This window comes from Sphingobacterium bovisgrunnientis (assembly GCF_009829085.1).
GTDB classification, from domain to species: Bacteria; Bacteroidota; Bacteroidia; order Sphingobacteriales; family Sphingobacteriaceae; genus Sphingobacterium; species Sphingobacterium bovisgrunnientis.
The window spans coordinates 57,672-115,342 of record NZ_WUQY01000001.1; the positions used below are offsets into that span (position 1 = coordinate 57,672).

Annotated in this window: 31 protein-coding genes (2 of these 31 cut by a window edge); 29 read left to right on the forward strand and 2 right to left on the reverse strand. The window is 37.1% G+C overall.

What is annotated here, in order from left to right:
- The 15 genes from GOQ16_RS00200 to GOQ16_RS00270 all read left to right on the forward strand — a co-directional run.
- Positions 1 to 2,025 carry the 3' portion of a S9 family peptidase gene (locus GOQ16_RS00200; protein WP_160066755.1) on the forward strand. The gene continues 213 nt to the left of window position 1, outside the view, so the window shows 2,025 of its 2,238 coding nt (coding positions 214-2,238); its start codon lies beyond the left edge, outside the window; it ends in the stop codon at positions 2,023 to 2,025.
- Positions 2,026 to 2,137: 112 nt separating this feature from the next.
- Entirely contained in the window at positions 2,138 to 3,439 is a 1,302-nt protein-coding gene (locus GOQ16_RS00205; protein ID WP_160066757.1) for a BNR repeat-containing protein, read from the forward strand.
- 171 nt (positions 3,440 to 3,610) lie between these two features.
- Positions 3,611 to 4,684 carry an L-rhamnose/proton symporter RhaT gene (gene rhaT / locus GOQ16_RS00210; protein WP_160066759.1) on the forward strand — a complete coding sequence of 358 codons (1,074 nt, stop codon included), beginning with the start codon at positions 3,611 to 3,613 and terminating at the stop codon, positions 4,682 to 4,684.
- Between the two features lie 15 nt (positions 4,685 to 4,699).
- Positions 4,700 to 6,814, forward strand: coding sequence for a bifunctional aldolase/short-chain dehydrogenase (locus GOQ16_RS00215; protein WP_160066761.1), 2,115 nt, complete (start codon positions 4,700 to 4,702; stop codon positions 6,812 to 6,814).
- A gap of 71 nt (positions 6,815 to 6,885) precedes the next feature.
- Positions 6,886 to 8,160 (forward strand): sugar isomerase, encoded by a 1,275-nt coding sequence (locus GOQ16_RS00220; RefSeq protein ID WP_160066763.1) that lies wholly within the window; start codon positions 6,886 to 6,888, stop codon positions 8,158 to 8,160.
- 17 nt (positions 8,161 to 8,177) lie between these two features.
- Entirely contained in the window at positions 8,178 to 9,536 is a 1,359-nt protein-coding gene (locus tag GOQ16_RS00225) for an FGGY-family carbohydrate kinase (protein ID WP_160066765.1), read from the forward strand.
- Between the two features lie 96 nt (positions 9,537 to 9,632).
- Positions 9,633 to 10,943 (forward strand): rhamnogalacturonan acetylesterase, encoded by a 1,311-nt coding sequence (locus tag GOQ16_RS00230; RefSeq protein WP_160066767.1) that lies wholly within the window; start codon positions 9,633 to 9,635, stop codon positions 10,941 to 10,943.
- 376 nt (positions 10,944 to 11,319) lie between these two features.
- Positions 11,320 to 13,539, forward strand: a complete 2,220-nt coding sequence (locus GOQ16_RS00235) for a fasciclin domain-containing protein (RefSeq protein ID WP_160066769.1) — start codon at positions 11,320 to 11,322, stop codon at positions 13,537 to 13,539.
- 13 nt (positions 13,540 to 13,552) lie between these two features.
- Complete coding sequence (locus GOQ16_RS00240) at positions 13,553 to 16,810, forward strand: SusC/RagA family TonB-linked outer membrane protein (RefSeq protein ID WP_160066771.1); 3,258 nt, start codon at positions 13,553 to 13,555, stop codon at positions 16,808 to 16,810.
- Between the two features lie 10 nt (positions 16,811 to 16,820).
- Positions 16,821 to 18,287, forward strand: a complete 1,467-nt coding sequence (locus GOQ16_RS00245) for a RagB/SusD family nutrient uptake outer membrane protein (RefSeq protein ID WP_160066773.1) — start codon at positions 16,821 to 16,823, stop codon at positions 18,285 to 18,287.
- Between the two features lie 6 nt (positions 18,288 to 18,293).
- Positions 18,294 to 20,102 (forward strand): fasciclin domain-containing protein, encoded by a 1,809-nt coding sequence (locus tag GOQ16_RS00250; RefSeq protein ID WP_160066775.1) that lies wholly within the window; start codon positions 18,294 to 18,296, stop codon positions 20,100 to 20,102.
- 15 nt (positions 20,103 to 20,117) lie between these two features.
- On the forward strand, positions 20,118 to 21,578 hold the full coding sequence (locus tag GOQ16_RS00255) for a fasciclin domain-containing protein (RefSeq protein WP_160066777.1): 1,461 nt from the start codon (positions 20,118 to 20,120) through the stop codon (positions 21,576 to 21,578).
- A 9-nt stretch (positions 21,579 to 21,587) separates the two neighbouring features.
- Positions 21,588 to 24,764: a SusC/RagA family TonB-linked outer membrane protein gene (locus GOQ16_RS00260; RefSeq protein ID WP_160066779.1), complete on the forward strand. Its 3,177-nt coding sequence runs from the start codon at positions 21,588 to 21,590 to the stop codon at positions 24,762 to 24,764.
- Between the two features lie 4 nt (positions 24,765 to 24,768).
- Complete coding sequence (locus tag GOQ16_RS00265; protein WP_160066781.1) at positions 24,769 to 26,613, forward strand: RagB/SusD family nutrient uptake outer membrane protein; 1,845 nt, start codon at positions 24,769 to 24,771, stop codon at positions 26,611 to 26,613.
- Positions 26,614 to 26,704: 91 nt separating this feature from the next.
- On the forward strand, positions 26,705 to 29,059 hold the full coding sequence (locus tag GOQ16_RS00270) for a glycosyl hydrolase 115 family protein (RefSeq protein ID WP_160066783.1): 2,355 nt from the start codon (positions 26,705 to 26,707) through the stop codon (positions 29,057 to 29,059).
- A gap of 53 nt (positions 29,060 to 29,112) precedes the next feature.
- Here the strand turns inward: GOQ16_RS00270 and GOQ16_RS00275 are convergent, their stop codons facing one another.
- Positions 29,113 to 30,471 (reverse strand): glycoside hydrolase family 28 protein, encoded by a 1,359-nt coding sequence (locus tag GOQ16_RS00275; protein WP_160066785.1) that lies wholly within the window; start codon positions 30,469 to 30,471, stop codon positions 29,113 to 29,115.
- 177 nt (positions 30,472 to 30,648) lie between these two features.
- Here GOQ16_RS00275 and GOQ16_RS00280 point away from each other — a divergent pair, with 177 nt between their 5' ends.
- The 12 genes from GOQ16_RS00280 (at position 30,649) to GOQ16_RS00335 (ending at position 52,494) form a co-directional block, all read left to right on the forward strand.
- Positions 30,649 to 33,513, forward strand: coding sequence for a glycoside hydrolase family 2 protein (locus GOQ16_RS00280; protein ID WP_160066787.1), 2,865 nt, complete (start codon positions 30,649 to 30,651; stop codon positions 33,511 to 33,513).
- 195 nt (positions 33,514 to 33,708) lie between these two features.
- Positions 33,709 to 35,040, forward strand: a complete 1,332-nt coding sequence (locus GOQ16_RS00285; protein ID WP_160066789.1) for a rhamnogalacturonidase — start codon at positions 33,709 to 33,711, stop codon at positions 35,038 to 35,040.
- Between the two features lie 24 nt (positions 35,041 to 35,064).
- Entirely contained in the window at positions 35,065 to 36,912 is a 1,848-nt protein-coding gene (locus GOQ16_RS00290; RefSeq protein ID WP_240140929.1) for a rhamnogalacturonan lyase, read from the forward strand.
- A 13-nt stretch (positions 36,913 to 36,925) separates the two neighbouring features.
- Complete coding sequence (locus tag GOQ16_RS17555; protein WP_240140930.1) at positions 36,926 to 37,693, forward strand: rhamnogalacturonan acetylesterase; 768 nt, start codon at positions 36,926 to 36,928, stop codon at positions 37,691 to 37,693.
- A gap of 6 nt (positions 37,694 to 37,699) precedes the next feature.
- Positions 37,700 to 38,488 (forward strand): rhamnogalacturonan acetylesterase, encoded by a 789-nt coding sequence (locus tag GOQ16_RS17560; protein WP_160066791.1) that lies wholly within the window; start codon positions 37,700 to 37,702, stop codon positions 38,486 to 38,488.
- Between the two features lie 151 nt (positions 38,489 to 38,639).
- Positions 38,640 to 39,806, forward strand: a complete 1,167-nt coding sequence (locus tag GOQ16_RS00305) for a glycoside hydrolase family 88/105 protein (RefSeq protein WP_160066793.1) — start codon at positions 38,640 to 38,642, stop codon at positions 39,804 to 39,806.
- 4 nt (positions 39,807 to 39,810) lie between these two features.
- Positions 39,811 to 42,771, forward strand: coding sequence for a glycoside hydrolase family 2 protein (locus GOQ16_RS00310; protein ID WP_240140931.1), 2,961 nt, complete (start codon positions 39,811 to 39,813; stop codon positions 42,769 to 42,771).
- Positions 42,772 to 42,776: 5 nt separating this feature from the next.
- Complete coding sequence (gene rhaM, locus GOQ16_RS00315; protein WP_160066795.1) at positions 42,777 to 43,085, forward strand: L-rhamnose mutarotase; 309 nt, start codon at positions 42,777 to 42,779, stop codon at positions 43,083 to 43,085.
- A gap of 3 nt (positions 43,086 to 43,088) precedes the next feature.
- On the forward strand, positions 43,089 to 45,833 hold the full coding sequence (locus tag GOQ16_RS00320; RefSeq protein WP_160066797.1) for a glycosyl hydrolase: 2,745 nt from the start codon (positions 43,089 to 43,091) through the stop codon (positions 45,831 to 45,833).
- Positions 45,834 to 45,939: 106 nt separating this feature from the next.
- Positions 45,940 to 46,971: a GntR family transcriptional regulator gene (locus GOQ16_RS00325; RefSeq protein WP_160066799.1), complete on the forward strand. Its 1,032-nt coding sequence runs from the start codon at positions 45,940 to 45,942 to the stop codon at positions 46,969 to 46,971.
- Positions 46,972 to 47,304: 333 nt separating this feature from the next.
- Complete coding sequence (locus GOQ16_RS00330; protein WP_204987395.1) at positions 47,305 to 50,361, forward strand: SusC/RagA family TonB-linked outer membrane protein; 3,057 nt, start codon at positions 47,305 to 47,307, stop codon at positions 50,359 to 50,361.
- Positions 50,362 to 50,394: 33 nt separating this feature from the next.
- Complete coding sequence (locus GOQ16_RS00335; protein ID WP_160066803.1) at positions 50,395 to 52,494, forward strand: RagB/SusD family nutrient uptake outer membrane protein; 2,100 nt, start codon at positions 50,395 to 50,397, stop codon at positions 52,492 to 52,494.
- Between the two features lie 78 nt (positions 52,495 to 52,572).
- Here the strand turns inward: GOQ16_RS00335 and GOQ16_RS00340 are convergent, their stop codons facing one another.
- Complete coding sequence (locus GOQ16_RS00340) at positions 52,573 to 53,172, reverse strand: hypothetical protein (RefSeq protein WP_160066805.1); 600 nt, start codon at positions 53,170 to 53,172, stop codon at positions 52,573 to 52,575.
- A 632-nt stretch (positions 53,173 to 53,804) separates the two neighbouring features.
- On the opposite strand from GOQ16_RS00340, the gene GOQ16_RS00345 reads away from it, so the two are divergent.
- Positions 53,805 to 55,169 (forward strand): glycoside hydrolase family 28 protein, encoded by a 1,365-nt coding sequence (locus tag GOQ16_RS00345; protein WP_240140932.1) that lies wholly within the window; start codon positions 53,805 to 53,807, stop codon positions 55,167 to 55,169.
- A gap of 7 nt (positions 55,170 to 55,176) precedes the next feature.
- Positions 55,177 to 57,671, forward strand: the 5' portion of a protein-coding gene (locus GOQ16_RS00350; protein ID WP_160066810.1) for a DUF4450 domain-containing protein. It continues 1,078 nt past the right edge of the window; 2,495 of the gene's 3,573 nt are visible here — the first part of the coding sequence; the start codon lies at positions 55,177 to 55,179; the stop codon falls past the right edge of the window.

A 57,671-nucleotide genomic window follows, 5' to 3' on the forward strand; every position in this document is an offset into this window, starting at 1 on the left:
GTGGATGCGACTGCGCGCAAAAAAGAGCAATTATTTGATGTTAAACTTCTGGCTGAGCAATTAGAAAAGTCTTCTGGACAAAAAGCTGATATCAATACACTGAGTGGATATACGATTAAATTGTTGGGGAAAGACACGGTGGAGTTTACGTTTAAAAATGCCATATGGCATTGGAATAGAAATAGCGCGAGTTTAAAAAAATTACGCAATACGGAAGAAAATACGAGAGCGGGTGGTTATTGGGGGCAACGTCGCGATGATACACAAGGTAGACCTGTTCTTTCGCCAGATAAGAAGAAAACCGCTTACATCAAAAATCATAATGTGTATTATGCATTAGTAGATGATCAGAAATCTGAAAAGCAATTAACCTTCGATGGTAGTCCAGGTGAATATTATACTTCTTATATTCAATGGTCTCCCGATAGTAAAAAAGTCGCTTCGACGCGCGCAACCAAGCAAGAGGTACGCATATTGACCTTATTGGAATCTTCGCCATTGGATCAGTTACAACCTAAATTACAAACTCGTCACTATGCTAAGCCAGGTGACGCTTTGCCCCAATATTTTCCAGTGATATGCAATATTGAGACAAATAAGTTATTTGAAGTAGATAAGCAGTTAGTCGATAATCAATTTTCGTTGGGGTATGTTTCGTGGCGTCAAGATAGCAAAAGTGTGACGTTTGAATTCAATAAGCGCGGTCATCAACAGTATGCAGTTGTAAAATTGGATGCTGAAAACGGACAGAGTAATTATATCATAAATGAAGTCAGCAAAACATTTATTGATTACAGTGGCAAAAAATACAGATATGATATCAACGATGGAAAGGAGATAATTTGGGCTTCGGAAAGAGATGGTTGGAATCATCTGTATCGCATTGATGGTGAATCGGGTCAGGTCCTGAATCAAATCACAAAAGGCGATTGGGTCGTGCGTAAAGTGGTTCATGTAGATGAAAAAAATCGTCAGATAATATTTGAAGGTAGTGGTAAGAATACGAATCAAGACCCATATTTAATTCACTATTATAAAGTGGATTTCGATGGCAAAAACTTGAAAGAATTAACCAAAGAATATGCGAATCACACTGCCTATTTCAATGCAGACCATTCCTATTTTGTAGATCAGTATTCTTTGATTAATAAAGCTCCTGTAACTGTGTTACGAGATCATTCAGGCAAAGTAGTACTGGAGTTGGAGAAAGCAAATGAATCCAAAATGTATGATTTGGGTTGGAAAGTACCTGAGATTTTCACAGCGAAGAGTAGAGACGATAAATATGATATTTGGGGAATAATGGTACGTCCAACTAATTTTGATCCGAATAAAAAATACCCCATTATCGAATATATTTATGCGGGCCCGCATAGTTCTTTCGTTCCAAAAACATTCAATACGAATCCAAGTGGCATGCAAGAGCTAGCAGAATTGGGCTTTATTGTCGTTCAAATAGATGGTATGGGTACATCCAATCGTTCTAAAGAATTTCATAATGTAGCTTGGAAGAATCTGAAAGATGCAGGTTTCCCAGATCGTATAAAATGGATAAAGGCTGCAGCGCAAAAGTATTCCTACATGGATGTGGAGCGAGTAGGTATCTATGGTACATCAGCAGGTGGTCAAAGTTCAACGGGCGCGGTCTTATTTTATCCAGAATTTTATAAAGTAGCTGTATCATCCTGTGGTTGTCATGACAATAGAATGGATAAAATATGGTGGAATGAACAATGGATGGGTTGGCCTGTGGGCCCTGAATATGCCGAATGTTCGAACGTCGAAAATGCATATCGATTACAGGGTAAATTGCTGCTGATCGTAGGTGAGGTGGATGACAATGTTGATCCGTCTTCTACGTATCAATTGACCAATGCTTTAATCAAGGCAAATAAAGATCACGAGATGATAATGGTCCCCGGAATGGGTCATTCTTCAGGAGGTGATTATGGCGAGCGTAAACGTCGAGACTTCTTTGTAAAGCATCTACACGGTATAGATCCTCCAGCTTGGAATGCGTATTAAAATTTTGATATTGAAATAGTAATAATATAAAACACAACAGTAAAAACAGATTTGTTATAATATGACAAATCTGTTTTGTAATTTGTAGACACCTATTATAAACAACTTAAACATGCCTAGAAAATTAATTTTAATTTATTTAATCCTTTTTTTTCATTCCTTCTTATTCGCTCAACCGAAAATCCAAATATCTAAAGTAGGTGAGGGATGGTCAAAGAATACAGTCAATACGGCTGTGTTTCGCAAAAACTCTCTCGTCAGCAACTCCACTTACCAATACATAGCTTATTACGATGAAAAGGGAGTCCTAATAGTTGGGCAGAGAAAATTAAATAGCACAGATTGGTTTACCAAAAGCACCGGTTTCAAGGGAAATGCAAAAGACGCACACAATGTGATTAGTATCATGTTGGATGGAGATGATTATTTGCATATTGCTTTTGACCATCACAATTCTAAATTACGGTATATAAAATCTTTGAAACCAAATGGTCTAGATTTTTCGGATGAAATCCCAATGGTAGGTCAACAAGAAAGGGTGGTATCTTATCCCGAATTTTTCAAATTGCCTAACGGTAATTTACTTTTTATGTACCGGGATGGCGGATCAGGAAATGGGAATTTGATGATAAATAAATACAGTGTTAGCGATAAAAAATGGACACGATTACAAAATAAATTAATCGATGGAGAAGGCAAACGAAATGCGTACTGGCAAGCTTATATAGATAACAAAGGAAAAATACATATTTCTTGGGTATGGCGGGAGAGTCCAGATGTCGCTAGTAACCATGACATGGCGTATGCATATTCAGATGATGAAGGCCTAACCTGGAAAAAAACTACTGGAAAAAAGTATAATCTGCCAATTACAGCAGCGACAGCGGAGTATGCAGTCAGAATACCCGAAAAAAGTGATTTAATAAACCAAACAGCGATGTCTGCTGACGCAGACGGAAATCCTTTTATTGTTTCCTACTGGAGGGATAATAACGCAGACAAGCCGCAATACAAGTTGGTTTATTTTAATCGTGGCAATTGGATTACGCAATCTTTTGATTTTAGAAAGACTTCGTTTACGTTAGGAGGATATGGAACAAAGCAAATTCCCATCTCGAGACCACAGTTATTAGTGAAAGGCAAGGGCGATAAAGTTAAGGTTTGGATGCTTTTTAGAGACGAAGAACGAAATAATGCAGTTTCTTTTCTTCATTGGTCACAAAACAAACCTAAGTTTACGCTTCAAGATTTGTATCCAGAATCTGTAGCCGCATGGGAACCTACCTACGATACCGAGTATTGGCGAAATAAAGAAAAATTAAGTCTTTTTATACAGCATACAGTACAAGTAGATGGTGAAGGACTTTCAGATAGTAAATCTACGACTGTCAAAGTTTTAGATTGGAAACCGTGACCGTACATGAACCGAATTGTGTTATCCTAATAACCAGTATTTTATAAGTTATTTCATTTTCATCTATCTGTATAAATGTTAAATATCTTGCTGTATTCAACATGACAGTCCATAACAGTTAAATTAATTTTTACAAATATCTTAGTTTTTATATAAAACCTTAATCAAATTATGAATGCAATTGCGGGGGTATTATTCCATTTTATAGGAGGCTTTGCGTCTGGAAGTTTCTATGTTCCATATAAAAAAGTACGAGACTGGTCATGGGAAGCGATGTGGATCTTGGGTGGATTATTTTCATGGATAATCGTTCCTCCATTGGCAGCTTGGCTTACGATTCCTAATTTTTTTGAAATAATAGGAGACGCGAATTCAAGTGTGTTAGGTTATACATTTCTTTTTGGTGTATTGTGGGGGATAGGTGGACTGACGTATGGTTTAGGTGTTCGATACTTAGGTGTTTCGTTGGGAAGCAGTATTATACTAGGATTGAGCATGGTGTTAGGTGCACTGATGCCTGCAATTTACTATTATTTTAATCCAGCAGATGGCAAGCATAGCATAGATTTCTTCTTTACGACCGCGTCGGGATTGTGTGTAATGGCGGGATTACTTCTTTGTATTGTGGGGATTTACCTGTGTGGAAAAGCTGGAGTTTTGAAAGAAAAAGGCTTATCAAGTGCTGGTGTCACCGATAAAACAGATTACAACTTTGGTGTTGGGATTATTGTGGCTTTAATATCAGGGGCTTTAAGTGCATGTTTCAATTTTGCTATTGAAGCAGGAAAGCCGATGGCTGATGTCGCTAATGCACTTTGGAAATCAGTTAACCCAGGACAAGGAGAATTTCTTTATCAGAATAATGTTACCTATATCGTTATACTTTGGGGAGGATTTACGACGAATTTTATTTGGTGCGCATATTTATTATTGAAAAATAAGACTCTTACAGACTACTCGAAAGCAACAGCTCCTTTAAAGAAAAATTTCTTGTTGTGCGCTTTAGCAGGCACGACATGGTATTTGCAATTTTTCTTTTACGGCATGGGTGAGAGCCGCCTTGGGAATGGTGCAAGTTCATGGATTTTACACATGGCATTTATCATATTGATTTCAAATGCATGGGGTGTGTTCCTAAAAGAATGGAAAGGTGTGAGTAAACCAACCTATACGGCCATTATATCTGGTATTGTCATTATCATCCTATCTATTTGTGTGGTAGGATTCGCGAAAACTTTAGAATAAATATTACAAAGATTTATGCAAACAAAAACATATCAACATGTGAATTACCTTTGGGATGAGGAAAAAGCTAAATCCTTACAAGGAGATGAAGTAGCGTTATTATTATACCGATCTAATATCTTGGGATCGGATCTGAGGATAACGAATTACGGAGGCGGTAATACATCATGTAAAGTAATGGATAAGGATCCATTGACAGGTGAAGAAGTGGAAGTAATGTGGATTAAAGGTTCTGGTGGTGATATCGGCACATTAAAGAAGTCAGGTTTGGCTGCATTGTATGTAGAACGACTTCGTAATCTTGAGAAAGTGTATCGCGGTATCGAGCATGAGGACGAAATGGTCGAGCTTTTCAACCATTGTATATTCGATTTATCATCGAAGGCGCCTTCTATTGATACGCCGTTGCATGGTTTTCTTCCATTCAAACATATTGATCATTTGCACCCAGATGCTGCGATTGCTATTGCGGCAGCAAAAGATGGAAAACAAATCACAACAGATTTGTTCAAAGGAACAATTGGCTGGGTAGAATGGCAAAAGCCTGGTTTTGATTTAGGTTTGCAATTGCGCGAATGCTTAGCCGAAAATCCAGGTATCCGTGGAATTATGTTGGGTTCGCATGGACTTTTTACATGGGGAGATACGGCGTATGAATGTTATTTGAATTCATTGGATGTCATCGAGACTTGTGCATCTTATTTGGAAGAGAATTACGGTAAGTCAAGACCTGTATTTGGTGGTCAAAAAGTAGATAGTCTAGTACAAGAAGATAGATTGGCACAGGCTGCTGCTATTGCGCCGATATTAAGAGGGTTTTGTTCAAGTGAGCGTCCTATGGTTGGTCATTTCTCTGACGATGCTAGGGTATTGGAATTTATCAATTCCAATGATTTGGAAAAATTAGCTCCTTTGGGAACAAGCTGTCCAGATCACTTCTTACGCACTAAGATTCAACCTTTGATTCTGAATTTGGATAAAAACGAAGACTTATCGGATATAGAAGCGATAAAATCAAAATTGCTTCCATTATTTGAAGCGTACAGAGCAATGTACACGGATTATTATGAAACTTGTAAACACCCGAATAGCCCTGCTATTCGCGACAGAAATCCAGTAATCATAATCTATCCAGGAGTCGGAATGTTTGCTTTTGCAAAAGATAAGCAAACAGCACGTGTGGCTTCGGAATTTTATACTAATGCTATCAATGTAATGAAAGGAGCGGAAGCGGTGAGTGAATATACTTCACTACCGAGACAAGAAGCTTTCAATATTGAATATTGGTTATTGGAAGAGGCGAAGCTACAACGTATGCCTAAGCCAAAAGCATTGTCGGGTAAAATCGCTTTGGTAACTGGAAGTGCAGGTGGTATAGGTAAAGCTATTGCAAAGCGTTTTGCACAAGAGGGAGCAGTAGTCGTTTTAAACGATTTGAATCAAGAGAGATTAGCAGATGCAAAAGCAGAATTTGTTGGCTTGTTTGGCGCGGATAATGTTACGACTGCTGTCCTAGATGTAACGAATCAAGAGCAAATAGAAGAAGCACTTAAGGTGGCTGCATTAGCATTTGGCGGTGTGGACATTGTGGTGAATAATGCCGGACTATCCATTTCAAAATCTATTGAAGATCATACGCAAAAGGATTGGGATTTATTATATGATGTATTGGTAAAAGGTCAGTTTATCGTTACACAGGCTACTTCTAAAGTAATGAAAGCACAAAATATCGGTGGTGACATCGTCAATATTGTAAGTAAAAATGCCTTGGTTAGTGGTCCGAATAACGCGGGCTATGGTTCTGCTAAAGCAGCGCAATTGCACCTTAGCAGATTGAATGCAGCAGAACTTGGCGCTTCCAAAATTAGAGTAAATGTGGTTAACCCTGATGCGGTTATCTCAGATAGTAATATTTGGGCTGGAGGCTGGGCTGAAGGTCGAGCTAAAGCTTACGGGGTTACGGTAGAAGAATTACCTGCTTACTATGCAAAACGAACATTGTTAAACGAAATAATCTTGCCAGATGATATAGCCAATGCTTGTTTTGCATTTGTAGGCGGTGAGCTAAGCAAATCTACAGGAAATGTATTGAATGTAGATGGCGGAGTAGCCATGGCATTTGTCCGATAACAATTATTAAATCAAGTACGATAGTTAGAAAAATAATTTCTATTTTTCTAACTATCTAAACCTATATACTTATGAAAATCGAGCAATCTATCATAGATCAACATAACCAAGAATTATTAGCTAAACATACTAAACAAGTCGATTTCTTAAAGGATAGTATTTCGAACTTTGAGGAAATCGTAACGAAAGTACAAAAATTTAATATTGCTATTCCGAGCTGGGCATTAGGGACAGGCGGTACGCGTTTTGGTCGCTTTAGTGGCAAAGGTGAACCAGGAAATTTGGAGCAAAAAATTGAGGATGTAGGCTTATTACATGCATTGAACAAGTCGAGTGGAGCGATTTCACTTCATATTCCTTGGGATATTCCCCAAGATGCGGAGAAGATTAAAGCTTTAGCATCATCCTTTGGATTGGCATTTGATGCGGTGAATTCAAATACTTTTCAGGATCAACCGAATCAAGCATATAGTTACAAATTTGGATCATTGCAGCATGTAGATCCAAATGTACGTAAGCAAGCAGTAGCACATAATATTGAAGTAATTAAACATGGTATTGCTTTAGGTTCTAAAGCGTTGACAGTTTGGCTGGCAGATGGTTCTTCGTTTCCAGGTCAATTGAATTTCCGTGAAGCATTCCAAAATACATTAGAAAGTTTAAGAGAAATATACAAGCATCTTCCTTCGGATTGGAAAATGTTTATTGAATACAAAGCTTTTGAGCCTAACTTTTATTCGACGACTATTGCAGATTGGGGACAATCTTTATTATTAGCGAATAAATTGGGAGATCAAGCGTACACATTAGTGGATTTAGGTCACCATTTGCCAAATGCAAATATCGAACAAATCGTGTCTTTGTTATTAATGGAAAACAAATTAGCAGGCTTCCATTTCAATGATAGTAAATATGCGGATGATGATTTGACTGCTGGAGCAATCAAGCCTTATCAATTATTTTTGATTTTCAATGAATTGGTAGAAGGTATGGATGCGCGAGGAATAGATCACGCAACAGGTTTGGGTTGGATGATTGATGCTTCGCATAATTTGAAAGATCCATTAGCCGATTTATTACAATCTGTAGAAGCAATTAAAATCGCCTATGCACAAGCATTGTTTGTGGATCGTCAAGCGCTAAAAAAAGCACAGCAAGACAATAATGTAGTAGCCGCACAAGAAATATTACAAGATGCTTTTCGTACTGACTTGCGTGCGCTTGTGGCAGAGGCAAGATTGCGTGAAGGTGCTGCATTAAATCCAATTAAATTGTTCAACGACATTAATGTGAGACAACAATTAATAGATGAACGTGGCGAATCCACTGTAGCGACAGGATTGTAATACTTAGATAAGGAAGGATGGGAAAGGAGCGTATACCTGTTATTGCAATATTTGACGTTGGTAAAACCAACAAAAAGTTATTTTTATTTGACGAACATTATCAAATCGTTTTTGAACGTTCGGCAAGATTCATGGAAACCGTCGATGAGGATGGCTTCCCCTGCGAAAATTTAGAAAGTTTACGATTATCTGTATTTGATTCATTACACGAAGTTTTTCGTAGAGCTGAATTTGATATTAAGGCGATTAATTTTACATCCTATGGAGCGAGTTTTGTCTATTTGGATCAAAATGGTAGACCGCTGACACCACTGTATAATTACTTGAAAGAATATCCAGTTAATTTACAGGACGACTTGCATCAAACCTATGGAGGCGAAAATAAATTTGTATTGGATACCGCTTCTCCATCATTGGGAAGTCTTAATTCGGGCAAGCAAATCTATCGCTTAATGAAAGAACAACCTGAGGTTTTCAATACGATGAAGTATGCATTGCATTTGCCTCAGTATCTAAGTTTTTTGGTGTCGGGACAATTGTATTCGGATATGACAAGTATTGGATGTCACACTGCATTGTGGGATTTCAATACAAAGAATTACCATCAATGGGTTAAAGATACTGGTATAGATCAGAAGCTTGCGCCAATTGTAAACGGCAAGGAAGTGTTTTCAAGTACATTTCCTGGAAGTACGTACAAGGTTGGAACAGGCTTGCACGATAGCTCTTCTGCTTTAATTCCTTATTTGGTCAATTTTCATGAACCATTTGTGCTTATTTCAACGGGTACTTGGTGTATATCGATGAATCCATTCAACGATGAACCTTTGACTAAGACAGAATTGGATCAAGATTGCCTATTCTATCTGACGTACAACGGAACACCCGTAAAGGCTTCAAGATTGTTTGCGGGATATGAACACGAGACGCAGTCAAAACGAATAGCTGATCACTTTAATGTGACTACAGCACGATTCAAACATTTTGAGATTAACTGGCGTATTATCGAAGGACTGGATCTGGGACAAAGTATAGCTGTTTTTACACTAAATACATTTGCTGAATTAGATTTAGATAGGTTCAAAACCTACGAAGAAGCTTATCATGCGCTGATTTTTTGTCTTGTCAATGCTCAAGTAGAGTCAACAAAATTGGTTTTAGCTGGTCAAAATATTAAAAGAATATTTGTGGATGGTGGCTTTAGTAAAAATCATATTTATATGAATTTATTAGCTAGAAGGTTTCCTACAATTGAAATTTATGCTGCTTCTATGGCACAAGCTACGGCTATTGGTGCGGCATTATTGATACATGAACACTGGAACACACTACCATTTCCTAATAATATCATCGAATTGAGATATTATAGAGCTTAATATTATGTAATAATTTTTTGTGATAAATCTGCGCTCTAAATCTTCTTGAAGTTTAGAGCGTTTTTTTATGATATACTATTTATAAAAACTTAAATTATGTTTTCAAAAGGATTAATAATACTAATTACAATATTGCAATTTTCGATGGTTTCTGCTCAACACAGACAAATATTCGATTTTACAGGGCAGAAGTCTAAGGAAAAGGAAGTTTTCATACTGAATAATCTAATAAAGTATGGCAATAAAGGCTATGGATTTGATTTAGGAACGGAGAATTCTGTTGAATTCGTTAAAAGTAAAAAGAAGCAATCCTTGTATAGTAACAAGCCATTTTATTTTTCTGCTGACGTGCCTGAGGGAAACTATCATGTCACGATTATCTACAGAGGTCTGAAGAGCCATACAATTCATTCTACGGTGCGTTCAGAATCTCGACGTTGGTCTTTAGATCAAGTTGAAATTCCCAAAAATAAGAAAGTAACTAAACAGTTCAATGTTCACATCAAAAACCCAAAAATACGAGAGGATAAGTCTGTACGTTTGAAAGCTCCACGTGAAATCGAAAAATTAGATTGGGACAATAAATTGACTTTAGAATTTCAGGGTGAAAATAATATAGAACGTATCATTATTGAACCAATTAAAGTTGCCACAACGTTGTTTTTAGCGGGTAATTCAACCGTGGTAAATCAAGAACATGAGCCTTGGGCTTCGTGGGGGCAGATGATACCTCGTTATTTTGATGCGAAAATCGTGGTAGCCAATCACGCCGAATCCGGATTAGCTTTAAGTTCTTTTCTATCATCCAATAGATTAGAAAAAATACTTTCTGTTGCCAAGCCTGGCGATTATTTGTTTATAGAATTTGGTCATAATGATCAAAAGGAAACTGGAGAAAAGGCAGGTGCATATAACGGCTATACGGAGAGATTAAAATATTTTGTAACACAATTTAGAGCTATTGGCGGCATTCCAATAATTGTTACTTCAACAGCACGACGCTCATTTGATGCGAGTGGAAATCTAAATTATACATTAGGGGATTATCCAGAGGCTGCACGAAAAGTTGCACAAGAACTAAATGTCCCTTTAATCGATTTAAATAAATTGACACGTGAATTTTATACCGCATTAGGTGTAGAAGATTCTAAAAGAGCTTTTGTTCATTATCCAGCCTATACATTTCCAGACCAACCCCAACCATTACAAGACAACACACACTTTAATACATACGGTGCAGGACAAATTGCGAAGATGATGTTGTCGGAAATTCAGCGATTGAAGCTACCCATAGCAAAAAATATCATCGATTTTAGCAACTATTCGACTAAGAATCCAGATAATTTTAAAAATTGGAATTGGCCGTTAAGTGTACTAAGTAGCGAATTAAAGCCGGACGGCAATTAGTAAATGATTGCATTACAATATGTTACGAATGGAGTTTTCATGTTCGTACTTACTTTTAGCTAATTCAAAGACATATTGTGATAACACATATTACAGGATAGTGCAGGTTGCTGTATTTTATGCGATGTAATATATTTGATATATAACATTAGAAAAGCATATAACCAATTAATCACTATCCAACATCAAAGGATGTGGTTTTACCAATTATAGAAGGAAAACAAAATTTTTATTAGCAAGAGGAATGGAGTAGGCATTAATCAGAACATATCCTGTTAGTCCCTGTTTCAAAAACTGTTATCGTGAATTTTCAATCTTGAGATATACACTGATAATAGACCTATGATTTACCAATATAAACCTACAAGACTATTGTATGAGTATTAAGAGAACTGTTTTATTTACGTGTTTATGTTTCGCGACTATCATTGTGGGATGTAGAAAAGAAGCATTTGACGCCTATTATGGTAGACCGAAAGGTTTAGCAAGTCCCATTTATCAACAATTGGATTCTATGGGTGACTTTACGTATTTCTTATCCTGTATCGAAAAAGCGGGCTATAGAAATACATTAGGATCTGCATCCTCGTGGACTGTGTTTGCTCCAACGGATCGTGCTTTTCAGCAATTTATGAGTGAAAACAATATCAGCGATAGTAGTAATATTGATAAGAAGCTGGCAGAAAAAATTGTCCGTACTGCGATGGTGTATGATGGTGAACGATTAGAAAAATTGAACGATTATTTTTCAGCTAGAGGTTGGGTCGCAGGTCAAGCATTCAGAAGACGCACAGTATATTATGATTTTGTAGAAGATGAAATCCTTTCAAATGGAAATACTCGGAAAATAGTGTCAACAAATAGGATGGCGAACATTCCGTACGTAGAATCAGATAATAACAACAAACATCTAAGTTACTTTTTCAACAGTTATATGTCGGCTCGAAGTCTTACTGCTGGAGATTACAATGCATTCTTTCCTAATTCCACCTATACAGGTCTAAATGTGATGGGCGCTACTATAGATGTTAATCGTAGTAATATACTTGCGGAAAATGGATATATACATGTCGTTGATAAGGTTCTGTTACCAGAGAAAAGTATCGATCAATATTTGCGAGGAAATGACAAATACAGTGAATTCAAAGGTATGCTAGACTTATTTGCGACGTATACGTATAATCCTACACTTACGCGTAGAAATGAAGTACTCACCGGAAAAAGAGATTCTGTATTCGTAAAAGGCTATGATAATTCTGTAATGTTAGCCTTGAATAATGAAAATTATGTGAAGGAAGATGTGAATGATGCACAATATAATAATCTTTCAATCACAGTTCCTACAAATCAGGCCGTACAAGATTTTGCTAAACGTGTGTTATTGAAATATTATGCTTCAGGTACTACTATAAAAGATTTGTTTTACAGCAATCCTTTAGTATTATCTGAGTATATAAAATCTCATTTTTATCTTACCCAATTATGGCCATCGCAATTTAGTAGTGCGCCAAATGTACTGGGTGAGACGACTAAGTTGGCTACCCAAAATATAAACGAAACCAAATTATTAAGTAATGGTGCTTTCTATGGTATCAACTCTTCTCAACGTGCAAATGTATTCCAATCTGTTTATGGAAATGTGCTATTAGATCCAAAATATAGTTTCATGAGACTTGCATTGGAGCGCATGGGATTACACTTGACCCTCCGTATCCCTACGATTCGATATATGTTAGTTTTGGTGTCTGATGAAGATTTATATCAAATGGGTTTTGATTATGACGCCTATAATACTTCCGATCCAATCCGTTACAAAGGTGGAAATGGGACACCAGAAATGCGTGAGATATTATCATCACACATTATACCATTAGAAACTGATCCTATACCCACATTAAGTGGTAAGGGAATATTAGAAACTTTTTCTGGAGAATATATAAAATTCGATAACATGAAAATCATGTCAAGTGGAACGCAAGACAGTATTTCGAATAGACAATACTTGGCAATAGATTCCATAAGTATTGGGAATAGTGAATCAGGTCCCCTAAATGGTGCAGCAGTCTATCTTGCTGGTGCATTAACCTCATCTAATACGAATATCGCTAGTCTATTAATTAAGATGGGAGCGGAAAATGCTACCTCACCATACAATATGTTTTTCAGGTATTTGAAGTCGAGTGAATTATTTTCAGCGTCAGATGGTATCATTAGAGGAGTTGATATAGGTGCTAATTATACCTTATTAATACCCAATAATGCAGCTATAAATGCAGCCATTGCAAATGGTGATTTACCACCTGCAGAAAACACTACAGATGTTGTGCTTCGTAACAAAATTAAACTCTTTTTACAATACCATATAACGCGTAATACGTTTGCTATTGATGGGAAGAAAGTTGGAACTTTTGAAACACTTTGTAAAAACGTAGAGGGTGAGACTTTAGCACTAGATGTAATAATAAACCAAAATAATAGGTTGCAAATTAGAGACAATCAATCTAATCTAGTTGAGGCAGATGTTGCCAATAGTAATCAATTGGGGCAACGTGTATTGATCCATTCACTTTCAGGTTATCTAAAAAACGGAATATAATTAGTATCTCACTATGACAAGACATTTTAATTTATTAATCGTTACCATCGGACTTATATTCTGTTTAGTACACACAACCGCTGTAGCTCAGAATGCAGAGACAGTGATTGTTGGTAAAATTACAGATAAAGAAACTAAAGAACCTGTTCCAGGCGCAACAGTTGTGTTGAAGGATAGAGAAAATAGGACTATTGTAGGTACAACCTCCGATGTGGAAGGGAACTATAGTTTGCGAACAAAGTTGAGTGGATTACGCTTGTATGTCACTAGTACAGGATATAGAGCCTCAGCAAATATTGTAGTTGGAGACAGAACAACTATAAATGTTCAGATAGAATCTGTATCTAATCAAGTGGAAGAAGTTGTGATTAGTGCTTCTAAGCCAGTGGACGATGGTACAGGTATGGGGATTTCTAAAGCAAGGTCTACCGCTTCTATTGCAACCATTAATATGGAAGAGCTTCAAGAAATGCAGTCTGCTTCAATAGATCAAGCATTACAAGGTCGTCTTCCTGGGGTAGATATTGCTACAGTATCGGGTGATCCAGGAGCAGGTATGCAAATCAAAATTAGAGGAACATCTTCTTTAAATGGCGCTGTAGATCCATTGGTAGTTGTAGATGGTATGCCATATGATATTACAATTCCAGATGATTTTGATTTTGCAACATCAGACGACAATGCCTATGGTCAATTATTAAATATTGCTCCTACAGATATTCAAGATATATCTGTATTAAAGGATGCCGCGGCGACTGCCATTTGGGGATCAAGAGGAGCTAATGGTGTATTAATCATTAATACCAAACGCGGTACAGTAAGCAAGCCCACTTTAGGCTATGCTTTCAAAGGATCTATATCCAAACAGCCAAGTCCTATACCACTATTAAATGGAGACCAGTACACTACGTTGTTATTGGAGGAATATTATAATGCAGGTAGAGTATTTTCTGTTTCAGAAAGTGCACAACAATTCCAGTATGATCCATATAATACGTCTACTTATTACAATTTTAGTAACAATAGCGATTGGGTGGATGCTATTACACAATTGGGGTATTTCCAAGATCATAACGTACAAATACGTGGTGGTGGTGAGAAAGCACGATATATGGGATCCATTGGTTATTTCAATAATGCGGGTACTACGAAAGGGACATCATCGGATCGTTTGTCGGCACGTATTAACTTGGATTATATTGTGTCCGAGCGTATCACATTCCAATCGGATTTGTCCTATTCGCATGTAAATACTAATCAAAATTATTTTAAGACTATTAGAGATATTGCGTATAGAAAGATGCCAAATCAAGCTATTTGGGAATATGATGAGTATGGTAATTTAACGGGCAATTTATTTACACCGGTAAGTACAGCGCAAGGGACTTATGCAGGTACATACAATCCATTATCAATGGCTAATAATGGGTTAAGTAATCAATTGGGTGATGTTTTGAACTCTAGATTTGCGGTTAACTACAAGATCATTCCAAATATTTTGACCTTGACAAGTAACCTTTCATTGAATATAAATAATAATAAAACGAAAACCTTTTTGCCTCAGGTAGCAACTGGTCGACCATTTATCGAAAACTCTGTCAATGCGGCTAGTGACTCAGATTATGACAAGTTTAACATGAGCACAAAGACTAGCTTATTATTGACTCCGGATTTTGGTCTTGATCATTTGCTGACAGGTAATTTTACTTTGTTCACGAATGAAGACAGGTATACTATTCAAGGTTTGTCATCAACTAACACCGGTTCTTCATATTTACAGGATCCATCTATTCCCTCACGGACGCTGACTGGTAATGCACAATCATTTGTTACAGAAACACGTTCTGTAGGTTTATTGGGGCAAGTCAACTATGCATTCAAGAATAGATATATATTCGCAGCAAGTGTTCGTATGGATGGTAACTCTAGATTCGGTGCTGCTAATAGGTTTGGATACTTTCCGTCTCTATCTGCTGCTTACCGCATGGGACAAGAGAAATTTATTCAAGACTTAGGATTTGTAAACGATATTAAATTTAGAGCGAGTTGGGGTAAAAGTGGTAATGCGCCAAGAAATGATTATTCCTATATCAATATTTACAACACATATGATTATTCCTATTTGGGCGAAAATGGAGTCTACTCATCGAATATAGAATTATCAGATTTACGTTGGGAGACTGTTACACAGAATAACTTAGGTATTGATATTGAGTTGTTTAACAACAGATTAATATTGGGTGCGGATGTTTACAAGCGCAGAACATCTGACTTGATGATGAATGATATCCAGATTGCTAATTACAATGGATTTAATTCATTAAGTATGAATGTAGGTGTTATGGATAATGACGGATGGGAGGCAAGTGTGTATTATGCAGCCGTTAAAAATAAAAAATGGTCAGTAAACTTAAATTTTAATATCGCTAATAACAGAAACGTTATTCGTGAAATCTCTCCACTTTATCCACGTGAGAATGCGCGAGCATCGTTAAGAAATAAATCATTCTTTACGTATTTACAAGAGGACAATCCATTTGGATCATTCTATGGGTTTCGTTACCAAGGTGTATACAAAAACACCGATGAGACTATAGCTCTTGATCGCGAAGGCAATCAAATAATTAGTCCAGATGGCGAAACTATTTATATGCGTTTTAATTATCCCACGGTTGATTATGTGTTCCAACCAGGCGATGCTAAGTACGAAGATATTAATTTCGATGGAGTCATAGATCATAAAGATATTGTTTATCTAGGCAATAGTAATCCAAAATTAACCGGAGGATTTGGAGTAAATATCGTTTACGATAAAAAGTGGTCTTTGCTTACATTCTTTAATTATAGACATGGATCAGATATTATTAACGGCACTAAAATGAATACTACTGATATGTTAGGTTATAATAATCAAAGCACCGCTGTATTGCGTCGTTGGAGACAAGAAGGGGACGTGACAGATGTACCAAGAGCTTTGTTTGGTTCAGGATACAATTCACTTGGGTCTAGTAGATATGTGGAAGATGCAAGTTTCCTACGCCTAAGATCAGTCACACTTAAATACGATTTCAACAAAAGTATTTTAGAACGTATAAAGATGGGTCAGTTGAGCACATACTTGACAGTAGAGAATTTATTCACATTCACACGATACACAGGACAAGATCCAGACGTAGCTGTGAGATACAAAGATGCATTCTCTGTGTTGATGGATAATTCGATGACTCCACCGCTGAAAACTTTAACATTTGGTATTACTGCAAGATTTTAATTAAGAGACAATGAGAAAAATATATATTGTTAGCCTGCTAACCCTTTTTGGAATTGTAGTGTCATCTTGCAATAAATGGTTAGACTTACAGCCACAAGATGGTATTACAAAAGCAGAATTTTGGAAAACCAAAGAAGATGTGCGTGCAGCTTTGATGGGAATCTATTCAGCGTTGAATGCTGGTCCTGTCGAGACCAAAATATTTATTTGGGGTGAGTTACGAGCCGATATGGTAGATGTATCTAGTTATGCATTGGACGATTATCGATTAGTTAAGAATTATAATATTCTAAGTACAAATGATATCTCTAATTGGGCTGCTATGTACAGTGTGATAAACAGTTGTAATTTGTTAATAGATTTTGCACCAGACGCCAAAACTAGTGATCCCACTTTCACAGATAGTGAATATAATAGTTATGTGGGTGAAGCATTGACCATTCGAAGTTTATTGTATTTCTATTTGATTCGTACATTTCAGGAAATCCCTCTCAAATTAAATGGTTCATACAGAGATACAGATGTACAGAATATAGGTCAAGTAAATTCTGATCGTGTTTTGCAGCAATTGGAAGAAGATCTTAAAAAAGCTCAAGGGTTAGTACCAGATTATCATATTTCCCCAGCCAATAATTTTTCTGTTAATCCTTCCAATACAGGCAGAGTTACAAAACCTGCTGTACACATGATGTTGGCGGAATTGTATATGTGGAAAGAGCAGTATGCTGCTGCTGAAGCTGAATTAGACAAAGTGTTGAGCACTAATCGATATCAGTTAATGGGACGTATTACAGCTAACTCTTTTGATAATCCGACTTCAGAGACAATCTTCGAAATCAGCCATACAGATTCACGTCCTAATCCGCTTACACCTCTTGTATATGTAGGTAGAATTCCTTACATCGCTTTGGCTGAAGTCATTGATGTTGATTTCTTTCCACCTAATACAGAAGTTGATACCGATCAGTCAGATAGTCGTGGTGAAGGTGTGTTATACAGAAGTAATGGGATGATTAGTAAGTATGGCACTGAGAATCCGAGCTATTTTAATTTCCCAATATTTAGAATATCTGATGCAATACTACTCAAAGCTGAGGCTGCCGCTGAGCAGGGAAGAGGAACAGAATCGATACAGCTGCTGAATCAACTGAGAGAAAGTAGAGGAGCATTAGCAGCGAGTAATAGAGAGGTCAACGAAAACGACTTGGATGATATTGTACTTTTTATTTTCGAAGAGCGAGCACGTGAGTTTTGCTTTGAAGGAAAGCGATGGTTTGATGTTTTGAGATTAGCCAAAAAGGAGAATTACGGTAATATAGGTGTACTGATCGATGTAATAACTAAAGTTGTAGATTCTTCTGTACAACAATCTGCATTAAACAAAGTGAGAGATACAGACAGTCACTATTTGCCAATTCTAGAAGATGAATTGTTCAAAGATAGTAAGATGGTTCAGAATCCATTTTATCTAAAATAAATTGATATGAAAAGAGTTTTAAATCAATATTGGATGTACGGTGTATTGACAATATTAGCAGTATTTTTTCTTCAGGCTTGTATGAAAGAGGAATACAAACAGAGTACTTCCGAAGAGGTAAATATCACGGGCTATTTGGAGAATAATAAGGAAAACTTTTCTTTATTAATTGACATTCTCTATAAATCAAAGACTGCTGGATTTTTAGGTGCGTATGGTACATACACCATGTTTGCTCCTACAAATGATGGGGTGACCGAATGGATGAAAAGCAAAGGAAAATCTAATGTTTCGGATTTTACGGAAGCAGAATTGGTTGATTTTGTCAAATACCATGTTGTACGAGATACAGTAGGTACCACTAGATTTACCGATGGTAAAATAAAATCACCTACATTATTTGGCGAATATTTATTTACAGATGTAGCGAATCAAACGTTCCGTATCAATAAACATGCTTTTGTTACAAAAAGTAATATTCAGACAGGTAATGGACTTGTGCATATTATTGATAAAGTATTGACACCGCCGGATCTAAGTTTAGCGGAGATGATTGAGAATGATACGCGTTATTCCATCTTCACCCAAGCATTGAAAGAGACAGGATTTTATGATACATTGTATTTTAAAAGAGGAAATACTGTACCTGTTGAGAAACGTTTTCAAACGATCATCGTAGAATCTGATTCTTTATTAAAAACGCAAGGAATCAATGATTACGCCGCATTCAAATCTCGCTATTCGCATTTAAATAATCCAAAAAATCCACAAGACAGTCTTTGGCTGTATATGGCATACCACATCATGAATGATGGTAAATTTTTGGAGGACATCATTCAGTCTATGTCTTTGTACACGTTAGCACCAAAAGAAATTATAAGTACCAAATTCGAAAATTCAAAAATATTATTGAACGAAGATATATTCAATGGAGTATTAGAGCCAGGTGCTGAATTAAATCGTAGCAGATCTGACGTCCAAGCATCTAATGGTGTCTTACATGAGACGAAGGATGCCTTTAGAATCAAGGTGAGACAACAAGTTCCTGTTTATTTTGATGTAGCGTCTTCTCCAGAACTGGTATCGGCATTAGGTGGTGCTTACCGCAATAGACGTGTATCACTGATTGCAAATGATAAGCCTATAGCTAATTCATTTACATTCTTGCCACTAAATGTAAGCACATTGGCTACTAATAGTTATGGAATTTCAGCTATCAATGATAAGAGACCATATGTAAACGGTGACTTTTTAGACTTGACATTAAGCTGGACTAGTACTGCACGTGCACAAAGTTTTGAAATTAAGACACCATTCTTGGTTAAAGGAAGATATAAAGTATGGGTTTGTTATGTGCAAAATGGTAATGCTGCAACTTTGCAAGCGACATTCAATCCTGGCAAAGCGGATGAACAAGTGCTGCCAAATCTTGTCATGCTGAATCAATCCTTGAATGGGGGATCAGGAGTCAGCACTACAGTATTACGTGATGATCCAAATGCAGACAATTTATTACTTGCACAAGGTTATAAACGCTATTATGCGACTGTAGGCGATTACAATCCTAATGGTATTACGCAAAATTTAAGACCTAAAGATGGCGACGGTACGTTGAATATTGGTCGTTTAGTCGGCACTATCAATGTCGAAACGACAGATAGACATACATTGAGATTCACTGCTGTAGCTGAACCTAGATGGCAAAGTAATGCAGTATGGTTGGATATGATTCATTTTATACCAGCTGATGATCCAGAACAGATTTATCCAAGATTCCACCACTATCCAGGAGAATTATTCTATAGACCACAATAATAGATTTACCTAAGCATGAAGAAAATTTTAAAATATTTAATGCCGATACTTTGTGTTTGTCTAGCCAGTTGCAGTGACAAATGGGAAGAACATTTTGGTAGTGACGGAAATAATTCGCAGTTGAATTTATTTGAAATAATTTCGACCACTTCAGACTACAGTTCTTTTGCAGATCTATTGCAAAAATCTGGCTATGCTGATCACTTGAAAGCATCTAAGAATTATACGGTACTTATACCGACAAATGATGCGATTAATGCAGTAAAGAATGAATATAATTTTAATGATACAGCTGTAGTACGCAGTTTTGTAGGCTATCATATTATTAATTCCATTTACGGAGTTAATGATAATACGGATACTATTAAAGCGCAAAATTTCAGAAATAAATTTGTTGAGTTTACACGTGGATCTTTCGATGGTGTAGTACCATCATCTAAAAATTTATCAGCTAGTAACGGATTGTATCATGTTATTAGTCAACCTCTGAAACCATTAAGCAGTATATATAATTTAGTATTGCAAGAATTTGGCAATACTAAACAAGTAGAGGCTATATTATCATTTGATACAGCTTATGTAGAGAATGGGGAGACTTTGTATAAAACAAGTCCAGCTTGGGTGTCTGAGGTACGTCGAAATATGACAACGGAAAATAGGAAGTATACATACTTTGTAGTAGATGATGCCGTATTTGAATCGGAGTATACGAAGTTGTATCCCTATTTTAAAACCAATTACGAAGAAGGTAATACCCATCGACCAGATAGTACGACCACTTATTTTGCTAAAAAATTCTTATTAAGAGATTTTATCGTCGAAGGCGATTTATTAGAGAATGAATTAACCCAGGAATTAACAACAATCAGTGGAACAAAATTTACGATTCCATCAGGTAGTTTTATTTCGAGACACAAAACAAGTAATGGTGTAGTGTACAGAATTAAGGATATCAGTTTTGATATATCCAATCAGATTAAAGAAAAAGTAGTATTGGGTGTCAATCCAATTGGCTATAAACAATCCGACAAACGTGGCAATACTTATTTCAGAGACAAAAGAGATACGCTAGGGAATTTATACAATGATATTGAAGTTCATGGACATGGCGTGACAGCATTTTATGTTAAATACCGGGCTACAGCTATGAATGTGGTGAAATATAAGGTGTATGGAAGAGCGATTATGGGATTATTTGGAGACCCGCAAACTGCAGCTTTTTCACAGTATGTACACTTCTTAAATCCTGCGCTTACCTCTGCAAATGAGGTGGATTTATACAAAAAATCAGTAATCAATCACCTAGGAAATAGCGACACTCGTTTCACATTTGATGTACAACCGCTAAATCATAATGAAGTGTATTTGGGTGAAGTAACACAAGACAATTTTGGAAACTTACCCCTTATTGTAATGTCTAACGGCACCGGACCTATTATTTTGGAATATTTACGATTTGTTCCTGTTATTCAATAATCTATACGCATGATAAAGTTTAATAATATTTTTAATTTAAAGATTACGACGTTTTGCCTACTAGCGAGTGTGCATGCTGTATCTGCGTACAGTCAAAATAAACAAGCTACAAATGTATCCGTGCAACAAACGAAATCGGTGAAAGGTGTAGTGATAGATAGCCGAACTAATAAACCTGTGGTGGGAGCACGTATTACCTATGGTAAAGCTGTGGCTAAATTGACCGACGCCAACGGAGTTTTTGAATTGAATGTGAATAATAGTTGGGCTGTTATTCAAGTATCAATGGATGGCTATGTGGAGAAGTCTGTTCCTGTATTATTTGATCAGGCTATGCAGATTAAAATCTATCCTGTTGGTTACAATTCAAATTTTGAGTCTACCGAAACAGTTTTTGGAGATAATAGTGTCCTATTTGCGGCAGGTTCCATTCAAAAAGCTACGATCAACGCATGGGAACAAAATTCAGAGACTATTACAAGTTATTTACAAGGTAAATTATCAGGTGTAAATGTTGTTCGTAAATCAGGAACTCCAAGTATGGGGGCTAATCTATTTATTCGTAACATCGGTTCGCTATATGCGCAAAATCAACCTTTATATATCGTAGATGGTGTCGTATATAATGCTGAGATGTTGACTCCGTCAATTACGTCAGGACATGAGAATAATCCACTTCAACATATCGATATTCGAGATATTCAGGATGTCACTGTATTGAAAGATGCTGTTTCAACGGCTATATATGGTGCTAGGGCAGCCAACGGTATAGTGGTGATTAATACGACACATGCCAAGGAACTTGCAACAAAGATCGATCTACAAGTTAGCACAGGTTATAATTTCAGACCCAAAGCTATTCCGATGATGAAATCTTACAATTACAGAAGTTACTTGAATGATGTATTAGCTACTTCGCCATTTACAGGAGAAGAAATCGGAGCGATGCCATTCAACAATGATAATCCTAATTTCTTACAATATCCAGTTTATCACAACGAGACAAATTGGCAAAACGAGGTTTTAAAAAATTCTTTAGATCAAAATTATTTTCTGCGTGTAACCGGTGGTGATAACATCGCAAACTATGCTTTGTCTGTAGGTTACAATAACGAAAAAGGTATTATCGATAATACGAACCAAAATAGGTATTCAGCTCGATTTAACGGTGATATGCGTTTAGCACAGAAATTGTCCGCAAGGACTAATATTTCCGTGGGCTACGGACAACAAGGGCTAAAAGATCAGGGCTTATCTCCTAAAACAAATCCTATCTTTTTGTCGATGATGAAAGCACCATTTTTGAATACACATGATTTGGCTGCAGATGGAACGGTTTCACCGAATTACGCAGAAGCAGATTATTTCGGGTATTCAAATCCTATGCAATTGGTATTTAATGGTATTAATAATAAGAAAGCTTATCGTTTTCACGGATCCATCAACTTTGATTATAATTTCAATAATGAATTGACATTGAGTAATCTTACTGCCGTGACTTATGATAAATCGCAAGAGGATTTCTTTATTCCTAAAAAGGGCGTAGCTAAGGATACGGTTAATAATATGGAAGTATTCAGTAGATTGGGAACGCAAGTGGGGAGATATTATAGCATTTCCAATGACATACGTCTTGAATTTAAAAAGGAATACGAGAATGAATTCAAGATTCAAGCAATAGGCGGATTCAGGTATCAGCAACACGATGCAGAACAGGATTATGCTTTAGGTTTTAATTCGGCTACGGATCATTTGGTAAGTATTGGTAATTCTACAGCTTCTTCGCGTAGCTATGGCGGATATATTGGCAAATGGGCAAACCAAACGGGATATGCCTTGTCGAATTTCACTTTTAGAAATCGTTACATCTTTAATGCTTCCCTTTCCTTGGATGGTTCCTCACGCTTTGGAAATAAAGTGACTCAGGGTGTTCAGTTAAATGGTCATAAATATGCTGTGTTTCCTGCAATAGGTGCAGCTTGGATTGTCTCAAATGAGAATTTCCTGAAAAATAGCCAGGCTTTGGATCTTGCTAAATTAAGAGTAAGCTACGGAATAGTGGGTAATGATGATATTGGCAACTTTAATGCTAGAGATAGTTATGTATCCCAAAACTTCTTAGGTGTACAAGGTCTAGTACGCAATGGTGTTTCGAATCCTTATTTGCAATGGGAGAATGTAGAGAAAATTAATGCTGGTTTGGATTTATCTTTTGCACAAGAGCGTTTTAATGTTTCTGTAGATGTGTATAGAAATCGCACAAAAGATATGTTAGCCTATAACCGCGGAAATGTAGTTTCTGGAGTAAATTATTATTTGTTTAATAATGGAAATCTGGATGTGAAAGGTGTAGATGCTTCGGTATTTGGAAGAATTGTAGACTCCAAAGTGAAATGGGATGCAGCACTAACCATTAGCCATACGAAAGCTTCTATCTACGATATTCCAGAGACAATGTACACGGAATACGCAGGCGGAACGATGATTACCAAAATAGGAGAATCGCCAAATGCTTTCTACGGCTACACGTTCGAAGGGGTGTACAGTACAGCTGCAGAAGCGGCAGCCGCTGGATTAGGTGTACTTAATACTGCGGGTGAAAAAATTTCTTTCGGAGCTGGTGATGCTAAATTCACAGATCGTAATGGAGATAAGATAATTGACGATAACGATAAAACTATTATTGGTAATCCATCACTAAATTTATACGGAGGTTTGAATAATACCATCACGTATAAAAACTGGAAATTTGGAGCTTTAATTACGTATTCGTTAGGAAACGATATCTATAACTATACGAGATCACAGCTAGAATCAGGTAGTAATTTTTACAACCAAACAGAATTATTAAATAACAGATGGAAGGCTGAAGGACAGGTGACAAATGTACCTAAAGCATCGTACAATGATCCAATGGGTAATGCACGATTTTCAGATCGTTGGATTGAAGATGGATCGTATTTAAGATTGAGACAGGTGTCGGCGGAATATTTATTCCCTGTTGACAAAGCAATAATCAAATATGTAAGGATTTATGGTACAGCGAATAATCTATTCACATTTTCGAAGTATTTAGGTTATGATCCTGAGTTTGCTCAATCCGCAAATATTTTCCATCAAGGTATTGATGTTACGCTAGAGCCTCAATTTAGATCATTCCAATTCGGAGTACGTTTAGGGTTATAATATTATGAATATGATAAGATTTTCGAAAAGTTTTTTAATAGGTACAGTTTGTATCAGTATACTTGCCATTTCGTGTAGTAAAACCTTGGATCTGCAACCCGAGGACAAATTGGATCAATCGTTAATGTACAATACATTAGCAGATGCAGATGCAGCTGTATTGGGGATATATGGTCAGTTTGCGTCCTTGGGAGACAAATACATTCTATGGAATGAGCTTCGCGCAGATTTGGTAGATGTGACACGTAACGCTAATCCTTATTTACAGCAGTTATCCAATCACGAAGTTGCTGCAGATAACCCTTATGCGGACCCATCCTTATTTTATAAAGTCATATTTAGTTGTAATGACGCGTTGCATAATTTTAAAATTATGCAGCAGCAAGGCAAATTATCAAATATAGAGTTTGAGCAGCGTTATTCAGATATTATGGTTCTAAGAACCTGGTTGTATCTACAATTAGGGATACATTTTGGCGAAATACCTTATATCAACACCAATATTGAAGACGTCACGCAGATCAAAGATTTAAACACTATTCAAAAAACTAAATTTTCTGATCTTATAGATCAGTTGATAAATGACGTAAAGGATCTTCCTTATACAGAGTATTTCGCATATCCTGCTGGAGCGTCTCTGTTATTCACTACAGACGGGTTCATTACAAATAAAGTATTTGCAAACAAACCGCATATCATAGGTGAATTGTACCTGTGGAAAGGAAATTATTTGGAAGCTGCTCGTTGGTACAAAAAATTGTTAGGTGCAGAAGATAATAATTCAAATATAGGTCAACAATTCAACCATAACCGCGTGGGCTGGTATGATAGCGCAGATGCAAATATACAAGTTTCCTTTGCTCGGGCTCAAGAGGGTTCCTCATTGGTAAATTCACTTACCGAGGGCTGGCGCAGTTTATTTGCACTTCCAAATACCAATAGGCATTGGAATACAGAATGGAATTGGGCTATACCTTACCATAATTCTTTTGCTCCGGGCAATCCGTTTATTGAATTAGCTTCCAAAGAAGGAAAATATCAAATAAGACCAGCACAACATATCATGGATGTGTGGGATAGCAAGACGAATATCAACGGAATTCCTTGGGACGCACGTGGTAAAATGTCTTATTCAATAGATAATTCGGGTGATCCTGTCATCACGAAGTATACGGATAATTCGAGTGCTACATTGACACTTCTTAATAAAGGTGGTCAATGGAATATTGCGAGAGCTGCTGGTGCACATTTACGCTTTGCTGAGGCAGCTAACCGTGATGGTGAAGGTCGTATTGCGTATGCATTATTAAACAACGGTATTAAATCGGCGTTTTATTATGGTGCATTTAATTCTAATGGAACATTAGCTCCAGCAAGCTTTTTTGAATTAGAATCTCAAATTTCACATAAAGGCTTCGGTGCGAATCGTGTTATGTATTCAGAATCATCGCCTTATCATTTTGATGCGCGTGATAATCAATATATTGTTAGAGGAGTGTGGTACCGAAATGTGGGGGTGAGAGGAAGAGCTATGCTTCCAGCTATTGATTTTCCAGGAGTTAAATTCGGGCCTGGTACAGCAAATAATTATGGTTCGATGATGGTGGAATACAATGTTCCAATTGAAGATTTGGAAGATAAGATCATAGAAGAAGCTGCATTAGAATTGGCCTTTGAAGGCGGAAGATGGTCTGATTTGGTACGTATCGCGCGTCGAAGAAACGATGCTTCTTTCTTAGCAAATAAAGTATACGAAAAGCTTAACAAAGCGAATAACCCAAAAGCAGCCCAAGTAAGAGCAAAGCTTATGGATATGAATAATTGGTATTTGCCTTTCAAGATTCAATAATTCTTTTTATAAATTCTACTAAAAATCTGAGCCTTAAATGGGTTCAGATTTTTTGTCGTTTAGATTTTACCTCATTATATATACTATGCCGATGAAAAATATAGGGTATCAACTCATTGCAATTTCTTTGATTTTATTTACTGTTTCTCAATCACACGGAGAAGTCCTTTTTAAGCAAGGAAAGGAACTAAAGATTGCTTTAGATATGTCAACTTCGGATCAAGTTGTACGTACAGCCTTAGATATTTTTAAAAATGATTATCAAGCTGTTTTTGATGCAAATATTCTTGAAGGTAGACAGGGAACAATTCTCATAGGAACACTTGGAATTTCACCATCTATTCAGCAACATTTGAGTGGTGCAGACATAAGAACTTTAGAACAACAACCAGAAGGATTTTTAATTCAAGTAATCAAAAATCAGTTAATTGTTTTCGGTAGTGATAAACGCGGTACAGCGTATGGCATATTGGAATTATCCCGAATGATTGGTGTCTCACCTTGGGAATGGTGGGCTGATTCTACACCATTGAAGCGCAAGAAATATAAATTTGATTCTGACTTTAAACATATTGATTATCCATCAGTAGCACATCGTGGAATCTTTCTAAATGATGAAGATTTTGCACTGCTGCCGTGGAGTTCATTTACGCACGAGCCAGAAAGTAAAACTGGAGAAATTGGTCCGCGTACACATGAACGAATTTTCGAATTATTATTACGATTACGGGCAAATACTTTTTGGCCAGCAATGCACGAATGTACAGTTGCTTTTTATTTGACACCAAAAAATAAAGAAATAGCCGATAAATATGGAATTTACATCGGTACTTCGCATTGTGAACCTATGATGCGTAATACCAATGCCGAATGGAAAATTGCTGGTAATGGTACATACGACTATGTGAATAATCGGGATCATGTCGTTAAATTTTGGGAAGAAAGAGTTAGACAATTAGCCGGTTCGGATAATATTTACACGTTAGGGATACGGGGAGTGCACGATAGTAAAATGTTGGGTGCAAACACACTTGAAGAACAACGTGTAGCACTCACTAATATAATCAAAGACCAGCGTAAATTAATTGCCGATTTCGTTAATCCAAATGTAGAGCAAGTATCTCAAGTTTTCATCCCATACAAAGAAGTATTGGGTGTGTACAAACTCGGTCTAGAAGTTCCTGATGATGTGACATTGGTGTGGTGCGATGACAATTACGGATATATTCGCCATTTTCCGACAGCAGAAGAACAGAAAAGATCAGGAGGAAGTGGAATGTATTACCACGCATCGTATTGGGGAAGGCCACATGATTATTTGTGGTTGTCCACCAATCATCCCGCTCTCGTCTATTCACAGATGAAAACTGCATATGATAAAGGCGTTAAAAATATTTGGATTCTGAATGTTGGAGATATCAAGCCTGCAGAATTTACAATAGAAATGTTCTTGGACATGGCATGGAATATTGATAAAATTCAGGATAGTAAGGAAGGCCTTGATCAATATATGAATGACTGGTATAGTAGAGAATTTGGCAAAAAATTAGGAAGCGAATTGACTGAAATAGCTAATGAATATTATCGTTTGGCATATATTCGCAAACCCGAATTTATGGGCAATACACGCACGGAAGAGAAGGATCTATATACAAAGAAAGTGAAGGATTTACCTTGGTCTGAGAATGAAATTCGTGATAGGATTGAAGACTATGATCACTTGGATAGAAGAGTTGCCAAATTATCGGACAAGATCCCACTACAGAAACAAAGTAGTTGGTTTCAACTTGTGGAATATCCGGTGCGTGCTTCAGCAGCCATGAATCACAAGCATTTATACGCGCAATTAGCAAGACACGATAAAGGGTCATGGGAAGACAGTGATTTAGCATTTGATAAAGTAGAATCTTTGACACATATGTATGATACAATAGCAAATGGGAAATGGAAGAGAATGATGAATTACAAACCGCGCAACTTAGAGGTTTTTCATCGTGTTCCCCGTGAAAATGCACAAACAGAAATGAAATCTGCAACGGTTTATATCGCCATAATAGATGGGACGGATTACGATTATTATACAGGAGAAATTCCTAAATCATATGGATTAGGATACAATAGTAAAGCAATACATTTGAACGACTCTACAGCTGTCAATTATACAGTAAGCACTGGTAAGAAAGAATTTTTAAATATTGATTTTGCTTTGGCTCCAAATCATCCTGTGAACGGAGAGAAACTTCGTTTTGCAGTATCAATAAATGATAGTGAAGAACAGATATACGAGATTCAAACAGTGGGAAGGTCGGAAGAATGGAAAGAAAATGTGTTGACCAATCGAACTATTAGAGGTATTAAATATTTTAATTCGGGATCAGATAAACTCCAGATTAATATCCGTGCTCTTGATGAAGGAATTGTATTGGATCAGATACTTATTTACTAACCTTAATCGGGTAACACCAGTCTTCACTTTCTGTGAAGACTGGTGGTGTTAAGTCAGTTGTAACTAAAATTTTTTACAAATTTGTTTTGTATTCTCTCCTGCGTATTGTTTTCCAATTTCACATTTTTTAGCATCACATTTTTTGCTGGCGATTCTGGATTGCCATTAATCTTACTTATAAATTTTCCTTTTTTAGCTTGGATGTTTTCGAGATTAATATTCTCAATGGGCGTAGTTTTTTTGATGCGTGTAGAGACTAAAGTTCGCCATTGATAAAGTACATCTGTATCTATACCCAATATGCCATCCTGTATATCTTGAGCTTTTATATTTTTGAAGTAAATATTCTTTACATAACCGCCCATGCGTTCATTCGTTTTGATAAAGAGCAAATGCATAAGCTTTGCGCCAGGTCCTGCCTCACAATTTTCAACCAAAATATTTTCGATTCCACCTGACAACTCACTTCCGATTGCCAACAATTGATGTCCATCTTTCATCGTACAATTACGTATGACAATATTTTTTGACGGTGTCTGTAATCTCCATCCTTCTGGATTTCGACCTGATTTGATTGCTATAGCATCGTCCCCTTGATCAAAAACGCAATTTTCAATCAAAATATTTTGACTCATTTCTGGATCTATTCCATCATTATTGTGTCCATGTGCATAAATATCAATATTACGAACTACAATATTTTTGGATAAATACAGGTGCACAGTCCAAAACGGGCTATTCCTTATTTTAATATCTTCAATTAGTACGTTTTCGCAGCGATTGAATTGAATAAATTGTGGTCGCAAGTTAGACGTATCATTTACCATGTTTCTTTTTTCTACCGGGAGTTCATCTTGTGCCCAATTGTACAGATTTTTAATGCTTTCCATATGTGGCTTGGGTCTTGGAAACCATTTTCTCCATACATCCAACTGCGCTTTAATTGTTCCTGTGCCCGATAACGCAACATTTTTTAATCCAAATGCATAGATCAATGGCGAATAATTGTAACATTCTAATCCTTCCCAACTACTATAAACAGCAGGCAAATAATCTTTCGGTTCCGCTGAAAAAAGTAAAGTCGCACCCTCAGCAATATGGAGGTTCACATTACTTTTTAAATGAATTTTCTTCGTATGCCATTTACCTGGAGGAATTACAACGCTGCCTCCTCTCACCGCAGCTTTAGCAATTGCTTGTTCGATTGCGAGTGCATTTTTTTCTTTATCGTTCGCCTCTGCACCAAAGTCCGTAATAATATATTTTGGAAGCTCCTTAAAATTCGGTATTAAAATATCGGGCATCTCAAAGGGAGCCTCAACACTTATTTTATTCATTTTGATAAGAGAAGACTGCGTATATCCCGTTAAGCTTAAAAAAAGTAAAATTGTTAAAAACCAGGTAGTTTTCATAATATAGATTGTTTGTGTATGAATGTTTATAATAAGTTGAATGCTACGAAAGTATTTAAAAATATTTTCTAGTTCTATATAATATCACAGAACCTATCCTAGGATAGTGCAGGATAGTGAGGTGGTTTATATTTTCTATTTTAGATAATTAATCAGTTATAAATTTCTCGTTTACCTATGCCACGATATTTCAAGTTTTATCTTCTTACATTATTAATTGTTTTCAATACAGTACTATCCAATGCGCAGTCGACAAAGGAAAAACAGTTTTTGTCGGGTAAAGACAATGTAAATACCGTGGAATGGGATTTTTGGGTTTCGGGTGGACGCAAGGCAGGTAAATGGTCAAAAATTGCTGTTCCTAGTCATTGGGAACAACAAGGTTTTGGAAGTTATAACTATGGACGTGATTACGTAACCTATGGTAAGAATTTTCAATTCAATGAAGAATATGGCGTTTACAGACATACTTTTACTGTACCATCCAATTGGAAAGGTAAAAAAGTAAGTATTGTTTTCGAGGGATCAATGACCGATACAGAGGTGAAAATAAATGGTCAATTAGCTGGAGATGTGCACCAGGGATCATTCTATCGCTTCGAATACGACATTACGGATAAGCTAAAAGTTGGCGGGAAAAATAATTTGGAAGTTGTTGTTCGGAAGATGTCAAAAGAAAGAACCGTAAACAATGCAGAACGATTGGCAGATTATTGGATTTTCGGTGGTATCTATCGCCCAGTCTATTTACAGGCTGTTCCACAGCAAAATATTACATGGATAGCTATTGATGCAAAGGCTGATGGTACATTCAAAAGCAATGTCTACTTAGATGGCGTCCAAACAAAATCTAAAGTCAAAATAGATATTAAAGATAAAGCAGGGAAAATTGTAGCTACGAAAACGACGGATGTAAACCCGAAAGATTCTGTTATTTCAACTGAATTTAAAGTTTCTAATCCAAAATTATGGACCGCCGAGACACCAAATCTTTATGTGGCTACATATACTTTAATTCAAAATAATAAGACAGTCTATACGCAAAATGAAAAATTCGGTTTCCGAACATTAGAAGTGCGTCAAGGTGATGGGATATACGTGAATGGCACAAAAATAAAGCTAAAGGGCGTAAATCGCCATGTGTGGTGGCCAGAGACAGGACGCTCAGTCAATCGGAACATAGATTTGATGGATGTCAAATTGATCAAAGAAATGAACATGAATGCGGTACGTTGTGCGCATTACCCTCCCGATAAATCATTCTTAGAGATTTGTGATTCCTTAGGCTTGTATGTGCTGGATGAATTAGCAGGATGGCAAAAAGCTTACGGTACCGAAGTGGGTCGTAAGTTAGTAAAGGAGCTGGTGATACGCGATGTAAATCATCCGAGCATTATTTTTTGGGCGAATGGAAATGAAGGAGGGCATAACAAAGAATTAGTGGATGAATATAAAAAATATGATCTTTCCAATAGAACGGTAATTCATGCTCATCACCGTCCAGGAAACGAGATTAACGGTATTGATTGTAATCATTACGAGGATTTTTATTCTACGAAAAAGATATTGGAAGGTCCAAATATTTATATGCCTACGGAATTTTTGCATGCGCAAGATGATGGTGGCGCGGCTGCAGGTTTAGCTGATATTTGGGAATTACATTGGAAATCTAAATTAGGCGCCGGTGGTTTTATTTGGAATTTGGCAGACGAAGGGCTCGTGCGCACAGATTTCAACAACCAGTTGGATGTGAATGGTGTCAATGCGCCAGATGGAATTTTGGGACCACATCGTCAAAAAGAGGGAAGTTTTTATGCCATTCGCGAGATTTATTCCCCAGTTCACATCAAAATGAAAAAGCTTCCTGCAAATTTTGATGGAAATATCAAGGTTGAAAATAGATTTCATTTCACCAATTTGAACGCGTGTAAATTTGAGTATCGTCTGGTAAATTACCGCAAACCTTATGACAATGAATCTGGAATTGCGGAAGAAGTTCTTCAGACAATTACGAGTCCTACTATTAATCCTACAGATAGTGGTTATGTAAAAATGAATTTGGCTGCTAATTGGAAAAAATACGATGCATTATTATTGACTGCGGTTGGTCCTGATGGCAATGAAATTTACACTTGGTCTTGGCAGGTGAAGGATAGTAAGGCTTTGACAGCTACGATTCTTCTAATTGACACCAAAACAGCAGTTGAACTAGTAGAAGATTCTGTGAATTTCAGCCTAAAAGCAAACGGTATCACAGCTTTTATTTCTAAGAAGACAGGATTGCTCGTTGATTTGGCGAATGATTACAGCATGAAAATGGCTTTCCGAAATGGACCAGTTTTAGTAAATGGAAAATCAAATTTTGTTAGTGTACGTACAGGTGAAGAAGGCGAAAATAAAATAGTAGAAGCAACATACAGCGGAGATTTGAAATATATACGTTGGACAATGCGTCCAGACGGTTGGTTAAAATTGGATTATGCCTATCACATAAATGCTGATGTTCCGTTTGCTGGTGTAAGTTTTGATTTTCCTGAAAGTTATATGTTATCTGCAAAATGGTTAGGCGACGGTCCTTACCGTGTGTGGAAAAACAGAATGCACGGCGTGACACGCAATACCTGGGAAAAAATGTACAATGATTCACGTCCAGGAATCGGTCCATGGAATTTTCCGGAGTTCAAAGGTTATTTTTCAAATATCAATTGGATACAGTTTAATAGTGTACAAGGTAAATTTTTGGTGGCTACAGATCAAGACGACTTATTCGTTAGGTTGTTTGATTTTTATGGGATGTCTGGTCCACAAGGCTATCCGCAATTACCTACAGGAAATGTGAGCTTCCTCGATGCAATTCCGGCAATAGGGTCAAAATTAGCGTTGGGAATTAATAATAATGCAGGCGTAAATGGACCGGCAGGAGAATTAAACAAAATGCGTGATCAAGTCAATAGGACATTGTATTTCTATTTTGGGACGCCAAAAGGTTCGAAGGATAATACACAATTCGAGATGCCGAAAGTGAACGTCCTTACAGATTAGCAGGTTTATAGTTTATTAAATAATTGTATGGTGAAGAGCAAACCCTTAGTGGTTTGCTTTTTTTGTAACTAATTAGATATAATGACCCTAAAACAGGACGCTACAGGTTGGATAATCGACATATTGTTGATAGTTTTAGTAATCTATCAAAGGCCATTTTATACGCCTTATTATAAACTTTAGATACTATAATCAATGAAAAACAGTATAGTTTACATTCTTGTTGCTTTCCTATGTGTTGGTGCTTTTTCAGCTCATGCGCAACAAAAGTTTCCCAATGGAGAAGCTATTAGCGCGTGGTTTTCGGACGCTACTTTAGTTGACCTAAATAAGTTAGGTAAAAAATATAAAATTACAGACTTCGGAGTACTACAGGATAGTACAATTCTTCAGACCAAAAAGATTCAAGAGGTCATTGATAAAGCGCACCAAGCAGGTGGCGGCGTTATTGTTGTTCCCAAAGGTATTTATTTGAGCGGTTCATTGTTTTTCAAACCCAATACACACCTGCATTTGGAAGAAGGTGGTGTTTTGAAAGGAAGTGATGATATATCTCATTTTGAATTAGTGACTACACGTATGGAAGGACAGACCTTGAAGTATTTTTCAGCTCTCGTCAATGCGGATGCGGTCAATGGTTTTACGGTGACGGGAAAAGGCATGTTGGATGGTAACGGTTTGCGTTATTGGAAAGCATTTTGGTTGCGTAGAGCGTTCAATCCGAATTGTACCAATATGGATGAAATGCGACCACGTTTGTTGTATGTATCTAACAGTAAAGATGTGCAAATTTCGGGTATCAAATTGCGTAACTCACCATTCTGGACAACACATTTTTACAAAGTCGAAAATCTAAAACTTTTGAATCTTCATATCACTGCCCCGAAAGAGCCCGTCAAAGCACCGAGCTCGGATGCGGTAGATTTGGATGTGTGTAAAAATGTACTGATAAAGAACTGCTATATGTCAGTTAATGATGACGCTATTGCTTTAAAGGGTGGTAAAGGACCAAAAGCAGACATTGACCCGAATAATGGTCCAAATTCTAACATAATTATTGAAGACTGTTCTTTTGGATTTTGTCACAGTGCATTGACTTGTGGCAGCGAATCGATCTTAAGCTACAACGTTATTTTTAGAAATAATACGGTTGATCAAGCACAAAAAGTGTTGCAATTGAAGATGCGTCCAGATACCCCTCAAGAATACAAATTCATTACTCTTGAAAACATAAAAGGCAATGCGAAAAGTGTACTTTTCATTAAGCCATGGACACAATTCTTTGATTTGAAAGGGGAGAAAGATATTAAGATGTCATATGCTAAAAATATTGTGTTCAAAAATATTGATTTGGACTGTGATATTTTATTTGATGTCATCAATTCGCCGCAATATGAAATTTCTGATTTCTCATTTATCAATATGAATGTGCGTGCTTCACGTTCAGGCGATATTAAACAAAGTTATATCAAGAATTTTACGCTGGAGAATGTTGTGGTTGACGGCAAAAAGGTGGTGAAAGAATAATAAAAGATGTTGTCTCATAGATTATTGAAAAGGGGATTTATGCGCAGCATGACCATCTTATTCGTGTTATTATTAACAGTAGGACAGAATTTCGCACAGCGAAAGATGGAATATTTGGATAGAGGTTTGGTAGGCATTAAAACAAGTCCGACTTCTGTTTTTTTGAGCTGGCGTTTGCTCGGTACCGATGAATACGCTACAGCTTTTAATCTTTATCGACAATATGGTAAAGAAAAGAAAACTAAGCTAAATTCAGCGCCACTTATAGCGGGAACGAATTATGAAGATAAAGATTTGCAGTCCGATAGAGAAGTGACTTATGCGTTGACACTGATTGATGGTAAGAAGGAGTCTGAGGTTGCAAAGTTTACATTTTCGAAGAATCATTCAAATGAGCCTTTTCTGAACATCCCACTTAGAACACCTAAGGGGTATACGCCAGGCGATGTTTCTGTGGGCGATTTGGATGGAGATGGTGTATACGAATTGGTTGTACATCAAGTCGGAATTGCTCGAGATAACGCGCATAATGGTATTACATCCGAACCTATTTTTCAGGCTTACAAACTCGATGGTACCTTCTTGTGGGAAATAAATTTAGGTAAAAATATTAGAGAAGGAGCGCATTACACGCAGTTTATGCTGTACGATCTGGACAGCGATGGACGCGCAGAATTGGTCTGCAAAACTGCCGATGGAACAAAAGATGGCTTAGGAAAATACATTGGCAATGCGCAAGCGGATTGGCGTGATACAGTACGAACATCTCGTTTTTACGGAAGAATATTAGAAGGCCCCGAATATCTTACTGTTTTTGATGGATTAACAGGTGCAGCGGTGCATACTGTAGATTATTTACCCGAAAGAGGAGATTTAATTTCTTGGGGTGACCGTAATGCCAATCGTGCTGATCGGTATTTGGCCTGCGTTGCTTATTTAGATGGCCAAAATCCATCTGTTATTATGAGCAGAGGTTATTACGAACGTACAGCCTTGGTGGCATGGGATTATAAAGATAAAAAATTGGTTAAAAGGTGGGTTTTTGATACAGAAGGTCGGAATAATCCTTATTCAGGTCAAGGGTATCATAGTCTCTCTGTAGCTGATGTGGATCAAGATGGCAAGGATGAAATAATTTTTGGTTCTATGGTCATAGATGATAACGGCACAGGATTATATAGTACGCGTTTAGGACATGGTGATGCGTTGCATGTCTCGGATTTGGATCCTGATCGTGCTGGTTTAGAGATTTTTGGTGTGCACGAGTTAAAAGGCGGACGCAAAGGAGTTGGGGTTTCACTTTTGGATGCAAAGACTGGTGAAATCTTATACAAAGGAGCTATAGATCAGGATGTAGGACGTGGAGTAGCTGCCAATGTTGATCCAAATTATAAAGGAGCTTACATGTGGTGGTCAGGATCTTACAATGCGTATACCATGAAAGGAGAATCTGTTGGTCGCGCGCCTAGGTCAATTAATTTTCTGATTTGGTGGGATGATGACTTGAGCAGAGAATTATTAAACGGAAATTATATCGAAAAATACAATATTGGAAGAATATTCACTGCAGAAGGTGCAATATCCATTAACGGAAGTAAGAGCACCCCAAATTTGTCAGCAGATATAATTGGTGATTGGCGTGAAGAACTTATTTTGCGTTCAGCCGACAATCAATCATTACGCATCTACACGACTACGATTCCCACATCGCACAGAGTATACACCTTAATGCATGATCCGCAATATAGATTAAGCATTGCTTGGCAGAATGTAGGATACAATCAGCCGCCACATACAGGTTATTATTTGGGTACAGGAATGGATAAGCCAACCAAACCCCAAATTGTAGTAAGAAAATATAATAAAAAGTAATCTTCAAGGAAGAATGAAAATTAGTAAGACAATAGCATTGTTGATTTTTGGGGTTGTCCTTATGTCCTTTATGTGGCATTCTTCAAAACCCACAATTTATATTATTGGAGACTCTACAGTGCGAAATAGCAATAAAGAATTTTGGGGCTGGGGCACGTTGCTGGGAGATTTTTTGGATACCACAAAAATTCAAGTTGCAAACCATGCTATGGCGGGAAGAAGTACACGAACTTTTGTGAAGGAGGGGCGTTGGGCGAAAGTTGATTCTTTGATGAAAAAAGGAGATTATTTATTAATCCAATTTGGACATAATGAAGGCAGCAAACCTGATACTTCGCGCCAAGGCTATAGAGGTGTGCTTCGTGGAATAGGACAAGATTCTGTTGTGCTGGACTGGGGAAACAACCAATTTGAAGTAGTACGTACGTATGGTGAGAATTTGCGCCGCTTTGTGAAACAAGCAAAGAAAAAAGGTGTAAAACCTATTTTGCTATCAATGATTCCACGTAATCAATGGGATTCGGAAGGGAGAGTAAAGCGAGCAAATCAAGATTTTGGTCTATGGGCCAAACAGATTGCTTCGGAGGAGAAAATACCTTTCATTGACCTCAATGAGATTACAGCCCAAAAATACGACAAGCTAGGAGCTGAATTGGTGAAATCCAAATATTTCCCAGGTGATCATACGCACACTAATTATGATGGTGCAATTGAGAATGCCGCATCTGTTGTGGAAGGTCTTACGACATTGAAACATCAAATTTCAAAGTTTTTAAAATAACAAACTATGCAAAGAAATATACTATTAATCTGTTTAAGTGTCGTATCACTGTTAATCCTAAACTCATTTTTACAAAAGGATAATACTAATCCCCGACTGTTCGTAATAGGTGATAGTACCGTCAAAAATGGAAGAGGCGATGGATCCAACGGGCAATGGGGCTGGGGAAGCTTTATTGCAAATTATTTTGATGAAAATAAGATTGAAATCAGAAATAAAGCTTTAGGAGGAACGAGTACGCGTACCTATTACAATAATCCAAAATTGTGGCAAGAGGTACTAGATAATATTAGACCAGGGGATTATGTCATCATGCAATTCGGTCATAACGATTCAAGCCCTGTGGTAGATACACTGCGTGCACGAGGTACGTTGAAAGGTAATTCCGATGATTACGAGGAAGTGATTAACCCGCTCTTGAAACAAACTGAAATGGTGTATAGTTATGGTTTTTATCTTCGTCGATTTGTGAAAAACGTTCAGGACAAAGGTGCGACCGCAATTATTTGTTCGCCAATACCAAGAAATTCATGGGATAATAATAAGGTGCGCAAATCCAATTATGCAGATTGGGCAAAAGAAGCTGCTTTGCAAAGTGGATCTCATTTTATCCCCCTTCAAGATTTAATAATAGATGTGTACGAGAAGGAAGGACAAGATGTTGTCAAGTCCACCTATTTTGGAGAAAAAGATGCTACACATACCATAAAAGCAGGCGCAGAATTGAATGCAAAACTTGTGGCTAATTACTTAAAAGCAAATGCTAATATCGGCTTAAAAAAGATGTTGAAATAGCTTAAAACATAGAAAAAAGACTTTTCGCAGGACACTACAGGTTGCTGTAAAAGCTAATTTACCTTATACTCGTAATTACAATAACCAATACACTTGTAAACAAAAACCGTTTGCAAGGAGATTTTTTGACGTTTACTACCGCTCATTTAATATGAAAAGAAATAAAATAGCCGTTTATGCCTTGTTGTTGTGCAGCTTGATTTATATATCAGCATGCGCATCTAAAAGTAAGATCACTACCGTCATTCAACCAGCAATTGATAAAGCTGAAGTATTAGCTGTATTGCAATCAACCAATAATTATTTTATGAATAAATGGCCCGATACGGGCAAGCCGCTTTACACGACGCGTTGGCGTCCGAGTAATATCTGGACCAGAGGCGTGTATTACGAAGGGTTGATGGCTTTGTACACGATTGATAAAGACAAACGCTATTATGATTATGCGGTAGATTGGGGCGAAAATCACAAATGGGGATTGCGTAATGGTACCAAAACTAGAAATGCCGATGATCAAACTTGTGGTCAAACCTATTTGGATTTGTATGAAATCGATCCACAGCCCGAGCGTATCAGAGATATTAAAACAAATATTGATTATGTAATCGCATCGGGTAAGTACGACGATTGGACTTGGATTGATGCCATTCAAATGGCAATGCCTGTGTTTGCGAAGTTGGGCGTCATGTATAAGGATGACAAGTACTTTGATTATATGTACAAAATGTATGCATATTCTAAGAATGAAGAAGGTGGAGGATTGTACAATAAAGCAGACAAATTGTGGTGGAGAGATAAAGATTTTGTGCCGCCTTATAAAGAGCCAAATGGTGAAGATTGCTACTGGTCTAGAGGAAATGGTTGGGTCGTAGCAGCATTGGTGCGTGTATTGGATTTGATTCCAGAGAACGAAAAGCACCGCGCTGAATATTTACAAGATTACAAAGAATTGATGGAAGGTTTGTTGGCTTGTCAGCGTGAGGATGGTTTCTGGAATGTGAGCCTGCACGATCCTACAAATTATGGAGGAAGAGAGACTTCAGGTACAGCGTTATTTGTTTATGGTATGGCATGGGGAATTAAGAATGGATTATTAGACGAGAAAATATATAGACCTAAGATGGAGTTGGCGTGGAATGCAATGGTAAAAGAAGCAATTCATCCTTCAGGATTTTTGGGTTATCTGCAAGGCACTGGCAAAGAGCCTAAAGATGGGCAGCCCGTTAGTTTTTCTTCTGTTCCAGATTTCGAAGACTATGGATTAGGGTGTTTCTTATTAGCAGGTGTAGAAGTATACAAATTATTAGATAAGAAATAGTTTAATGATGAATAAATCAGTCACTATACTATTGTTATTAATAATTGGCTTCCAAAGTCATATCGTTAAGGCTCAGATTTCGCAAGTTCTTAGCCTTAATGCAGAATGGCGTGTATATATCGGTGATACTAAAGACGCGCACAAAGAAAATTTTAATGATTCCACGTGGAAGCAAGTCACATTACCACATGCGTGGAACGAAGATGAAGCTTTTGCAAAAGCAATACACGAACATTCCACAAATATAGTTTGGTATAGAAAAAATCTTTATTTACCAGCTGATGTGCCTTTGGACAAAGTTTTTTTGGAATTTGAAGGAGCGCGTCATGGTGCTGAGATATTTGTAAATGGGGAATTTGTCGGAATTCACGAAAACGGAGTAATGGCATTTGGATTGGATATTTCCAAAGTGCTAAAGCGTAATGCAAAAAATATTATTGCAGTTCGTACGGATAATAGTTGGTCTTACCGTGAAAAAGCGACCAACAGTACTTACCAATGGAACGACAAAAATTTCAATGCCAATTATGGCGGACTTCCTAAAAATGTTTGGATACATTTCAAACCTAGCGTCTATCAAACTTTGCCATTGTACTCGAACCTGGGAACTACCGGCGTATATACCTATGCAAAGAATATAGATATCAAAAAACGTACGTTAGATCTTTTTGTGGAATCTGAAATAAAGAATGAAAGTTCTCAAACTGAATCAGGTAATTTCATTGTAGAAGTTCGTGATGCAACAGGTAAGGTGGTGAAACAATTTTCACAACCCTACAAAATCAATGTAGGAGAAACAAAAAACCTACTTGCAAAATCAGCATTACAAAACGTAAACTTCTGGAATTGGGGATACGGTTACTTGTATACAATTACCACAAAACTTACAAACTCTACTAAAGCAATTGATCTTGTAGAAACAAAAACTGGTTTTCGGAAAACCGAATTTCGTAATGGCATGGTCTTTTTGAATGATCAAGTATTGATGATGAAAGGTTATGCGCAGCGTACAAGTAATGAGTGGCCTGCTGTGGGCTTATCGGTTGCACCTTGGTTGAGCGACTTTAGTAATAAACTAATGGTGGAAAGCAACGCTAATCTAGTTCGTTGGATGCACGTTACTGCATGGAAACAAGATGTGGAGTCTTGCGATCGTGTTGGATTAATGCAAATGTTACCAGCTGGTGATGCAGAAAGAGATGTAACTGGACGTCGTTGGGAGCATCGGACAGAACTCATGCGTGACGCTATAATTTATTACCGTAATAGTCCCAGTGTGCTGATGTATGAATGTGGAAATGAATCTATCTCGGAAGATCATATGGCTGAGATGAAACAAATCCGCGATAAATACGATCCACATGGAGGAAAAGCTATTGGCTCTCGTGAAATGTTAGACAGCAAGATTGCGGAGTATGGAGGCGAAATGCTTTACATCAATAAAAGTGCACGTCATCCCATGATTGCAACAGAATATATGCGCGACGAGGCTTTGCGCAAATATTGGGATGAATACACCTATCCATACCACAAGAATGGTGAAGGTCCACTTTACAAAGGGAATGATGCAAGTGATTACAACAGGAATCAAGATTCTTTTGCCGCTGAGGCTGTTAATCGATGGTACGAATATTATAAAGTAAGACCTGGAACAGGAAATCGTGTTAGTTCGGGTGGCTTGAATATTATATTCAGTGACTCAAATACCCACTTTAGAGGTAAAGAAAATTACCGTCGAAGTGGCGAAGTAGATGCGATGCGCATTCCTAAAGATGCTTTCTACGCACATCAAGTGATGTGGAATGGTTGGGTAGAACCAGATCCAAAGGGATTACATATTGTTGGACATTGGAACTATGCCGAGGGCACGACCAAAGATGTTTTTGTAGTATCAGCTGCAGAAAAAGTAGATTTATTTATTAACGATAAAAAGGTTGAAGAAGGGCATCGATCTCAAGAGTTTTTGTTTACTTTTTCGAATGTGAAATATCAGAAGGGTGTCCTTAAAGCTATCTCTTACGATGCGAATGGAAATAAATTAAATGAAAAAACAATCCGTACCGCTGGAGAACCTTATCGCCTGAAGTTGAATTATTCGCATGGTAAAAATGGTCTTTTTGCCGATGGCAACGATATGGTCTTAGTAGAAGTCGAAGTTGTCGATAAGGATGGAAATCGTTGCCCAACAGCGACGAATATGATTGACTTTAAATTTGATGGACCTATGGAATGGCGTGGCGGAATTGCTCAGGGATCAAATAACTTTATACTAGCTGAATCATTGCCTGTCGAGGCTGGTGTGAATAGAGTATTGTTGCGAACACTGTATAACCAAACTGGCGAAGTGAAATTGTCGGCACATTCAAATGGTTTGCTTTCGGATAATATTTCATGGGGAGTACTGCCGATCCCTGTAAAGGATGGTTTATTTGAGAAATTATCTTCCAAAAATCTCCCTTCTAATTTAGACAGAGGAGAGGGATTGTCGGAGCCAGCTTTGAAAATTAAGCGAATTACCTTGCCAATAAAATCTGCCAAAGCAGCTACCAACCAAGATAAAGTTAATTCTTCATTTGATGATAATGAATTATCGGATTGGGTAAACGATGGCAAAATGCAAACAGCATGGGTGGAGTACACATTAGCCAAATCCGATTTTATCGATGAGATAGATGTGAAGTTGAATAATTTTAGATCTAGAGCATACCCACTTGAAATTTATGTGGATGATAAATTGATTGCTGATATCGTTACCAAACCAACATTGGGTTATTATACCATCCAACTACCAAGAACAAAAGGCAAGAAGGTAACAGTAAAGTTGAAGGGGGCTTCGTACACCGCACAGGAAAATAAACACGCCGAAATTGGAGGGAAAAAATTGGATGATGGGGTCGCGCGCAATGATGCGAATGCTAAAGGTACATTATCTATTATAGAGATTGATATTCACAAAAAAATATAATCGCGATGAAAGTAGCTTTTAAGATGAAATTGAAGCCTGGAATGCAGGATATATATAAAAAACGTCACGCTGAAATATGGCCGGAATTGGTCACATTGCTTAAAGAAAACGGTATTTCGGATTACACAATATTTTTGGATGAAGAAACGAACATATTATTTGCAGTACAACAGCTTTCGGGAAATTCTTCCCAAGAATTAGGGAACCATTTAATAGTACAAAAATGGTGGAAACATATGTCGGATATCATGGAAACCAATGAAGACCTGTCGCCTGTATCAATTCCATTGAAAACTGTATTTCATTTAGACTAAATTATGTTGAAGAAAAAAATATTAACACTATTATTAGCAGGTAGTTTGACTTCTTTTCAAGCTATTGCACAGGATTTGTGGCCACAAGTAACCAAAGAAATGAAACCTTGGACTAGATGGTGGTGGATGGGATCGGCTGTAGATAAACCCAATCTAGAGCGTGAATTAAAGTTGATAAATCAAGCTGGATTTGGAGGCGTAGAGATTACACCTATATATGGTGCCAAAGGATTTGAAAAACGTTATATCAACTTTTTATCTGATAGATGGATGGAGATGTTGAAAGTCACCACAGATCAATCCTCCAAATTAGGTATGGGGGTAGACATGAATCTAGGTACTGGCTGGCCTTTTGGAGGGCCATTTGTGACCCAAGAACAAGCTGCTACCAAATTCTTTTTGGATGAGGTTGATTTGAAGAAAGGTGAGAAATTGAAATTTCCTCTTCAGGTTAGCGATAAGAAACAAACATTTTCTAAACTACAAGCGCTACGCGCATTCAAAACAAATGGTGAGGAAGTTAATCTAGATAATTATTTAGGTACGAAGGAAGGCGAATGGACAGCACCAGAAGATATTAAGGTAATTGCATTATTCACAGGGCGAACACGCCAATTAGTCAAAAGAGCTGCCCCAGGTGGTGAAGGATACACCGTGGATCATTTGGGCAAAGAATCTGCTCAATCATACCTTAATCATTTTGCAAATTCATTCAAAGGAAAGGACCTGAACGTTCGTTCATTCTTCAATGACAGTTATGAGGTTTACGGAGCGAACTGGACAGATTCATTCTTAGCAGAATTTGAACGTATTAAAGGTTATAAATTACAAAATCACCTGCTGGATTTTTTGGGTAAAGGGGAAAATAAAGACAAAGAAGCACGTATAAAATCTGATTATAGAGAGATGATTAGTCTGTGTTTGAAAAACAACTTTCTAGTTCCTTTTACAAAATTTGCCAACACGCACGGAGCATTATCACGTAATCAAGCACACGGATCTCCAGGGAATTTAATTGATTTGTACGCTAGTACAGATATTGCAGAATGCGAAACGTTCGGTTCGAGTTTCTTTGATATCCCAGGACTTCGCCGAGACAAAGAAGATATTCGAAATGTGGATCCAGATCCGATGATGTTTAAGTTTGCATCTTCTGGTACTCATCTTTCTGGTAAGAAATTTACTACTTCAGAAACGTTCACTTGGCTAACAGAACATTTTAAAACGGCATTATCACAGGCTAAACCCGAAGTGGAGCAACTGTTTTTATCTGGGGTAAATCATGTGGTTTATCACGGCACGACATTTACACCACAGGATGTAGCTTTTCCAGGATGGCTGTTCTATGCATCTACAAATTTTGTAACCAATAATTCTTTTTGGGATCATTTGCCTGGCTTGAATTCTTACGTGACACGCGTACAATCCGTATTACAAACTGGTAAAGCGGATAATGAATTGCTTATTTATTGGCCTGTCTATGACGTGTGGCATGATACAAAAGGGGCATTTAAAACTTTATCTGTTCATCATGTTGACGAATGGCTACATCCAACATCTTTTTACAAACAATCGGTACGTTTACAAAGACAGGGATATAGTTTTGATTTTATTTCTGATGCGTTTATTTCACAGAGTAAAGTGTTAGACAATAAAGTTGTCACAGCAGAAAATGCGAATCCTTACAAGGCGATTTATGTGCCCGAGACTAAGTATTTTTCTGTCAATACTTTTAAGAATTTATTGCGTTTAGCTGAGGCCGGAGCGACGATTATTTTTGAATCATTACCGTCGGATATCGAGGGATATCATAATTACGATTCGCGCAAAAATGAATTGGCTGAACAAATAGCTTTATTGAAATTCAAAGAAGGCGTTCAAAATCAATATACCAAATACGGAAAAGGGAAAATTTATTTGACAAAAGATGTGACTTCTGCGCTCGAGACCGAAGAATTATTTGGTGAGCGATTGACACGTACTGGTCTGAAATTTACAAGAAGAATAATTGGTAACGACAACTATTACTACATCGTAAATCATAGTAAAAAAGATATTGATCAGGTTGTTGCATTAAATAATCTTAAAAAGCATTACACGCTACTAGATCCACAAACAGGTAAAGTGTTTAATTTACCGCATAATGACGATTTTATTCGCATGCAAATCCCTTCGGGATATGCTTGGATTGTCATTGCATCTAATGAAATTAAAGCTGAAAAATCATACCCATATATTGAAAAGCTTCAGGAAGAAAGTTCCTTTGCATCTCCTTGGAAATTATCATTTATCAAGGGAGGTCCACAATTGCCACAAGCAGAAACATTAGCCAAGCTAAGCTATTGGACAGCACTGAATAAGTCTTCGTTGAATAAATTTTCAGGGATAGGGGCGTACGAGACGATAATTGATATCACAAAAAAGGAAGGTAAATCCTATTTGTTGCAATTGGGAAGTGTAGGTGAGAGTGCTCGTGTGATTATTAACGGCAAAGAAGCAGGAATTTTGTGGGCGCATCCTTATCAAATCGAAGTTGGCGAGTTATTGCAAAATGGCAAAAATACCGTTCGTATTGAGGTCGCGAATTTAATGGCAAATCGTATGCGCGATCTGGATGAGAAAAAAGTGAAATGGAAAAATTACCACGAAATAAACTTTGTAAATATAAATTATAAGGAATTTGACGCAAGTCAATGGAAAGTTTTGGAGAGTGGTTTGCAAGGTCCAGTAAAATTATTTAGTTATTAATTGGTTATAAGTTGTATAGCATATAAAGACAAATAAAAAAGTATTCGGTAGTTGTTAGTATAAAAAAAATGTATTTTCTTTATGCTAACACTACCAACTATAAACAATGAACAGTTCCTCTTTCAATAAAAATATTCAAATCAGTGATTTTTCGTCTACACCGAAATATATTCAATTGGTAGATGCAGTAATCGATGGAGTTAGAAATAATTACCTCAAACAAGGAGACATTTTGCCTTCAATCAATGAATTGAGTATATACTTGGATATCTCGCGCGATACAGTCGAAAAAGGATACAAACAACTTAAGAAGTCAGGAATAATTTCTTCGACACCAGGCAAAGGGTATTTTGTAGCAAGAACCGATGTTGCTAAAAAATTAAAAATTGCACTGTTTCTTAATAAATTGAGTGCGCACAAAAAGATTGTGTATGATTCTTTTGTGAAGGAATTAGGAGATGAAGCTTCCATAGATTTATTCGTGTACAATAGTGATATTTCTCACCTGCGCAGATTATTGCTGAATCTCAATAAACAATACGACCGTTATGTAGTTTTTCCGCATTTCAAAGAGGGCCGTGATCAAGCTCCTGAGGTGCTTTCACTGCTACCAGAAGACAAATTGATGCTTTTGGGTAAACATATTGAAGGGATCAGTGATAATGTAGATTGTGTTTATGAAAATTACGAGAAAGATATTTATGAAGCACTTGAAAAGTTTTTAGAGCCACTCTCTCGTTATCAAATGATCAAACTTGTTTTTCCCGATAACAGCGATTACCCCAAAGCTATAATAAAAGGTTTCTATAAATTTTGTAATCAATACGCATTCGATCACATTCTGGTGGGTAATCTTGCCAAAGAACCGATCAAAAAGGGAGAATGTTATATCAACCTTGCTGAAGATGATTTAGAGCTTATTCTGGAGAAGAGTATAAAGAAGGGATTAAAAATAGGTAAGGATATAGGCATCATCTCTTACAACGAAACAGCCTTGAAAAAATTTATTTTGAGTGGTATTGCAACGATTTCTACTGACTTCGAATTAATGGGGAAGTACGCAGCACAAATCATTAAGGATAATGAAAAAAAGCAAGTTGAAGTCCCGTTCTATGCCAACTATCGACCTTCCATTTGATACAGGACAATACAGGATGCAAAACTAAAGACGCGTACCTATCTTTAGTTATTATGAACAAGGAGTATTCTACCTGAAAAAATTTTAAACCTACTTTATTTTCTACCACCCAATAGAAAATTAGAACTTAATTAAAACAAGTAATGTGAATAGCGAGACACTTTTCATACAAGACTTGTATGCAGTTATGTAAACGTTAGGTTGCTACTTTTTTCAATTTTGGAATCAAAATAAACTACTAGATGATAAACAATGAAAAGGAAAAAACAAACTAACCTATTTTTCCAAAAGTATTTAAGTATGAGGGCTACACTGCTTTTCAGCTTAATGTGCATGTGTATTTCACTGTCTTTTGGTCAAACCCCAGTCACCGGTAAAGTCACCGATATATCTGGTAATCCGATTGAAGGAATTACAGTTTCTTTAAAAGGTTCTTCAAAAATCGTCTCAACGAGTTCTTCAGGACAATATAACATTGATGCACCTAGCAATGGCGTATTGAGTTTTCGTGGAATTGGTTATGCGACGCTGGAAGAATCTATTGCGGGAAGAACTACGATTAATGTTCAATTAACTGCTGAGAATCTCGAAGTAGATGAGGTGGTAGTCGTTGGTTACAACGTCGTAAGGAAATCTGATGTAACAGGCGCTGTGGCAAGTATCGGAGAAAAAGAACTTAAAGCTATGCCCGTAAAGGATGCTTTACAAGCTATGCAGGGTAAGGCAGCTGGTGTAGACATTACATCAAATCAACGTCCAGGTACTACAGGTAGCATTGTGATTCGTGGTCTACGCTCGCTTTCTGCTACCAATAGTCCGTTATATGTAGTTGACGGTATGCCTTTGCAAGGCAGTGGAATCGATAATATCAATCCATCAGATATTGAGACTATTGATATTTTGAAAGATGCCTCTGCTACAGCCGTGTATGGATCGCGTGGAGCAAATGGTGTTGTATTGGTAACAACCAAAAAAGGTAAGAAGGGTAGAACATCCTTGAATTATGCTGGTACAGCTACATCAGAGAAAATGATCGATGTGACTGAATACATGAGTGCCGCTGAATGGATTGATTACGCAAGATTGGCTAAGACAAAATCTACTACACCTAGTTATAGCGAAGATTTATCGCGTTGGGGATCAGTAGCAGCATCTTGGGCAAATATTGCAAAAGGATGGACACAAAATAATACAGTTTGGGATCCTTCATTAGTCGGTGAATTTGATTGGGCATCAATCGGTAGAAAGAATGCACTATCGACGGAGCATACATTGAGTGTATCTGGAGGTACTGATATTACGCAGGGATATGGTTCATTTGGTTATTTGAAACAAGATGCAACCCAACCAGGCCAATTGTATGAAAGATTTACCTCGAAAATTAGTTATGAAGCTTCACCTACCAAATGGTTTACCATGGGGCTGAATATGAATTTGACGTATGGCGACCAAGATTACGGATACAGTTTTACAAAATCTACTACAGGAGCTGGTGATTATTACAATGCTTTGCGTGGTATGCTACCGTGGACAGTTCCTTTTGATGCTGATGGAAATTACCTGCGCAATCCAGCTGCTGGTGATATCAATATAATAAACCCCATCAATGAATTGGAACACAATACCAATCAGCGTCAAAGTTTAGTGGCTACGGGTAGCTTTTTCGGACAAATAGATTTTGGAAATATCTTTTCTCCTTTGAAAGGATTACGCTATAAAATGCAGTTTGGTCCAGAATATAGACATTACAGATTAGGTATTGCGAACGCTGCAGAAGGTATTAACGGTGATGGCAATAATGCAGTGACATACAGTCCGGATAGAACTATGGCGTGGACATTGGACAATTTGGTGTTTTACGATAGAGATTTTGGTACGGATCATAAGTTAGGTTTAACTTTCTTACAGTCAGCGTCAGCTTATAATTTCGAAAGTGCGACTATGCGCGCTACGGATGTATACAGTGCACGTGAACTGTGGTACAACATTTCTTCTGGAGGATTTACAGGATCATATGGTACGGGATTGCGTGAATATCAATTAGAGTCCTATCTTGCACGTTTGAACTACATCTACAAAGACAAATATATATTAACAGCATTCACACGTTGGGATGGCTCTTCGGTTCTTGCGCCTGGTTACCAATGGGATTCATTCCCATCCGTTTCTTTGGCTTGGCGTATTGACAAAGAGAATTTCATGCAAAATGCATCTTTTGTAAATGCATTAAAATTAAGAGCAGGTATGGGTGTAGTAGGTAACCAAGGTATCGGTCCTTACGCCTCAAAAGGAGGTCTTACACAAATATTTTATAATTGGAGTGGTACCTCATCAGTCCCAGGATATGTGGCTTCAGATCCATCGGCAGCAAATCCACAAAAAATGGCTAATCCTCAATTAGGATGGGAACGTACAACACAATTTAATGTGGGCTTGGATTATGGATTTTTCAATAATAGAATCAATGGTGCGGTAGACGTTTATAGCACTAAGACTGATGATTTATTAATGTCAATGCTTATCCCATCTATCTTGGGCTATACATCGACAAATGCTAATGTTGGAAAAACAAAAGGTTGGGGTATCGATCTTCAATTAAATACCGTGAATATCCAGAAACAAGATTTTCAATGGAGTACATCTTTGACATGGTCAAAAGATAAAGGTGAAATCGTGGAATTAGCGAATGGAAATTTGCAAGATGTAGGTAATAGATGGTTTGTAGGAAGTGAATTGGCTGTAGCTTACGATTTGGTATACGATGGTATTTGGAAAACTTCGGAGGAAGCTGAAGCTGCTACATTTGGAAGAAAGCCAGGGCAAATCCGCGTAAAAGATTTAAGTGGTCCTGATGGAGTTCCTGACGGAAAAATTGATCTAAATACTGATAGACAAATTATAGGGTCTTATCGTCCTAAGTGGTCTGGTGGTATCTCCAATACACTTAATTATAAGAATTTTGAGCTTTCATTTTTCATCTATTCGCGTTGGGGATTCTTAGTGAATGCTGGAGCAGCGACGTTGGATGGCCGTTATATGCAGCGTAAGTTGGATTATTTTATCCCGGGTGTAAATGAAGACGCAGAATATTATATGCCTGGTTCTAATGGTGAAGCGGCAGACACGTACAGCTCTTCTATGAATTATAGAGACGGATCTTTTATAAAATTGAGAAATGTAAGTTTTGGATATAATGTGCCAATGAATAAACTTCAAAGAATAGGTGCTAGTAACATTAAAATTTATGGTCAGCTAATGAACCCTGCGATGTTATATTCAAAAATCGACTTTTTAGATACAGACCTTTCGAATTACAACAACAACTCCAATCAAATTGGTTCTTCAGTTACCACCAGAGGTTTTGTTTTGGGTTTAAGTGTAGGTTTTTAATAGTAACGCTGATTAATATTTAAAAAGAAAAAGATGAAAAAAATTAATTTTAAAATAATAGCAGCGTCTGTCTTAGGTGTTGCTTGTATATCAATCTTTGAGTCTTGTAGTAAAGACTTTTTAAAAGAGGAACAACTTAGCCCACCTAGTACGCACATTTTTACGACTGTACAAGGTCTAGACGATTTGTCAACAGGTGTGTATTCCAAATTGAAATTCAAATTCAACTACACTTGGGGCATGGCGCTTTTCAATCTCGGGGTAGATGAATTTACAGATGCAAATAATGCATCTCCAAGTTTTAATAGTTATGGTACGGATTTAAATCCAACAGAATCGACTTATGGCGGGCAAAATATCGCACCACTATGGGATAATATGTATTCAGGAATTGAGTCGGCTAACACCTTGATTCAAAACGTTCCCTTATACTATGATAAATCTAATAGCAACTATGATGTACGTCTGGGTGAAGGTTATTTCATGCGCGGTTATTTCTATTTGCAACTGGTTACTCAATTTGGGGGTGTACCGCTTAAATTGACTCCCTCTGATGGTGTATCCACCTATTTCAAACGCAATACTGAAGAAGAGTGCTTTGCACAAATCATTTCAGATTTGGAAGAAGCTTATAAGTTATTGAAACCTACGGGAACGGAATTTGGTCGTGTCACGAAATGGGCGGCAGCTCACTATTTGGCTAAATCACATCTTACTAGAGCAAGTGAATTATATAGCGGTTGGAATACAAATTTTGTGAGTTCTGATTTAGATGCGGTGATTAAATATGGGACAGAAGTTGTAAATGCGCATCCATTGGTAAATGATTTTACGGAATTATGGGATTACCAAAGAGCAAATAGCGCAAATGAGCGTGTATCTGAAGTTGTATTGTCGGCTCAATTTTCAGACGATCAAGCGACTTGGGGACGTTATGGTAATCAAATCCATTTGTATTATCCAGCAGTTTATCAAGATTTGGCAGGTACTTCAAGAGATATTTCTGGTGGTCGTGAATTTTCATATGCTAGATCAACAAATTACACTTTAGATGTTTTTGATCGTGTGAATGATTCTCGCTTTTGGAAATCTTTTATCACTACGTATGGTAGCAACAATACAAATACTGCTCCTTCTTGGACGGCAGAACAAGCTGCAATAGGTCCTTCAGGAACTGTAGCTGGCACAAAACGTTTTAGAGGTGGAGATTTAGCTATTAAATATATTGTTAATAACGCGGGAGATAATAGATTTACTAAAGTTGGTACAGATCTTACATCGGTAGCAAAGGCTGGTGTAATGCAAAATACACATACGTTTGTAAGATATTTTGAAGGACAACCTCAAGCCTGGGTAGGTGCACATGGCAATTATGGCTATTTCTTGGCACAAGGAGCGAGTACGCATTCACGCTATGTCGCATTGTCCAAATTCCGTGATGGTTATCGTATTAATATTGCATCTCAATTTGGTACTCGTGACGCTATCATGGCGCGTTCAGCTGAAGATGTATTGATGGTAGCAGAGGCTTATGTGCGTAAGGGCGAAGGACAGTATGCAAATGCTATTGCATGGATAAATCGACTACGAAATCGCGCAGGATTTAAAGAAGGGGAAGATAGAACCAAGCATATTGATGGTGGACAATCGTATTTAAACAATCAATATGCTGCAGGCAAAGGTGGTGGATTCTCCGCAGAAGGTGCAATTTATTGGAATAAGAACACATACTACGAGTCAAACAACGACATGCCTGTATCGACATCTTCTACTACTTCGTCACTTGTGATCAACTCTGTGAACGATATTTACAATTCGCCTGTTGATCTCCCAATTTACAACAAACTGGGTGCTACAAGTAACGCGCAAAAGATGTTGCAATTTATATTGAATGAGCGTACAAGAGAATTGTGTGGAGAATTGTATCGCTGGGAGGATTTAGCGCGTACGAAAACGTTGGAAGCAAGATGGAAAGCATTCAACGATGGATTTGTAAGAGGAAATTCAGTGTTCAATCCGAATACGCACTACTACAGACCACTGCCGCAATCATTCTTGGATGCTATTACAAATGAAAATGGAATAGCACTGTCTCCAGCAGAAAAACAAGCAATGCAGAATCCGGGTTATTAGTACTAGCATGCTGTAAAACTAGAAGAGCCAACTTACAAATTAGTTGGCTCTTCTAGTATACTTATAACTTGGTTCATATTATGAATCCCGTTTCATCTGCTCATCAAGCAATTGACGTTTTAGTTTTTGTTCTGTTTCTAAGGCTTTCTTTTTGTGAGCTTGATATTCATTTTGAACTTCCTCTGCAGTTTTTTGATGTTCTACAGCATCTACTTTAGCTTTTCTAAAAGAAATCAATATAATAAATAGCGCAACTGCAAGAACGCCAATGATCGTCCATACTAACGTGTGATAAGAAGACTTTCCAAAATCAATACCTAAAAAAGAAATACTATCAGTTTTGTCTTGCTCAATTTTTAAACTTTGAGATAGCGTTTGTACCGAATCTTTCAAAGATTGTACTTGTTGTACCGAAGAAGATGAATTGCTTTTCAGAGAGGCTATTTCCTTTGTATATTTTGCTATAGAATCAGCGATATTTCGTTGTACGATTTCAATATTAGATTTACGTATTACTTTGAAATGTACATCCTGGCTTCTTGACTGATTTAATAAGACCTGAAATTGATTTTGTAAGGAAAGATTAGACTGCAACTTTTGTTGTAATGTGGGTTGTGGCTGAGCAAAACTTACAATTGATACGAAAATTAATATAGTTGAAAAGATTGATTTATACATAGTGATAATGATGCGCTTTTGACTTTTACGTAAAGTTGTTAAAATATTTGCTCATTAGCAAGCGTATTGCTTTTTAATATCCATTCAGGAGAGCAAAGCGATAATGATGGGCTGCCTAATATAGAATCTAATCATTGGATAATTTATTGTTCTTTTTTAGGTAGAAGACGTTTAAGATTTTATGCTGTAACATTGTGGAGACAAATAGGCATTGTAGAGATTTATAGCTCTTTTTCAGGACACTGCAGGATACTCAAAGCGTTTGGGATGGGTATTTTAGATATTGATAACCATTATAAATCAATGACCTTACTTGAGAATTCAACACAACGAACAATAACCCGAAGGGAGTTCTTTGCCAATATAGATAGTTTTTGCCAATTGCCTACGAGTGGATTTGAATTTTCAGCATCCACTTCCTTTAAATTGAAATCAATTGGAAGTACACTTCCATATGCAGAGATTAAGAATTATGTAAGGGAGCGTAATCCAAGTCTAATACAAAAATTCGCTCGGAGCCACCAAATATTCAGCTAATCAACTATTAAACCCTTCGTATTTCAAATCATATAATCCAATTTAAATTTATGCTTATAATGAAAAAACTTACCTTATGTATTTTTATGTGTTTCATGGCTTTAGTTACACTTAGCCAAGAAACAATTTGGACCTCATCTAAACAGCCTTTAGAAGAAGTAAAGAAACTAAAGAAATTAATAAAAGCCCCAACATTTAGAAACAAGGACTATAACATCAAAAATTTTGGTGCAGTGGGAGATGGAAAGTATAAAAATACAGATGCAATTCGTGAAGCTATAGAAAAGTGTAATAATGAGGGTGGTGGTAGAGTAGTTGTTCCAAAGGGTGTTTTCTTAACGGGAGCTATTTACTTAAAAAGTAATGTGAATCTACATATTAGCGAAGGTGCTACACTTCTATTTAGTCGTGATAGCTCCGATTATCCAATTGTATTCACCCGTTGGGAAGGAATGGAATGTATGAATTATTCGTCATTCATTTATGCATTTGAAGAGGAGAATATCGCCATTACTGGAAAAGGATTATTAGATGGAAATGCTGACATGGATAATTGGTGGTATTGGTGTGGCGCGCGTCATTATGGATGGAATGAGAGCCGTCCTGGGGAGCAAAAACCAGCCAGAGCTAAATTACATCAACAAATGGCTGATGAGGTAAATCCTCGCGATCGTGTTTATGGTGATGGTCATTTTTTAAGACCAAATTTTATACAACCGTATCTGTGTAAAAATGTATGGATTGCTGATGTGAAATTGATAAATGCACCTATGTGGAATATTCATCCGGTATTATGTGAAAATGTATTAGTAGAAAGAGTAAAAGTCGTAACACTTGGTCCCAATAACGATGGATTAAATCCAGAGGCTTGTAAAAATGTATGGATAAGAGACTGCTATTTTGATACTGGAGACGATTGCATAGCCATAAAATCTGGACGTGATCAAGATGGAAGAAATATTGGACACCCTGCGGAGAATCACATTATTGAAAATTGTATGTTCAAAGAAGGACATGGTGGTGTAGTAATAGGAAGTGAAATTGGTGGTGGTGCACGAAATATATATGCGCTAAATAATACGATGGACAGCAAAGAATTAGACAGAGCCTTACGTATCAAGACTAGTTCTAGCCGTGGTGGGGTAATCGAAAATGTTTTTTTCTACAACACACAAGTAGGGCAATACAAAGAGGCTGCAGTTCGATTTAATATGTTCTATGAAAAGCCAGGAAACCATATCCCAACTATTAGAAATATCTGGGTAGAAAAATTAAATGTTAGTCAAGGTGGAAAATACGCTGTTCTTTCAGCAGCCTATGAATCATCTCCTGTAACAAATTTTACGATGATAGATTGTACCATTAATGGTGTTAAAGAGCCTTATAAAGTTGATCAACTAAAAAATGTTAATTTGAAAAATGTGAAAATTAACGGTAAAGCCTATACTTCATTTGACTAGAAAAGATATGCTACGAAATATTTTGTTGGGTTTTATTCTTTCTCTATGCATAAGCAATATTCATGGGCAATCTAAACACTGGCAGAAAAATCAGCGAAGTCTTCACTATACAGAGGACAACGGGGATTTTCTGCTAGTCAATGGAAAATATAGATTTAATAAGGCTCTTTATGGAAATAATTTAGCTTCGCGTGTCGAAGCTGGTGATTTACCAGAATTTGCATTATATATGCCCGGAATGGGCGGAAATTTACAATTTGTTATACAAGCAAAAGGGAAAAATAAAAGGTTAATTGATGCAGATTACATAGAAACAAGATTGCAGTCTGGTCGTATGAATTATCGGATCAAGGACATATCACTTGGCGATGGGCAAATAACAATATCCGTATTATCACACTATCAAAAAGAAGGAATGATTGTGAAGATAGAATCACAAAACATTTCAAGTGAGGTAAGCCTTTTTGCAATCTATGGGGGAGCAAGTGGTTCTACTTTTAGTCGTGCTGGTGATATTGGCGCCGATCCGGAGTCTAGTTTTTATCTCCTGCCAGAATATTGTATAAATAATACTTATACCATTAAAAAAAATACATTTGAACTGCATTACCTCAATAGAAGGAAAAACGACGAATATTTGTATGGAACATTCTCTAATACGCACAGAGTACAGCAAGGAGATGCAAATTCACTAATTAATGATATAAAATTAATTGAAGCCAAAAACTCAAAAAATCCTATTGTTTATGTTCCATATAAACTTGAAGCAAAGCCAATCTATATAAGTATCTCTCGTGAGAAAACGAATGGTAATGTGGATGAAAAACAATTAGCCAATGAGTGGAAAAATGCAGACGAAGCTCGACTTATGATTGCTAATCGTATTCAATTAAAAACTCCAGATCGCTTTATCAATACTTTTGGTTCTACGTTGGCCTTGGCTGCTGACGCTATCTGGGAGAGTCCTACTTTTTTACATGGTGCAGTTGCTTGGCGGATGCGATTGAATGCATGGCGTGGAGCCTATGCAGCTGATGCATTGGGTTGGCATGATAGGGCTAAAGAGCATTTCAGTAGTTATTCTAACTCCCAGGTATTAGAACCTTCTTCCGCAAAAGTTGTCATGGATACAGCTCTCAATCTAGCAAGACATATTGAAGAACTGGGGACTTCTATGTTTTCGAGTGGTTATATATCTCGAAATCCCAATAATAATAAAGTGGCACATCATTATGATATGAATTTGGTGTTTTTCGATCAGATATTTTCACATTTTGATTATACCGGAGACACGAAGTATTTGGTGGATTTATGGCCGGCTATAGAACGCCATTTGGATTGGGAAAGGCGAAATTTCAAACGTGACGGTTTATATGATGCCTATTGTGCAATATGGGCAAGTGACGGTTTGCAGTATTCTGGTGGGGGAGTAGCTCATACTACTGCGTATAATTACCGTGCGAACGTCGCTGCGGCGAAGTTGGCTAAAATCATTAACAAAGATCCTACAATTTATGAAAAAGAGGCAAAAGAAATTTTGCAGGCAATGAAATCTAAATTGTGGTTGAAAGATCGGGGGTATTTTGCTGAATTTCAAGATATGCTCGGTCAACAACTTGTCCATGATAAGCCAGGTTTGTGGACTATTTATCATGTCGCAGATGCACACATGTTAGATGGTTTTGAAAATTATCAAAATACGCAGTATATAAATAATTATTTGCCAAAAATTCCTATTCAAGTTGATGGGCAGCAACATGATAATTTGTATACACTAGCTACATCGACTTGGCAACCGTATACATGGTCTGTTAACAACGTTGCTTTGGCCGAAAATCTGCAAGCATCATTGGCATATTGGCAATCAGGACGAAGTGATGAAGCTTTTCACTTGTGGAAAAGTAATGTAATAGAAAGTATGTACCACGGAATAAGTCCAGGTAATTTTCAACAATTATCACATTATGACGCTTACAGAAGTGAATTATACCGTGATTTTGCAGATCCGATAGGTGTAGCTTCTCGTACACTTACTGAAGGATTATTTGGTTATTTACCAAAATTATTAGATGGCTTTGTATCTATTAAACCTGGATTTCCAGCGGATTGGGATTTTGCTGAGCTAGTAACTCCGCATTGGAGTTACAACTTTAAAAAGGAGAATAATACCAATAAGTATACTATTAAAACTAAGTATGCTTCTCCAATTGCACTACACTTAGAAATTCCAGTTTACACAACTATTGTAAAACGTGTCCTTATTAATGGTAAGGAAGTATCCTGGACGTTAAAAGAAGAGTCAATAGGAAATCCAATTATACTTTTTAAGACAGAAAAATCTCAAGATTTTCATATTGAAGTTGAATATGCAGGATCTGATATTATTTTTGATACATCAGTTATTCAGCATGCATTCTCAGATGAATTTAAAATAAATTTACCTGCCGGATTTAGTGTAATTGAAGTATTCGATCCTCAAAAAATAGTAAAAAACCATACAGG

Bases quoted from the DNA above. Each gene is read 5' to 3' on its own strand.
- GOQ16_RS00335 (WP_160066803.1), top strand. From the start codon at position 50,395: ATGAAAAAAATTAATTTTAAAATAATAGCAGCGTCTGTCTTAGGTGTT.
- GOQ16_RS00205 (WP_160066757.1), top strand. From the start codon at position 2,138: ATGCCTAGAAAATTAATTTTAATTTATTTAATCCTTTTTTTTCATTCC.
- GOQ16_RS17555 (WP_240140930.1), top strand. From the start codon at position 36,926: ATGAAAATTAGTAAGACAATAGCATTGTTGATTTTTGGGGTTGTCCTT.
- GOQ16_RS00340 (WP_160066805.1), bottom strand. From the start codon at position 53,172: ATGTATAAATCAATCTTTTCAACTATATTAATTTTCGTATCAATTGTA.
- GOQ16_RS00310 (WP_240140931.1), top strand. From the start codon at position 39,811: ATGATGAATAAATCAGTCACTATACTATTGTTATTAATAATTGGCTTC.
- GOQ16_RS00275 (WP_160066785.1), bottom strand. From the start codon at position 30,471: ATGAAAACTACCTGGTTTTTAACAATTTTACTTTTTTTAAGCTTAACG.
- rhaT (WP_160066759.1), top strand. From the start codon at position 3,611: ATGAATGCAATTGCGGGGGTATTATTCCATTTTATAGGAGGCTTTGCG.
- GOQ16_RS00305 (WP_160066793.1), top strand. From the start codon at position 38,640: ATGAAAAGAAATAAAATAGCCGTTTATGCCTTGTTGTTGTGCAGCTTG.
- GOQ16_RS00240 (WP_160066771.1), top strand. From the start codon at position 13,553: ATGACAAGACATTTTAATTTATTAATCGTTACCATCGGACTTATATTC.
- GOQ16_RS00215 (WP_160066761.1), top strand. From the start codon at position 4,700: ATGCAAACAAAAACATATCAACATGTGAATTACCTTTGGGATGAGGAA.
- GOQ16_RS00230 (WP_160066767.1), top strand. From the start codon at position 9,633: ATGTTTTCAAAAGGATTAATAATACTAATTACAATATTGCAATTTTCG.
- GOQ16_RS00345 (WP_240140932.1), top strand. From the start codon at position 53,805: ATGGCTTTAGTTACACTTAGCCAAGAAACAATTTGGACCTCATCTAAA.
- rhaM (WP_160066795.1), top strand. From the start codon at position 42,777: ATGAAAGTAGCTTTTAAGATGAAATTGAAGCCTGGAATGCAGGATATA.
- GOQ16_RS00330 (WP_204987395.1), top strand. From the start codon at position 47,305: ATGTGTATTTCACTGTCTTTTGGTCAAACCCCAGTCACCGGTAAAGTC.
- GOQ16_RS00285 (WP_160066789.1), top strand. From the start codon at position 33,709: ATGAAAAACAGTATAGTTTACATTCTTGTTGCTTTCCTATGTGTTGGT.
- GOQ16_RS00325 (WP_160066799.1), top strand. From the start codon at position 45,940: ATGAACAGTTCCTCTTTCAATAAAAATATTCAAATCAGTGATTTTTCG.
- GOQ16_RS00255 (WP_160066777.1), top strand. From the start codon at position 20,118: ATGAAGAAAATTTTAAAATATTTAATGCCGATACTTTGTGTTTGTCTA.
- GOQ16_RS00265 (WP_160066781.1), top strand. From the start codon at position 24,769: ATGAATATGATAAGATTTTCGAAAAGTTTTTTAATAGGTACAGTTTGT.
- GOQ16_RS00270 (WP_160066783.1), top strand. From the start codon at position 26,705: ATGAAAAATATAGGGTATCAACTCATTGCAATTTCTTTGATTTTATTT.
- GOQ16_RS00280 (WP_160066787.1), top strand. From the start codon at position 30,649: ATGCCACGATATTTCAAGTTTTATCTTCTTACATTATTAATTGTTTTC.
- GOQ16_RS00260 (WP_160066779.1), top strand. From the start codon at position 21,588: ATGATAAAGTTTAATAATATTTTTAATTTAAAGATTACGACGTTTTGC.
- GOQ16_RS17560 (WP_160066791.1), top strand. From the start codon at position 37,700: ATGCAAAGAAATATACTATTAATCTGTTTAAGTGTCGTATCACTGTTA.
- GOQ16_RS00320 (WP_160066797.1), top strand. From the start codon at position 43,089: ATGTTGAAGAAAAAAATATTAACACTATTATTAGCAGGTAGTTTGACT.
- GOQ16_RS00225 (WP_160066765.1), top strand. From the start codon at position 8,178: ATGGGAAAGGAGCGTATACCTGTTATTGCAATATTTGACGTTGGTAAA.
- GOQ16_RS00220 (WP_160066763.1), top strand. From the start codon at position 6,886: ATGAAAATCGAGCAATCTATCATAGATCAACATAACCAAGAATTATTA.
- GOQ16_RS00245 (WP_160066773.1), top strand. From the start codon at position 16,821: ATGAGAAAAATATATATTGTTAGCCTGCTAACCCTTTTTGGAATTGTA.
- GOQ16_RS00235 (WP_160066769.1), top strand. From the start codon at position 11,320: ATGAGTATTAAGAGAACTGTTTTATTTACGTGTTTATGTTTCGCGACT.
- GOQ16_RS00250 (WP_160066775.1), top strand. From the start codon at position 18,294: ATGAAAAGAGTTTTAAATCAATATTGGATGTACGGTGTATTGACAATA.